The 57,671-nt window shown below is 31.6% G+C and carries 51 protein-coding genes and 1 riboswitch (2 of these 52 running past the window's edge); of the genes, 7 read left to right on the forward strand and 44 right to left on the reverse strand.

From position 1 onward, the window contains the following. The 14 genes from MY490_RS20680 to MY490_RS20745 form a co-directional block, all read right to left on the reverse strand. Positions 1-177: the 5' portion of a YitT family protein gene (locus MY490_RS20680; RefSeq protein ID WP_097975035.1), read on the reverse strand. Its footprint begins 702 nt before the window's first position; the window shows 177 of its 879 coding nt (coding positions 1-177); its start codon is at positions 175-177; its stop codon lies beyond the left edge, outside the window. Between the two features lie 457 nt (positions 178-634). Further along, a protein-coding gene (gene prfB / locus MY490_RS20685; RefSeq protein WP_248267333.1) for a peptide chain release factor 2 occupies positions 635-1,733 on the reverse strand; the annotation gives its coding sequence in 2 pieces (ribosomal slippage) (positions 635-1,669 and positions 1,671-1,733; 1,098 coding nt in all). Between the two features lie 139 nt (positions 1,734-1,872). Beyond that, the gene (secA, locus tag MY490_RS20690) at positions 1,873-4,386 is read right to left on the reverse strand and encodes a preprotein translocase subunit SecA (protein ID WP_248267334.1); all 2,514 of its coding nucleotides are present in this window, start codon (positions 4,384-4,386) and stop codon (positions 1,873-1,875) included. Between the two features lie 213 nt (positions 4,387-4,599). After that, complete coding sequence (gene hpf / locus MY490_RS20695) at positions 4,600-5,145, reverse strand: ribosome hibernation-promoting factor, HPF/YfiA family (RefSeq protein ID WP_069033815.1); 546 nt, start codon at positions 5,143-5,145, stop codon at positions 4,600-4,602. Between the two features lie 269 nt (positions 5,146-5,414). Further along, the gene (gene cspD / locus MY490_RS20700) at positions 5,415-5,612 is read right to left on the reverse strand and encodes a cold-shock protein CspD (RefSeq protein WP_056469532.1); all 198 of its coding nucleotides are present in this window, start codon (positions 5,610-5,612) and stop codon (positions 5,415-5,417) included. 260 nt (positions 5,613-5,872) lie between these two features. Further along, positions 5,873-7,693, reverse strand: coding sequence for an APC family permease (locus MY490_RS20705; RefSeq protein ID WP_248267335.1), 1,821 nt, complete (start codon positions 7,691-7,693; stop codon positions 5,873-5,875). 345 nt (positions 7,694-8,038) lie between these two features. Continuing rightward, positions 8,039-8,296 (reverse strand): flagellar biosynthesis anti-sigma factor FlgM, encoded by a 258-nt coding sequence (locus MY490_RS20710; RefSeq protein ID WP_248267336.1) that lies wholly within the window; start codon positions 8,294-8,296, stop codon positions 8,039-8,041. Between the two features lie 161 nt (positions 8,297-8,457). Next, the gene (locus tag MY490_RS20715) at positions 8,458-8,988 is read right to left on the reverse strand and encodes a ComF family protein (RefSeq protein ID WP_248267337.1); all 531 of its coding nucleotides are present in this window, start codon (positions 8,986-8,988) and stop codon (positions 8,458-8,460) included. Between the two features lie 146 nt (positions 8,989-9,134). Then, positions 9,135-10,268: an ATP-dependent helicase ComFA gene (locus MY490_RS20720; RefSeq protein ID WP_248267338.1), complete on the reverse strand. Its 1,134-nt coding sequence runs from the start codon at positions 10,266-10,268 to the stop codon at positions 9,135-9,137. 672 nt (positions 10,269-10,940) lie between these two features. Then, a complete protein-coding gene (locus tag MY490_RS20725; RefSeq protein ID WP_248267339.1) occupies positions 10,941-11,783 on the reverse strand; it encodes a DegV family protein in 843 nt (280 codons plus the stop codon). A gap of 288 nt (positions 11,784-12,071) precedes the next feature. Next, positions 12,072-12,749, reverse strand: coding sequence for a response regulator (locus MY490_RS20730; protein WP_248267340.1), 678 nt, complete (start codon positions 12,747-12,749; stop codon positions 12,072-12,074). Between the two features lie 144 nt (positions 12,750-12,893). Then, entirely contained in the window at positions 12,894-14,099 is a 1,206-nt protein-coding gene (locus tag MY490_RS20735) for a sensor histidine kinase (protein WP_248267341.1), read from the reverse strand. A 290-nt stretch (positions 14,100-14,389) separates the two neighbouring features. After that, positions 14,390-15,433, reverse strand: coding sequence for an LCP family protein (locus MY490_RS20740; RefSeq protein WP_248267342.1), 1,044 nt, complete (start codon positions 15,431-15,433; stop codon positions 14,390-14,392). Between the two features lie 84 nt (positions 15,434-15,517). After that, positions 15,518-16,138, reverse strand: a complete 621-nt coding sequence (locus tag MY490_RS20745; RefSeq protein WP_248267343.1) for a YigZ family protein — start codon at positions 16,136-16,138, stop codon at positions 15,518-15,520. 1,283 nt (positions 16,139-17,421) lie between these two features. Here MY490_RS20745 and MY490_RS20750 point away from each other — a divergent pair. Continuing rightward, positions 17,422-18,078, forward strand: coding sequence for a sugar transferase (locus MY490_RS20750; protein ID WP_025671303.1), 657 nt, complete (start codon positions 17,422-17,424; stop codon positions 18,076-18,078). A 470-nt stretch (positions 18,079-18,548) separates the two neighbouring features. Here the strand turns inward: MY490_RS20750 and MY490_RS20755 are convergent, their stop codons facing one another. The 4 genes from MY490_RS20755 to MY490_RS20770 form a co-directional block, all read right to left on the reverse strand. Then, entirely contained in the window at positions 18,549-20,195 is a 1,647-nt protein-coding gene (locus tag MY490_RS20755) for an Ig-like domain-containing protein (RefSeq protein ID WP_248267344.1), read from the reverse strand. A gap of 124 nt (positions 20,196-20,319) precedes the next feature. After that, the gene (locus MY490_RS20760; protein ID WP_248267345.1) at positions 20,320-22,731 is read right to left on the reverse strand and encodes an SH3 domain-containing protein; all 2,412 of its coding nucleotides are present in this window, start codon (positions 22,729-22,731) and stop codon (positions 20,320-20,322) included. A 307-nt stretch (positions 22,732-23,038) separates the two neighbouring features. Beyond that, entirely contained in the window at positions 23,039-23,656 is a 618-nt protein-coding gene (locus tag MY490_RS20765; protein ID WP_432707025.1) for a lysozyme family protein, read from the reverse strand. A 227-nt stretch (positions 23,657-23,883) separates the two neighbouring features. Continuing rightward, positions 23,884-25,182, reverse strand: coding sequence for a TcaA 3rd/4th domain-containing protein (locus MY490_RS20770; protein ID WP_248267346.1), 1,299 nt, complete (start codon positions 25,180-25,182; stop codon positions 23,884-23,886). A gap of 245 nt (positions 25,183-25,427) precedes the next feature. Here MY490_RS20770 and MY490_RS20775 point away from each other — a divergent pair, with 245 nt between their 5' ends. Beyond that, positions 25,428-26,810: a M48 family metallopeptidase gene (locus tag MY490_RS20775; protein WP_248267347.1), complete on the forward strand. Its 1,383-nt coding sequence runs from the start codon at positions 25,428-25,430 to the stop codon at positions 26,808-26,810. Positions 26,811-26,926: 116 nt separating this feature from the next. Here MY490_RS20775 and MY490_RS20780 read toward each other — a convergent pair whose 3' ends face one another. Next, entirely contained in the window at positions 26,927-27,520 is a 594-nt protein-coding gene (locus tag MY490_RS20780; RefSeq protein ID WP_248267348.1) for a YARHG domain-containing protein, read from the reverse strand. A 903-nt stretch (positions 27,521-28,423) separates the two neighbouring features. Between MY490_RS20780 and MY490_RS22395 the strand changes: the two genes are divergently transcribed. Next, the gene (locus tag MY490_RS22395; RefSeq protein ID WP_432707026.1) at positions 28,424-28,603 is read left to right on the forward strand and encodes a hypothetical protein; all 180 of its coding nucleotides are present in this window, start codon (positions 28,424-28,426) and stop codon (positions 28,601-28,603) included. A 116-nt stretch (positions 28,604-28,719) separates the two neighbouring features. After that, positions 28,720-29,628 (forward strand): accessory Sec system S-layer assembly protein, encoded by a 909-nt coding sequence (locus tag MY490_RS20785; protein WP_248267349.1) that lies wholly within the window; start codon positions 28,720-28,722, stop codon positions 29,626-29,628. A 120-nt stretch (positions 29,629-29,748) separates the two neighbouring features. On the opposite strand, the gene MY490_RS20790 is transcribed toward MY490_RS20785, so the two are convergent. Then, on the reverse strand, positions 29,749-30,282 hold the full coding sequence (locus tag MY490_RS20790; protein ID WP_248267350.1) for a competence protein ComK: 534 nt from the start codon (positions 30,280-30,282) through the stop codon (positions 29,749-29,751). Positions 30,283-30,564: 282 nt separating this feature from the next. Between MY490_RS20790 and MY490_RS20795 the strand changes: the two genes are divergently transcribed. The 3 genes from MY490_RS20795 (at position 30,565) to MY490_RS20805 (ending at position 32,246) form a co-directional block, all read left to right on the forward strand. Next, a complete protein-coding gene (locus MY490_RS20795; protein ID WP_248267351.1) occupies positions 30,565-31,110 on the forward strand; it encodes a sigma-70 family RNA polymerase sigma factor in 546 nt (181 codons plus the stop codon). A 449-nt stretch (positions 31,111-31,559) separates the two neighbouring features. Next, a riboswitch (cyclic di-GMP riboswitch) is annotated at positions 31,560-31,690 on the forward strand. Positions 31,691-31,725: 35 nt separating this feature from the next. Further along, positions 31,726-31,863: an anti-repressor SinI family protein gene (locus MY490_RS20800; protein ID WP_248267352.1), complete on the forward strand. Its 138-nt coding sequence runs from the start codon at positions 31,726-31,728 to the stop codon at positions 31,861-31,863. Positions 31,864-31,925: 62 nt separating this feature from the next. Then, a complete protein-coding gene (locus tag MY490_RS20805) occupies positions 31,926-32,246 on the forward strand; it encodes a helix-turn-helix domain-containing protein (RefSeq protein ID WP_069033798.1) in 321 nt (106 codons plus the stop codon). Positions 32,247-32,975: 729 nt separating this feature from the next. On the opposite strand, the gene MY490_RS20810 is transcribed toward MY490_RS20805, so the two are convergent. The 24 genes from MY490_RS20810 to MY490_RS20925 all read right to left on the reverse strand — a co-directional run. Further along, positions 32,976-33,866 (reverse strand): LCP family glycopolymer transferase, encoded by an 891-nt coding sequence (locus tag MY490_RS20810; RefSeq protein WP_248269447.1) that lies wholly within the window; start codon positions 33,864-33,866, stop codon positions 32,976-32,978. Positions 33,867-34,007: 141 nt separating this feature from the next. Next, positions 34,008-35,009 carry a metallophosphoesterase gene (locus MY490_RS20815; protein ID WP_248267353.1) on the reverse strand — a complete coding sequence of 334 codons (1,002 nt, stop codon included), beginning with the start codon at positions 35,007-35,009 and terminating at the stop codon, positions 34,008-34,010. Between the two features lie 61 nt (positions 35,010-35,070). Continuing rightward, positions 35,071-35,739, reverse strand: a complete 669-nt coding sequence (locus tag MY490_RS20820) for an HAD hydrolase-like protein (RefSeq protein ID WP_248267354.1) — start codon at positions 35,737-35,739, stop codon at positions 35,071-35,073. 12 nt (positions 35,740-35,751) lie between these two features. Further along, positions 35,752-37,374 (reverse strand): aldolase catalytic domain-containing protein, encoded by a 1,623-nt coding sequence (locus MY490_RS20825; RefSeq protein WP_248267355.1) that lies wholly within the window; start codon positions 37,372-37,374, stop codon positions 35,752-35,754. Next, a complete protein-coding gene (locus MY490_RS20830; RefSeq protein WP_248267356.1) occupies positions 37,371-38,117 on the reverse strand; it encodes a 3-deoxy-manno-octulosonate cytidylyltransferase in 747 nt (248 codons plus the stop codon). The genes MY490_RS20825 and MY490_RS20830 overlap by 4 nt, the downstream gene beginning before the upstream one ends. 72 nt (positions 38,118-38,189) lie before the next feature. Beyond that, positions 38,190-39,377, reverse strand: coding sequence for a protein kinase family protein (locus MY490_RS20835; protein ID WP_248267357.1), 1,188 nt, complete (start codon positions 39,375-39,377; stop codon positions 38,190-38,192). 203 nt (positions 39,378-39,580) lie between these two features. Continuing rightward, positions 39,581-40,468, reverse strand: coding sequence for a 6-hydroxymethylpterin diphosphokinase MptE-like protein (locus tag MY490_RS20840; protein WP_248267358.1), 888 nt, complete (start codon positions 40,466-40,468; stop codon positions 39,581-39,583). A 32-nt stretch (positions 40,469-40,500) separates the two neighbouring features. Continuing rightward, on the reverse strand, positions 40,501-41,670 hold the full coding sequence (locus MY490_RS20845; protein WP_248267359.1) for a polysaccharide deacetylase family protein: 1,170 nt from the start codon (positions 41,668-41,670) through the stop codon (positions 40,501-40,503). A gap of 45 nt (positions 41,671-41,715) precedes the next feature. Then, a complete protein-coding gene (locus MY490_RS20850) occupies positions 41,716-43,500 on the reverse strand; it encodes an ABC transporter ATP-binding protein (RefSeq protein WP_248267360.1) in 1,785 nt (594 codons plus the stop codon). A gap of 170 nt (positions 43,501-43,670) precedes the next feature. Then, complete coding sequence (locus tag MY490_RS20855) at positions 43,671-44,579, reverse strand: SP_1767 family glycosyltransferase (RefSeq protein ID WP_248267361.1); 909 nt, start codon at positions 44,577-44,579, stop codon at positions 43,671-43,673. Next, on the reverse strand, positions 44,576-45,550 hold the full coding sequence (locus tag MY490_RS20860; RefSeq protein ID WP_248267362.1) for a glycosyltransferase family 2 protein: 975 nt from the start codon (positions 45,548-45,550) through the stop codon (positions 44,576-44,578). The genes MY490_RS20855 and MY490_RS20860 overlap by 4 nt, the downstream gene beginning before the upstream one ends. Continuing rightward, positions 45,547-46,587 (reverse strand): glycosyltransferase family 2 protein, encoded by a 1,041-nt coding sequence (locus tag MY490_RS20865; protein WP_248267363.1) that lies wholly within the window; start codon positions 46,585-46,587, stop codon positions 45,547-45,549. Before MY490_RS20865 ends, MY490_RS20860 begins: the two co-directional genes overlap by 4 nt. Before the next feature lie 15 nt (positions 46,588-46,602). Then, positions 46,603-47,793, reverse strand: a complete 1,191-nt coding sequence (locus MY490_RS20870; RefSeq protein WP_248267364.1) for a glycosyltransferase — start codon at positions 47,791-47,793, stop codon at positions 46,603-46,605. A 67-nt stretch (positions 47,794-47,860) separates the two neighbouring features. Continuing rightward, positions 47,861-49,051, reverse strand: coding sequence for a glycosyltransferase (locus MY490_RS20875; RefSeq protein WP_248267365.1), 1,191 nt, complete (start codon positions 49,049-49,051; stop codon positions 47,861-47,863). A 23-nt stretch (positions 49,052-49,074) separates the two neighbouring features. Further along, complete coding sequence (locus tag MY490_RS20880) at positions 49,075-50,265, reverse strand: glycosyltransferase (protein ID WP_248267366.1); 1,191 nt, start codon at positions 50,263-50,265, stop codon at positions 49,075-49,077. A 51-nt stretch (positions 50,266-50,316) separates the two neighbouring features. Beyond that, positions 50,317-51,498: a glycosyltransferase gene (locus MY490_RS20885; RefSeq protein WP_248267367.1), complete on the reverse strand. Its 1,182-nt coding sequence runs from the start codon at positions 51,496-51,498 to the stop codon at positions 50,317-50,319. Next, entirely contained in the window at positions 51,467-52,624 is a 1,158-nt protein-coding gene (locus MY490_RS20890; RefSeq protein WP_248267368.1) for a glycosyltransferase family 1 protein, read from the reverse strand. Before MY490_RS20890 ends, MY490_RS20885 begins: the two co-directional genes overlap by 32 nt. Positions 52,625-52,649: 25 nt before the next feature. Continuing rightward, positions 52,650-52,982, reverse strand: a complete 333-nt coding sequence (locus MY490_RS20895; RefSeq protein WP_248267369.1) for a helix-turn-helix domain-containing protein — start codon at positions 52,980-52,982, stop codon at positions 52,650-52,652. Positions 52,983-53,004: 22 nt separating this feature from the next. Beyond that, positions 53,005-54,138 (reverse strand): DegT/DnrJ/EryC1/StrS family aminotransferase, encoded by a 1,134-nt coding sequence (locus MY490_RS20900; RefSeq protein ID WP_248269448.1) that lies wholly within the window; start codon positions 54,136-54,138, stop codon positions 53,005-53,007. A gap of 66 nt (positions 54,139-54,204) precedes the next feature. Next, positions 54,205-54,834 (reverse strand): acetyltransferase, encoded by a 630-nt coding sequence (locus MY490_RS20905; protein WP_248267370.1) that lies wholly within the window; start codon positions 54,832-54,834, stop codon positions 54,205-54,207. Positions 54,835-54,836: 2 nt separating this feature from the next. Continuing rightward, a complete protein-coding gene (locus MY490_RS20910) occupies positions 54,837-55,436 on the reverse strand; it encodes a sugar transferase (RefSeq protein ID WP_248267371.1) in 600 nt (199 codons plus the stop codon). 24 nt (positions 55,437-55,460) lie between these two features. Further along, positions 55,461-55,622 (reverse strand): YwzD family small protein, encoded by a 162-nt coding sequence (locus MY490_RS20915; protein ID WP_248267372.1) that lies wholly within the window; start codon positions 55,620-55,622, stop codon positions 55,461-55,463. A gap of 29 nt (positions 55,623-55,651) precedes the next feature. Continuing rightward, complete coding sequence (gene galE / locus MY490_RS20920; protein ID WP_248267373.1) at positions 55,652-56,689, reverse strand: UDP-glucose 4-epimerase GalE; 1,038 nt, start codon at positions 56,687-56,689, stop codon at positions 55,652-55,654. 39 nt (positions 56,690-56,728) lie between these two features. Next, on the reverse strand, positions 56,729-57,671 hold the 3' portion of the coding sequence (locus MY490_RS20925; RefSeq protein WP_248267374.1) for an EpsG family protein. It continues 146 nt past the right edge of the window; the window shows 943 of its 1,089 coding nt (coding positions 147-1,089); its start codon lies off the right edge, out of view — the gene reads right to left on this strand; it ends in the stop codon at positions 56,729-56,731.

The following is a 57,671-nucleotide window of genomic DNA, read 5'->3' on the forward strand; positions in this document are numbered from 1 at the left end:
TGTGCTTTTTAGAATCGTCGAAATACCACTTACCCCACCAGAAGCAATATGATTTGGTAATAAAAACACACAAAACGCGACAGCAATAATTGCAGAACCAATTAATACAAAAAAGTACTCAAAAAACGTTTTTCCCCACCCTACAGTTAGAGCAGTCGAATATCTGACCTTTTTCAAACTTATCCCCCTCAATATTTCTCACTTACAGATAACTTTTCTATTTTATATCCTTTATATCGGATACTTACTCTTTTTTTTATTATGAAAAAATCAATAAGATTTAATTACATATAAACAAAATTTACTTTCTTCTATTTGTAAAACAACTTCAAAATAAATATGATTCATGTAACTCCTTCACATTAGTAAGGAAAAATCCTTATTAATCCCCTCTAAGAAAAAAGCTCAAAAGAATAACATTTCACTAATTAAAAGATGTCCGTTTAGACAAAGTCTCAAAAATTTGATGATAAGACTAGTTGCAACTGTTTGACAGGCAGTCTGATAGTAGATGTTATAGGTTAAAAGATGTATTTACAGATAACTAAATGATAAAATATACCTCTTTTGTCCCCAAAGATTAGGGCTGGTAAGAAAGAAGTTTCCCCCAATCTTATCAGCCCATTTTTCAACATTAAATCTTAGAACGTAAATAAGCATCAATAAATGGATCAAGATCTCCATCCATTACTGCATGTACATTACCAACCTCTGTGTTTGTTCGATGATCTTTAACCATTGAATATGGGTGGAAAACATATGAACGAATTTGACTTCCCCAGCCAATTTCTTTTTGTTCTCCACGGATTTCGTCTAGTTGAGCTTGTTGCTCTTCTATTTTGCGTTGATATAGTTTTGCTTTTAACATTTTCATTGCATGTTCACGGTTTTTAATTTGTGAACGTTCTGTTTGACAAGTTACTACAGTGTTAGTTGGAACATGCGTAATACGTACTGCTGAGTCAGTTGTATTAATGTGCTGACCACCCGCTCCACTTGCACGATACGTATCAATTTTTAAATCTTCTGTACGTATATCGATTTCAATTTCTTCATTGAACTCAGGCATTACTTCGCAAGAAACGAAAGAAGTATGACGACGACCTGATGAATCGAATGGAGATATACGTACTAAACGATGAACGCCTTTCTCTGCTTTTAAATAGCCATAAGCATTATGGCCTTTAATTGCTAAAGTTACACTCTTTATTCCAGCCTCATCACCAGGTAGATAATCTAAAGTTTCGACTTTAAATCCACGTTTTTCAGCCCATCTAGTGTACATACGTAATAACATTGAACCCCAATCTTGAGACTCGGTTCCACCTGCTCCTGGGTGAAGCTCAAGAATTGCATTATTTTTATCATATGGCTCGCTTAATAATAATTGAAGTTCAAAATCATTCAGTTTACCAGTTAAAGATTTTACTTCAGTTACTAGTTCTTCAAATAATTCATCGTCATTTTCTTCTTTAACTAACTCATAAGTTACTTCAAGATTCTCATATCCATCATTTAAATCATTGAATTCATTAATGACTTCTTTTAAACCATTTACTTCACTAATTACTACTTGTGCAGCTTTTTGATCATCCCAAAAATCTGGCTCTGACATAAACGCTTCAAGCTCATCTAGTCTTGCTTGTTTTGTTTCGACGTCAAAGAGACCCCCTAAATGCTTGAAGGCGTTTCGCCATCTTTTCTAGTTCTTGCTTTACTTCTACTAATTCCATTTCATAACACCTCGATTAAATTTTACGAACAATAAAAAGCAGGTAAAGACAAGTAGTAAAGTAAGAATAACTTTTGAAAGTTACTCCTCTTTTCTAATCACTACTTGCCCTTGCCCCTTTTCATATAGTTTCTATTTTATTAGATTCCTTTACCGTGGCAGTTTTTATACTTCTTACCTGATCCACAAGGACAATCTTCATTTCGGCCAGTTTCTTCGCCTTTTACGATTGGCTTTTTCTTTACTTCACCTTCACCATCATTACTTACATGAATTGCATCACCTTGTACAGCTTCACGCTCTACATCAGCTTCAATTTCAGCTTTCATAATAATGCGAGATACTTCTTCTTCAATTGAAGCAATCATCTCTTCAAACATTGCGAAGCCTTCCATTTGATATTCACGTAATGGATCAATTTGTGCATATGCGCGTAAATGGATTCCTTCACGAAGTTGATCCATTGAATCGATGTGAGCCATCCACTTGCTATCAACTGTACGTAATAATACAACTTTTTCAAACTCACGCATTTGTTCAACTGGTAAAGCTGCCTGTTTTTCTTCGTAACGCTCGAATACTGTTTTTTGAATTAGTTCAACCATTTCATCTGGTTCAATTACACGTAATTGTTCAACTGTGATTTCATCTTCATTTAATAGGTTTGCTTCTAAGAAATCAATGATTCCTTCTACATTCCACTCTTCTTGAAGCTGCTCATTTGGAGTATGAGCTTGAACTACTCTGTTAATAGTACCTTCAATCATATTCTTAACAATTGGTTGTAAATCATTTGAATCAATAACTTCAGAACGTTGAGCATATATAACTTCACGTTGTTGACGTAATACATCATCATATTGAAGTAATTGTTTACGAGCATCAAAGTTATTACCCTCTACTCGTTTTTGTGCAGATTCAACTGCACGAGATACCATCTTACTTTCAATTGGTTGAGAATCATCTAATCCTAAACGGTCCATCATAACTGATAAATTTTCTGAACCAAAACGACGCATTAATTCATCTTCCATTGATAAATAGAAAGTTGTCACACCAGGGTCACCTTGACGACCAGAACGACCACGTAACTGATTATCAATACGACGGCTTTCATGGCGCTCTGTACCAATTACAGCTAATCCGCCTAGCTCACGAATGCCTTCACCTAATTTAATATCTGTACCACGACCAGCCATGTTTGTCGCAATAGTAACTGCGCCACGGTGACCAGCTAATGCGATAATATCAGCCTCACGTTCATGGTTTTTCGCATTTAATACTTCGTGTTTAACACCTTTACGCTTTAGCAATTGAGAGATTAACTCTGAAGTCTCGATTGCTACTGTACCAACTAGAACTGGTTGCCCAGTTTTGTGACGCTCAACGATTTCATCAACAACAGCATTAAATTTCCCAGTCATTGTTTTGTATACTAAATCAGGTTTATCTATACGAGCGATTGGTCGGTTCGTAGGAATAACTAGAACATTCATATTGTAAATATTACGGAATTCTTCTTCCTCAGTTTTAGCTGTACCTGTCATACCCGAAAGTTTTTTGTACATACGGAAGTAGTTTTGGAAAGTAATTGTCGCAAGCGTCATACTTTCGTTTTGAATTTTTAATCCTTCTTTAGCTTCGATCGCTTGGTGAAGACCTTCGCTGTATCTACGGCCTTTCATTAAACGACCAGTAAATTGGTCAACGATTACAATTTCTCCATCTTGAACTACATAATCTACATCATGAGTCATCGTCACGTGAGCTCGTAATGCCTGAGTAATATGATGGTTTAAGTTAACATTTTTCAAATCAAATAGGTTTTCAACACCAAAAGCTTTTTCTGCACGTGAAATACCATCTTCAGTTAATAAAACTGATTTTGTTTTTACATCGTACGTATAATCCTTGTCTAGCTTTAGCATTCCAACAAATGCATTCGCCGCAATATAAGATTGAGCAGACTGTTTTGCTTGTCCTGATATAATTAATGGAGTACGTGCTTCGTCAATTAAAATTGAGTCAACCTCATCGATAATAGCATAGTTTAGTGGACGTTGAACTCGTTGTTCAGCGTATACAACCATGTTATCACGTAAATAGTCAAATCCTAATTCATTATTTGTACTATACGTAATATCACAAGCATATGCTTCACGCTTCTCATCTGGCTCCATACTATTTAAATTTAGACCAACAGTAAGTCCTAAAAACTCATATAATTGACCCATTTCACGAGCATCACGACTAGCTAAGTATTCATTGACGGTAACAACGTGAACACCTTCGCTACTTAATGCATTTAAATAAACAGGTAAAGTGGAAGTTAAAGTTTTACCTTCCCCAGTTTTCATTTCTGAAATATTACCTTCATGTAAGGAAATTCCACCTAATATCTGTACAGGATATGGAGTCATACCAAGCACACGAGTAGCACCTTCACGAACAACGGCAAATGCTTCAACTAAAATATCATCAAGAGTTTCACCTTTTTGAATACGCTCTTTAAATTCAAATGTTTTACCTCTAAGTTCATCATCAGATAATTTTGCATACTGATCCTGTAAAGATAACACTTGATCAACTTGTTTTTGCATTTTATTTAATTGTCGCTGATTAAGATCAAAAACCTTTTTTATCATTCCAAGCATTCGTAACGCTCCTCTATTATAAAGTCATAAACTAAAATTTCATTAAGTTAGTAGATACTATTTCTAATTTTATCATTAAATGAAGATACGTGACAACCTTATGTCGAGAATGTTGTATTAGAATTAACTAATATTTTAGAAAATAAGCAAAAAAACCAAAAAAGGACTAAGCAATTGTTCAGCTCAGTCCTTTTATTATTATTTTATTAATTTTTATTTGGCTTCAATTAAACCATAACGCCCATCTTTTCTAGCGTAAACGATGTTCGTTTTATTCGTTTCACCATTTAAGAATACAAAGAAGTTATGACCTAACATATTCATTTGTAGCACTGCTTCTTCTGCATCCATAGGTTTTAAATCAAATTGCTTTGTTCGAACTAACTCAATGTCATTTTCGTGCTCTTCTACTGCAACAGCTGATTCAGTAGTTGATGGTGCAAACATGAATTTTAATGAACCTTTTTCTCTTAATTTGCGATTTACTTTTGTTTTGTGTTTTCTTATTTGACGATCTAGTTTATCAATAACTAAATCGACAGCTGCATACAAATCTGAATGCTCTTCTTCTGCGCGTAATAACATATATGTTCCAGGAATAGTTACTTCAATTCTTTGCTTGTCGTGGAATACCTTAGCATTAACTCTCGCCGTTAACTCTTCGTCAAAATAACGATCAAATCGCGATAATTTTTTATCTACGTAATCACGAATTGCTGGAGTAATTTCAATATTTTCGCCTCGGATGTTTAGCATCATATGGGTTTCCTCCTTCATCAAGCTTCAAAAATGAAAGCTGTCATACTTATATTCTACACCTGTACCTTAATTTCCTCCTTGAAATTTTTGTCAAATATGAGAAATCTCTGTGACCATTTTATGAACTTTTATCGTTTATATCAGATTATATTTTTATAATAATTTAAAGATACTCAAAAATGTAAAAAAAACACAAAGGCTTACTCAAATGAGTAAGCCTTTGTGGTCCGAATCTATATAAGCAAATACTTACTTATTAACGGAAAAAATTAAATTTTAGTAACATTAGCAGCTTGAGGTCCACGGTTACCTTCAACGATTTCGAAGCTAACTGCTTGGCCTTCTTCTAAAGATTTGTAACCTTCTGCGTTGATAGCTGAGAAATGTACGAATACATCGTCTCCATCTTCACGCTCGATAAATCCAAAACCTTTTTCTGCATTAAACCATTTTACTTTACCTTGCATTCAAATCCATTCCCTTCAGTCGAAAACTTGTGAATCTTCTCCACATTTCAACTATACATCATAAAACTAGGACAAGTCAAAAGTAGCTTATCGCCTTTTTTTTCACGAATTCGACAAATAACGAAAAATTCTAATTATTTCCTTACCTATCATATTCACTTACCTTCTGACTTGTCCCATTATTTTTTTCCTATTTTTATAATAAGAAAATTTATATCATTTTTCCTACAATTTTTTTCCTTCTTTAAAATCCCCGCTCTCTACACCTTAAATCGATAAGGTACAGTAGTTACAATAACGCTTCGTTTGTGAAGTAAATACGCTCGCAGTAATAAGCTAGATTGATTATGTAAAACATTATGCCAATTTTTTCTGGTAATAAACTGTGGTATTAAAACTGTAATTTCAAAACCTTGTTCATGAGCTTTTGCTTCCATTTCATCTATTACTTTTAAAAGAGGTCTTGTGATTTCTCGATACTCAGAGTGAACAACAATTAATTTTACGTTTGGATTCCATGCTTCCCATTTTTCTCTCATTTGCTCTTCACTTTCTTTATCAAAAGAAATGTAAACAGCATAGACTTCATCAGCAATCCCTTGAGCATATTGCATTGTACGTTCAACTACTTTTGTAATCCCAGCGACAGGAACTACCATGATATTTCCACTAATTTTTTCAGGAATATCATTATTTAATCTTAATTGGTCACCTACTGCTTCATAATGCTTACGAATTCTTAAGAATAGAATAACAATCAAAGGTAAGAAAACAAATATTGACCAAACTTGATTTAACTTAGTCGTTAAGAAAATAATTGAAACAGTTGCTGAAATAAATGCACCAACGAAGTTAGCAATTAATTTTGGGAACCAGCCAGCTGGTTTTTCTCTAATCCATTTAATTACCATACCTGTTTGAGAAAGTGTAAATGGTACGAATACACCAACCGCATATAATGGAATTAATTCTTCTGTTTTACCTTGGAAAGCAATAATTAATAAAATTGAAGCTACACCAAGTGTAATAATACCATTTGAATAACCTAAACGATCCCCTCGAAGTAAATACATTCTAGGCATAAATTTGTCACTTGCTAAGTTATAAGCAAGTAGTGGGAATGCTGAAAATCCCGTATTAGCTGCTAATACTAGGATTAGCGCAGTTGTCCCTTGTATAAAGAAATAGATGATATTTCGTCCGAAAATATCAGAACCTAATTGGGACATAACCGTTTCTTCTGCATTTGGTACGATTCCATACCAGTAAGCTAAAAACATTATTCCTGAGAATAGTACTGCTAAAATCGAACCCATCATCAATAGTGTTTTTGCCGCATTTTTATCTGAAGGTTCTTTAAAGTTCGGAATAGCATTTGAAATTGCTTCTACACCGGTTAAAGCTGAACAGCCTGATGAAAATGCTTTTAAAAGAATAAAGAGCGAAATCCCTGGAACAACAGTACCAATCGCTGAATGTGCTGTTTGTGGAGCATGGCCTGTAAAGACATTATATAAACCTACGATAATGATAATAACAAGAGCTACAACGAATAAATAAACTGGATATGCCAAAATCGAAGCAGATTCAGTCAATCCGCGTAAGTTTAAAATTGTAATACATATAACCAAAATAACAGCAATAAAGACTGTATGAGCGTGCAAAACTGGGAATGCGGACGTAATCGCGTCGGTTCCTGCTGACACACTAACCGCTACTGTCAAGATATAGTCAACTAACAAGGATCCGCCGGCAACTAAACCTGGAATAACACCGAGGTTTTGTTTAGATACGACATATGCGCCTCCACCATGAGGATAACTAAAAATAATTTGGCGATAAGATAAAATTAATGCTAATAATAAAATCAGTACGCCTATACCAATCGGAACCGAATACCAATACGCTACTGCCCCAACCGTAGTTAAAACGATCAGAATCTGCTCTGGACCGTATGCTACTGAAGAAAGCGCATCTGACGATAGAATTGCCAAAGCCTTCGTATTCGATAACTTTTGTTCACTTAACTCTGTTGACTTAAGTGGTTTACCAATTAAGTATCGTTTTAAAATCGATAACATATGTACACCTCTACATAAAAAGTAAAAAACTAAACCATTTGAGTTTATCACATTATTAGAAAAAATTGTGTGATATATTAAGAAAATCTTTCCATTATTTTATGAAGTTTTTGTCAAAATAATTAATATTAACTTCCCTCTAAATCAAATTAAAATACAATAAAATGAAAGACCACTTTAAAAACTTCACAAATCAAATAATAGGCGCTCTCGTTGACGTATAGAAATCCTTTTTTATTTCCATGCATACACACAGAAAGAACTTAACATTTTTGCTAAGTTCTTTCCTACTTTCTTCTTATTAAATTAACAATTTTTGTATCAACCCAATTCACTAGTATACCTTTATTTCTTATTAAAATAGCTAAGCATTTTTTCAGCCACTTTAATTGGTTGAACTTTGTATGTTCCCTCGTCAATTTGTTTTTTTAATTGCTGTAAACGTTCATTACGTTCCTCGATTAGCTGATTTGCGATTTGATTATCCTTCGCTTGAGGGGAGATTTCTATTTTCCCTTCTTGTTTTCGTTTATTTTGTTCAATTTTTTCTACGTTGTATTGATGTAAATGAACTTTATCTTCATCAGATGTATAATCCATCATTTTCTCACCCCATCGCTAATCGTTTTATACCTCGACACTTTATTATTAAATTCCGATCCTTTAACTTATATTTTTGTTTTATTCTGTCCAATGACCACTATTTATATCGGTAAAAATCGTAGTAAAATTAAGTTCTTATATAATTAACACGACGCCAAGCTTTATGCGCGAATTAATGTGAGTGAATGTACTTCAGTAGCACCATTTTGGAATAATATTGCTGCGGCATCTTGTACCGTTTTACCAGTTGTATACACATCGTCAAGTAATACAATCGGTTCGTTTTCGATTTTTCCCTCACTACAAAAAGAAAAAACTTGTTCTCGGCTTAGTCTTTCATTACGATTTAACTTACTTTGTTTTTCGGTATGGATTCTTTCTAAACAATTTGTTAACTTTAAACCTGCATATTGTGCGAGCACTTCAACTTGATTAAAACCTCGTTCCTTTAGTCTCACATCACTTAGAGGTATTGGAACTATTTTATAATTTTTGAAAGAATTTTCATAGTATTCCCTCAAATCACTCGCAAATATAGATGCTAACTGAACATCACCATAAAATTTAAAATGATTAAGCCACTCTTTTATTTCATTTGTATAATGAAATATCGACTTATTAATAATTAACGGCATATCTAGCTTTAAACTCATATACTCTACACAATTTTTACAATGCTTCTGATTTCCCATAATGTAACCACAACAAATTTCACAAACAGGACCAATAATTTTTTTAAATTTCGCTACACATTTTGAACATGCTGATTCAATGCTTAGAAAAAACAATTTATGCAAGGAAAACTTCTCAACAAATTGAACCCCACAATATACACAAATCACTTATTATCCAACCAGCCTTTCTGTATACCTAAATGATTCATTAGAAGTATTTGCTTTTTAGCTTTGACCATTTCTTCGCTAATTCCATTATGAAAAAAGATAACCTCTCCATTTGCATAATTAATATGCCTACCAGCACGACCAGCAATTTGAACTAGCGCACTTTCAGTAAAAATCTCTTCATCAGCACCTAATACTGCAATTTGGCTATTCGAAATCGTAACGCCTCTCTCTAAAATTGTTGTTGTAATTAAAACTTGAGTATCACCATTTCGAAAAGCACTCACTTTTTCATGTCTTTGAGGATCTTGACTATGAACTGATGCCGATTTAACTGTTATCTTTTTAACAGCCTCTTCTATAAAAATACATTCTCTAATTGTAGGGACAAACAAAAAGATGGGGCAGCCTTTTTGAATAAATAATTTTATCCATTTTTCTAAAGAATTTGGAAGTTTTTGTGATTTACGAATCGTTTTACGCCAGTTACCAATCCATTCAAAGCTCGGTACTGGTAGTGGTTGCCTATGGTATCTTGCGGGGACCATTACATGTTTGATTTTATTTTTTAGCGCAAGTAGTTGTTGTTCACTAGAGGGAGTAGCTGTCATTTGTACTGTAGAACCTTTAATTGTTCTTGATTCATTTGCAACCCAATGCAAATATGTTTCAATATTATAAGGAAAAGCATCAACTTCATCGATAATTAATAAGTGGAAGGTAAGTCTAAATTTCATTAACTGATGTACTGTACAGATCGTTATTCTATTTCTATCCCATTTCTCGTCACTACCTCCGTACAGTACTGCAATCGAAATAGTAGGGAAGGCTTGTCTAAATCGAATCGATAGCTCTAAAACAACATCTACTCGAGGAGTTGTAATGCAAACAAATTTCCCTTGCTGTAGTGCAGCTTCAATCCCTTCAAACAACATTTCTGTTTTTCCTGCACCACAAACTGCCCAAAGTAGCAAATTCTGATTTTCGTTCACAGCTTCAACTACTTTAATTGATGCTTCTTTTTGCTGTGGTGAAAGTTTTCCACCCCATTCGAGTCCAGAAATTGGGTTCTCGAATTTCAAATCAACTTCATTAATGACTAACTCAGTACATGTCGACATCTTTCCCATAGTGATACATTTTCGACAATACGTACACTGAGATGAGCATTTAAAACAAAAATGAGTAGCGAAAAAATGTTGATTTTGATTACCACAACGAAAGCATTGATAACGATTTTTAACTTTTTGAACCGCTTGAATGATTTGACTTGTTGGCGGGATATCTCGAAGGTTTATTGAGGGGGGAAGTGGGAGTTTTCTACCGTAAAATTTGTCCATTTTTAACCTACTTTCTTTTAATAATATTTTGAAGGATGGATAAAACGTGGGATTTTTAAAAAGCTTCAAACATAAATATGGCCATCTTCAAATATTACATCCAATCAGTCACTAACGACGTAAAATCCAGTGAAATTTCCTTGTCAAATATATAGATATATTGTGACCTTTTTTAAGGACCACATTATTAAAAATCAGTTTGTTTATAAAGTAGGCTAAAAATAATTCAATTCGAGGTGATTACGAAGCATTTTTGATATCAAATTCTATGTAATAATTTATCGAGTTTTCCTTTTTAATTGTGATTTCGCTGATTTTTTTGTGATAACGAGGTTTTATTTTTGAATTTTCTATTTTTAATTGCGATTACTAGTTTTTATTTGTGATATACACTTTTTTAATTACGATAACAAATTTTTACTATAAAAAACAAAAAAAGCCCCTAATCGAAGGAGCTCTTACTTAAACAACATACCAACCCAATCCTAAAGCACCTTCACCTAGATGCGTTCCAATTACTGGGCCAAAATATGAAGTTTCTAATTCAACATTCGGATATGTTTCACTAAGTTGTTGGGCTAACTTTTTTGCATCTTCTTCACGATTTGAGTGTATAACAACTGCTTTCATTTTTTCACCTTTTGATGCAACTTCGCCAAATAAATCTGTAATTCGTTTCATTGCCTTTTTTTCAGTTCGAATTTTTTCAAAGGCAACAATTTGTTTGTCTACAAATGTAAGGATTGGCTTTACTTGTAGTAAACTTCCTACAAATGCTTGTGCACTTGAAAGTCTTCCACCACGTTGTAGGTGATCTAAATCAAAAACCATAAAGTAAGCATTTGCAGATTGTTTTATTTCATCTAAACGCTCAATGATTTCAGTTGGTCCAGCACCTTTCTTTGCCATTTTCGCAGCTTCAATAACATAAAATCCTTGGACCATGCAGCTAATTTCTGAATCAAAAGCGACTACTTCTAAGTTATCAATCATTGAACCAGCTGATACAATACTTTGATAGGTTCCACTAATTCCACTTGATAAAGTAATAGCAACAACAGCCTCATATTCTTTTGCTAACTGTTCAAATTTTTCAATAATCGTGCCGTATGCAGGCTGTGAAGTTTTTGGAAGCTCCTTTTGTTCACGGACCTTGAGGAAAAATTGTTCAGCTGTAATTTCAACCTCTTCTTGGTAGGACGCATCTCCGAAGATTACATTAAGAGGCAACATATGTATATCTAAAGAATCTCTTACTTCCTTTGGGATATAGGATGTGCTATCTGTAACAATTGCAGTTCTCATTGTCATATCCTTTCTTATATACTGTAACGTTTAACTATTTATTTATTGGTTTAATTTTACACAACTAATTAAGTAAAATCATTGTATTTCATTCTCTTTACTCTGAGCCAATTCGACAACTCAGTTAGACTTAGAAAGACTTATTATACTTAAAAGCCTATTTATTGAAAAGAAAAAGTGGGCATTTTATTGATTCTATGTTTCAGACTAAAAGTGAAAAATTAAATTTATTGTTCCAAAATAAAAAAAGAGTACCGACCCAACCGATACTCTGCTTTTTGCACCTAACTATTTCACTTCTACCCAAGCGTTTCGAATTGCCGTAACTACAGCATGAGTACGATCATTTACTTCTAGCTTTTGTAGAATATTACTTACATGGTTTTTGACTGTTTTTTCACTAATAAAAAGAGCTTCACCAATAGCGCGGTTACTTTTACCATCTGCTAACATTTGAAGTACTTCACATTCTCTTCTAGTAAGTAAATGTAATGGACGGCGTACTTCTACTTCGCGTGATTTAAATAACTGCTCTTTAAGTGATAGTCTTCTAAATTCTTCTACTAGGTTGTGAGTAATCTTCGGGTGTAAATAACATCCACCTTTTGTAACGACTTTAATCGCTTCAATTAATGTATCTGAGTCCATTTCTTTTAATAAATAGCCTCTTGCACCCACTTTTAAGACATGAGTTACATACGATTCATCATCATGAATAGATAAAATAATTACTTTTGCATCAGGATGTTTTTCTAGTAATGCTTTTGTAGCAGTTACTCCGTTCATTGTCGGCATGTTTATATCAACAATAATTACATCTACTTGATGTTGATCCATAATATTTACAACCTCTGTACCATCTGAACCTTCAGCAACAACATCAAAACTCTCTTCAAAGTCTAGGATTCTCTTAATTCCTTCACGAAACAATTTATGATCATCTACAATTGCAATTCTAGTTTTCATTTCATTACTCCTCTGTTTATTTGTTCTAGTTTGCTAATCTATCGAAATTTGTAGAAATTGGTAATTTTTTCTAAATTATAGTATATTTTAACATATTTTGTTTATAGTTACGACGCAAATCACCAAAAAACGTGAAATAAAATTTTACTTTTGGAAATTTTCAGACGTTTGATTTTGAAATGACATTTCTAATTCTTTCTCTATTTCTACATCTAAAGTGATCCTAATCGTCGTACCTACGTCTAGTAAAGATTCGATGATAAAATCACCATTTAATAACTTAACGCGTTCTTTCATTCCTATTAATCCAAAAGAGTTTTCACTTTGGCTTTTTCCAATTGGAAAACCAACTCCATCATCCTGAACGAAAACATTAATTTTGTTTCCTAAAAAATCTAATCTCACACTAATTGTTGATGGATTGGCATGCTTACATGCGTTTTGAACTGCCTCTTGGATAATCCGAAAGATCGCGACTTCTATTTTTGAATTAAGTCTTTTTTCGCTTTGCCCGTACCCGTAATATTCAAATTTAATCTCAATATGCTTATACGATTCAAGCGATTTTAAATATTTATTAAGGGCTGGAACTAAACCTATATCATCTAATGCCATCGGGCGTAGATCATATATAATTCTTCTAACTTCCCCTAATGCGCAACGGACTCGTTCCTTTATATCACCTAATTCTTTTCTTGCATCTTCTTCTGGTCTTTGGCGATATGTTTTTATTAAAAAGTCTGACTGCATTAATATACTGGCTAACGTTTGGGCAGGTCCATCATGTATTTCGCGTGATAACTTTATACGCTCCTCTTCCTGTGCTTGTATCAGTTGAAATCCGAACTCTTGTTTTTGTTTATCATCTTCATGTAAATGACTAACTTGCTTAAGGTCTGTATTAAGGTAGTTTAAAACAATTGAAATACGGGCAACTAATAGTTCGGCTTTTTGTAGTTTCTCTAACAAAGTCTGAAGTCTATTTTCTAGTTCTTTTCTACGATGATTTAGAACTCTTTCTTCCTTTAATGAAAGAAAATGCTGTTCCTGAATAGTTTGGACAGTTTCATATACTGACTTTACTTGAGATTCAGTATACTTGTTAATTTCCCCATCAACTTCAGTTAATTTTTGTCGTGCCGCTCGGGCTAATAAATCTAATCTAACCGTATTTTCAATTTTCTCTACTACTTGTAATTTTACTTCTTCAAGCTCTACTCTTAATTTCTCGTATTCTGAGCGAGTATCTTCAACAATTCCAAACACATGGGACTTACTATCTATAACATATGTGAGCATATTATCCATGATTTCGTCCAGTGTCTGATTGTCCATTATTCTAGCTGTCATTCACCTTTTCCCCCATTAGCCTATTACTAAATGACTAATAATTTCATGTATATCTAATATTATAATGTAAATAGAATTATAATTGTACAAAAATTTGAAATAAGCAAAAATTATAATTTTTCCGATTCAAACCTTATATTACCAATATATATTGGTATTTTATTTTAAGTTTTAAAAAATACATACCCTTATATAACATCCTTAACACAAAGTTAACAAGTGTTACAAATATATTACGATTGACCCAATAAAAAAGCTGATTCCCGTAAAAGAATCAGCTTTCTGCCTATTTATTGATTGGTACTATTTTCATTTTCAGAACTACTATCTGAATTAATTGTATTAGTCGTATTAGTTGTAGGCGGTTTTTCTAAACCTAAGTGAACTCGGAATTTGCTAGTAATTTCTCTTACACTTTCCTCTTCAGGAACATAATAGTAAATACCGTGAATCGTATCATCGTGACCTTTTAATTTTATTGTTTCTAAGTCATTTTCAGTAATATTAGGTAAATGCTTAGCAAGTGAAATACCACCGCTCATTTTCATGTTCGTACTTATATTTTTACTGAACACTTTCGCGTATTGATCCATTTTCATGATTGTTTCAGGTGATTTAATTTCATTTAAGATCGCTTTAATTACTTGTTGTTGTCTTTCTTCACGTCCAAAATCACCACGAGGATCACGTTTGCGCATACGAGAATATGCTAACGCCTGTTGTCCATTTAAATGCATCATACCTTTGGTAAAGTAAACCTTTTTCCTTGGTGTAGTATCTGTATTTTCCCAGAAATCAAATGGTACATCAACATCTATTCCACCAACTGCATCAACTATGTTTTTAAAGCCATTAAAGTCCACTGTAACGTAATAATCAATTGGTACATTTAAGAATTGCTCAACTGTATCAACTGTTAATTGTAATCCACCATATGAATATGCATGGTTTATTTTAGTTTTTTCTGCATGTCCTGGAATACTTACATATGTATCACGAGGAATACTCATTGTTTTAATTGTCTCCTCTTTTGGATTAAAGGTAGCAAGGATCATCGAATCAGTTCGTCCACCCTTTCCACCAGTTGAATAGTTCTCAATTCCTAAGAAGAGAATCGATATTGGATCTTTCGAAATTGCAACTTTTTCATTTCTTAAGTTTGAAGAAATATCTTCTCCTTTTGTTGCTTTATTTAATTCAAGATATGTTCTAACACCTTTATATCCTACAAACACTAATGCTACTATAATGATAAGTAATAATACCCTAGCAATTAAGCCTCTCTTTTTCTTTCTTCTTTTCTTGGCCATTTTTCGAGAATGATTCTGATTCATATGTTCGAATAGACCTCCTTTAAAGTTAGTATGATTGTTCTATTTAAAATTAGTCATAAATTCACTATTTATAAAGCTAGATTACTACATGTATTTAACAATACTTTCATTTATATGGCAACTACCATTGGTTAACTCAATCATCCAGTTTTTGAAGCTATCTACTTCATCAATCTTAATCCAAAGTTCAAAGCTTACTTCTTCCATGTGGTTAACATTTTCTAAATGATAATGTGAGTTCCGTAAAGCGAACTCTACTTTACCTAATAATTTATAATTAATCTTTACGTTCAATACTTTTACTAATGAACGCTCAACAATTCCAACAGCGTTTAACCCTTCACTGACTGCCTGTCCATATGCACGAATTAATCCTCCTGCTCCAAGCTTTTTACCACCAAAATACCTTGTTACAACAACAACAGTATCTTTTAATCCTCTCTTTTTCAAAACTTCTAACATCGGAACTCCAGCCGTGCCACTCGGCTCTCCATCATCATTGGCTTTTTGAATTTCATCGTTTTCACCGATTAAATAAGCTGAGCAATTATGAGATGCATCAAAATGCTTTTTTTTAATTTCTGTAATGAATCGTTGCGCATCAACTTCAGTTTTCGCTTCATTTATGTAACAAATAAATTTTGATTTTTCAATCTCAATTTCATGACTACCAAAGCCACAAACAGTGAAATAATTCGCTAGCATTTAACACCTAACCTTTCGACTAAATTAAACAATATTTCGACTCACTTCAATATATTACTACAATTTTTCATTCCATTCCTTAAAAAACACTAACATTCTTCAAAAGTAAGTATTTACTGACAAGAATTTATACAGTAACATTAAAAATAATGCTTACTAATTTAATTTTAGACTTTAAGTAACTGCAATGATCAGTCAATATGATCCAATCATTCCATACGAAAAAAAGTTTTCATATTCACATGAATATCAAACTGTATATCCACTATGCATAAAAAAATTTATATCAATTTCTGAATTCCACATCAAGAAATTTCTACTTAATTTAAATTAAATTTAACAATATTGAAAACTAAGTGATAAACCCATTTCATCTTTGGTCATATCCAGCCATATCCCCACAAATTTATTTGTTTTTTCATTTAAAAATTAAAGTTTACGCCTTTTTTAAGAAGAAGATTATCCTAAATGATCAAAAATATTAGAATCATATTTCTTCTGCGGTAATAAGTTTAATAATGCGGTAATTAAAAAGCTTGTAATAAGAGCATTTTAATTACAATTGTATGACTAATAACCAAACCAATACTCCACTTTGAATATTAAATATAGTCTTAATGGAACTACTTTAATTTTCAATAGCGCCCACTTAAATAAAGATTAAATATAACAGCAATGAAAAGTGCTAAAAGAGCTTTGCCATAAGTAAAAAAATCTTGAAAAGGGAGATGATTCTTGGAGATACAAAAAACAAGGATTTAAAGGAAGGATAAAAAAACTAAATTTATTCATAATAAATCATAAGGAGAATCATCAAAATATTGTTATTACATACCCAATTTCAAAACCAAGGTTATAAAAAGGGATAATCCCCCCATAAAACAAACAAATTTTAATGTTGTTAGAAGGTAGTAAGATACTCTGTTAGACCAATATCGATGGGGTTTTAATTTCTTTAAGAAAGTGCTATTTGAACACGACGTATTTTTCCACTTACTTTATGCTAAAATAATAATACTTAAAAAGTAGAACTGGACAAAAGTCTGATTAATTACTAATTATTGTAATGCCGATTAATAAATCATTCTTGCACACACTATAAGTGTAAGGTACCCTTGTGAACTTTTTATGTGGAGTAATAAGCTTGTAACATAAAAATAATTTGATTTTTTTCTGCGAACATTTATAATTGTTATGATGTTATAAAACGTAAACGTTATACATTAGGACATGTTGCAATGCACTTGCAAGGATGGGCCTAAATTATAAACTGGGGTGTTTAAATGGCCTTACAGAATACTCAACAAAAGGTTGAAAGCCGCTACTCAATTCAACAACTTGAGTCATTAAAAAAGAAAAGTATTTTTTATTCATTTATAAAAAGAACATTGGATATAGTCTTTGCGTCGCTCGCGTTTGTCATTTCTTTACCATTCGTATTGTTCTTTATTGCATTAATTAAAATTGATTCCCCTGGCCCTGCTCTTTTCATCCAAGAACGAGTTGGATTAAATGGGAAGATTTTTAATATTTACAAGTTAAGAACAATGCGTATGGATGCAGAGATAAATGGACCACAATGGGCTAGTACGGATGATCCTCGCATTACAAAACTTGGTCACTTCCTTCGAAAAACTCGTATCGATGAATTACCACAGTTCGTCAATGTCTTACGTGGAGATATGAGTCTTGTTGGTCCTAGACCAGAAAGAGCGTTTTTTTTAGTAAAATTTAATCATGAAGTACCAGGCTTTACTAATCGCTTAACAGTCAAACCAGGGTTAACTGGTTGGGCACAAGTGAATGGCGGGTATGAATTAACACCGAAAGAGAAGTTAGTCTTAGATTTACACTATATTGAACATCGCTCAATCATGTTGGACATTCGAATTATGTTTAAAACAATTAAAGTTGTCTTGACTGGTGAAGGTGCTCGTTAAGTAATATAAGATAAGTTCAAAATTTTCTTTATTAAAAATAAGAATAACTAAACAAAAGGCTATTTCTCAATTGGGAAATGGCCTTTTGTTTTCTTTAATAATAAATAGTATTGTTCATTTAAAATAATTTTAAAGGTAAAGAACATTTTAAATTCCAAAAATTACCCACAATTTCAGAAGTTTATTAACAATTTGTGGATAACATATAATACTTATCCACAAACCACTTGTTTATAAATTAAATCAAGTAGCTAAGAAATAGTAAGATACGACAAAATTCTACCAAAACCAAAATTGCTAATCTTTTCTTCCTGTCGATAAGTATTAATTTTATTCACAAGTTATCCACATATTAAAACCAAATTGCATTCATCTTAAAGATATTTAGTTAAACAAATAAATTTACTCTTACTTGAAAAAATAAAAAAATACAATGCAATAAGAAAAAAGCTTATCGCATCGTATTTTAACTATTTTACAACTTTAATTGTACGAACACTTTTGTTTCCCGATTTATCAATTACGTAAACTTTTAAATACGTGTTTGCTTTCTGTACTTTTATTGATACAGAAAATTTACTACTGGAATTAACCGAGCTTTGACCTATTAATGTACTTCCTCGATAAATCTTCACTGAAGCATATTTCTCAGCACTACCTGTTACAGTTTTTGATTTTGAAGTAACTTTATTAACAACTGGAAGAGCTGGTGGAGTTTTATCTAATACTTTTAAAGACTTTGTTGCACTTGCATTTCCAGCTTTATCCGTAGCATTTACACTAACTGTCGTTCCACTTTTTTGCTTTGAAATTGTAAATTTGTAGCTTTTATTTGAAGCAGCTGTTGTGCTTTTTTGAAACTTGCCATTAATAGATAGTTTAACTGTAGAACCTGCTTCTGCTGTTCCGGTAATAGTCGTTGATTGATCTGAAACTGTATTCATTGCTGGTGTTGATGGCTTTGTTTTATCGATTGTAAAGTTGATTGTCGTTGTGTTACTTTCTTCATCTTTCACAACTAAAGTGTATTTACCTGGCTTACTAACGATTTGACCATTTTTAAATCCGGTACCATTTAATAAAGCAGTGCCTTCATCAAATGTGATTTTTACGTCTTTATTATAAGAAATATTATTTTTCACCCCTGTTACGATTGGAGCTACAAAATCTTTCTTTTTGGCAATATATGCAGAAGATATATATCCTGATATTTTTCCATCAGTTGTTTTTACTGGGAACCATACAAAATGATTTAAGCTAGTATTTGGTTCAGTGTATTTAAACTCTCCATCAATTACAAATACCTTATTTAAAGGTTGGGATGTATATGAAGATGAAGTATTCGGTTGAGTTCTTAGTTTTGTACCAGCTGTTGTTACCTTGACGATATCGCCTTTTTTCAATAAATACACAGACTCATGTAATCCACTTGTCATTATATAATTCAATGTATTAAATGTTATACTTTTGCTTAGATTTGGATCATAACTAAAATCATCATAGGCAAATGGATATTGAGCAAGTTTTGTACTTCCTAATAAACTTTGTTCTTCAATGATATTAAACACTTTATCTTGGTAAGTTTCTAAATTCCTTATGATTAAATGATCATCATTTCTTTTTAACGGACTATTTACAGGCATTGTACCGTTATACGCCATAACAGGAAAATACCAGTTTTCAATAATGTCTCTTCCAGCACCATTTATTTTGGGTAATGACGATAATCCGTACTTCTGATCTAAAATACTAACACCCGTCTCAATATTATAGACGATATCATTTTTTAATCTCTCTGGATCTACGGTAGGATCTGTCACTTGCATAATTCCTAATCCATTATCAGAAGAAATAACTGGTTGTCCCTTTTCATCAAATTGTCTCCAAGATGATTCTTTCATTGCAATGGATTTAACAACTTCAGGTGGAATATTCTTACTTAATGCTGCATTCGTTAGTAAACAATTAATTTGTTGATTAGATGGATTTACATTTTGTTTAATTTCACCCATTGGTAAACATTTCGTAGACCAATCCGTTGCTGCTGATGCTTTTCCAGCAACTAATCCAATGGAAAGCATCGTTAATAAGCCTACTTTTAACATTGTTGATTTCAAAACTTTACTCCTCCCCAATCTACTTAATTTTCTATCTTTCATTGTATCATATAAACATATTTTTCTTTAAACTTGTTACTCAATTAAACTAGTAAAAAAAGTGACTCACAATGAGTCACTTTTTTTATTTTAATTCTTGTTTAACATAACTTGATGATACCCATCCAAAGCTTCCATTCGCTAGTTGGACTTTATACCATTTTTTTGTACTATCCATTGTTAAAGTACCATCTGTATTTGTATCAATACTTACGTAATTATTAAGGTTTAACGTACCAATCACATTGTTTTCAGCTGTAGTTGCAGCTGAGCGCACGTTTAAACCATCTGCTGTTATTCTACCTAAGTTTTTAACAGATAAAGTTTGGCTATATGCATTTAATTTAATACTGTTTGTCCAAAAAACATTCCCATCGATCGATAATTTAATCCAATAATTATTTGTTTTTTCAAGAAGAAGGAAAGTTGTACCGGCTGTAATCGATTTCACTTTAGCCGTATCTCCCTTTGCGGTGTATAGATCAATGTTTCCTTTTGCAACCGCTTGGATATTAGCAGGGAATACATCACTACCAACAGGAGTAGATGGACTGCCCGGAATCGTAGTATTCGGTTGAGCTTTATCATAGTACGCTTTATCAAACGGTAGAATTTTTTGCATATGTTGAGCAATCAATTTACCCCAGTTTGGGTCAGTCGCGTAATAAAAATTCATTCCTTCACTCGCTGTATCTATTCTTACATTGCTCATATCTTTTGTACTAAAACCAAGATATGCACCTTTATATTTCCAGTTACTTGGATTTAAGTAAGTGGATTTAATTGAGCGTGCAATATACTCTACATTTTCTTGTACACTCATAAATTTGTATGATGCTATATATGGCGTTGCATCATAAGAACCAAAGCCAAATAAGTTATTTTTTCCTAATGAAATTTGCGAAGTACCAAATCCACTTTCATGAATGGCATGTGCTGCTAAATAAAGTGCATTTACACCATATTTATTTCCAGCATCAATAAATAATTGTCCTTGACCAGTCAGTATACTCTTAACTCCACTTTTCAAGTTATTAGCAATATAGGTATTAATTTGCGCAGCAGTTACTGGCGAAGGTGTACGCAGATCAATAAACTGGTAGCTATCTCTTGATGTCAGTGGGTCACCAGTTTTAACTTGTTTGATATATAATCCTGATACATATCCCGTTTTCCCATTGTAACTAACCTTATACCAATTGTTAGAAGTTTTATCAGTCGCAATTAAAACCATATTTACGGGAATTACTGTAAGCAACGGTGAAGAAGCATCATACGATTGACGTAAATTTAATTCTGAAGTCGTAATATATGTCGAATCTGTAATATTCGTTATTGTCACGACATCGCTTTTTCCAAAATCCAATGCTCTTACATATCCATTTACACCGTTATAAGACACACTATACCAATTACCAATTTTTTTGCTAATCGGGATAACTATATCTTTTGGAATTTGAATAAGCTGCTTTGAAGCATTGCTGAACGATTGATATAAATAAGTTGTATTAAGCGCTTTATAATTTGTAGTAGTAAATGTTGTGAAGCTATTTGTAGTTACATCCTCACTCTTAACATAAAGATTTTGTCCATTGTAATTAATTCGATACCATATCTTTCCTACTAAATCTGTCGCTTTTTGAGTTGAAGCAAAGCCATTATCTCCATTAACTGTAGTTACTACAGGTTTTGTCGCATCTGGAGTTGCGTATAAGTTAGTGACTGCTTTCGTAAAATAATATGCAGTACTTGTTGTTTCATATTTTATTTCATTTACTTTTGTAAAATTATTAATATAAACATATCCCGTTTTACCATTAACCGTGACGTAATACCAGTTACCAACACGTTTTGAAGATGAAATGACCGTACCACTTGGAATACTTGATAGTACTTTAGAAGATACACCATAGGTTTGATATAAACTTGTATTTCTAATTGCTTTATATTTTGTTTGGGCAAATGTAGCTACAGAACTTTTCGTAACATCTGCGCTATTTACATACAAGGTTTTGCCATTATAACTAACGCGGAACCATGTTTGGCCAATGCTATTTACAATGTTTTGAGTACTATAAAATCCATTATTAACAACTACAGAATATGCTGCAGCTTTTTTCGTATCAGGCGTTGGATATAGCTTAGTAGTTTTATTTGTAAAATAATAAGCAGTAGCTTGAGTAGTGTATTTATAATATTCCTTTAAATACGTACCACTTACCCAACCAGTTTTTGAACTATAAGTCACTTTGTACCAATTACCATTCTTTTGAGTAGCGGTAATTAATTTTCCTTTTGGAATAATCACAAGTGATTTATAGGTTGTACCTGCACCCTGTCTTACATTTAGATTTGCTGTCGTTTGATACTTTGTTGTAATATTTACAATTGCTGCACTTGCTTTTGATGTTTCCAAACCGATATTAGGACAGGAAATGCTGGAGGTGCCTACTAATATGCCTGTTGATACCAAAAGTACTCTTCCCATTTTTTTCATGAATCTAATTTTCCTTTCCAACCATTTTTACATTTAATACGTAAAATAAAACAATCCAATTCTATTAAACTAGTAAAATTAATAAACTATAATTTTTTTAAAATGAAATTAACAAAAAGTTAACACTAAAGTTAAGTATAAGTCATAAAATGTCGGAATTTAAATTGTTTTATCAATAATTATATCGGTAAAAAAAGGAAATTGTTTTATATTATCGAAACGACAACCATTTTGTAATTAAATTGACACAATTCTAAAAAAAAAGTTAAAAAGACCATACAGAAGACATTTAACTCTTCTCCATGGTCTATTGATTTCCTACTATATTATGTTTAAGTGGGACTAAAATCTCGAAGTACTTTGTTTTCTTCATTACTTTTTGACTATATGTGAAATCACCATAACAATATGGATATCTGAAATTTTTCTTATTATTATTACACGTATAAAGCTCTGGATTCGTCTCTACCATCGATAAAGAATAAGTTTTAGCAAGTTGATCTGTATGTTTACCCCCATGTGTTTTTACAAAATCAATATAAGCAATCCCCATATTGTAACTTTGTATGATGGTTTGTAAATCAACACCTTGCTTTTTACCATAGGAATACACGTCTTTAAAATGTGAGACACCTTGTTGTATGCTTTTTGATGTATCTTGAATACTATCCTTTGCTAGTCCTAGTGATTCTGAAGCCTGCATTGGATCTTTTCCTTTACCCTTCGTTTCTTGCATCATTAGCCCTAGTAATAAAGGTGTGTATTCTTCTAAATTAGACGTCTTTAACTCAGTGTAAACTTGTGTTTCATACTTCAACACATCTTGGAAATAGTAACGATAGATCGCAAATAACCCAATAATTGACATCAGAAGTGTAAATAAAAGAAGTCTTTTAATAATTTTCCACATTCTATTCTTTTTCATTACCTCCAAACATTTCTCTTTAATACATTATAACGAATATTCCTATTTAAAAAAGCAATGTGCTAAAACTACATATATTTGACATTAAAATGTGAAAAAAGAAATATTTCTTATAATAATCATTTAATAAGAATTGTACCCTTTTAATCCTAGCTTAATAATTGCGTAATCTTCCAACACTGAATTCAAAAAAAGAGTCCAACCTAAATTGGACTCTTTTCTACAATTTACTTTATCTCTTTTACTTCTACTATACGATCCATTTTTAATTCATCATTTTCTCTTGAGAAATGGTAAGTAATTTCAAATGATTTCATTTTAGTTTTACCATGTTTATCAGTTATCTCATACGACTCATTTGTTGTAATGATCATACCCGAATCATCTTGCTTTGAATTTTTCATAGAAAAGCTTGTGAGTTTTTGCGTTGTATCCTTTTTCTTAATCTTGTCTTGATATTCCTTAGACTGTAAGAATGCTTGGCCATTTTGATTAAACAAGCCGTTAATTAGTTGCTTTTCTTCTAAATCAGAAGAAGGCTTAGGACTTGGTAAATAGTTATCAAAAAATCGTTTAAGTCCTGCAAAGAAACCATCTTTTTGATCTGTCTCGTCCTGATTGTCAACTGGCGTATCAAACATTAAATCTACATATTTTCCTGTAACCGGAATATCATCCGTTTTATATAATTCACCATTCTTTTCAATCTCAGCGTGAACTACTGTTTTACCATTTAATAAAAACGGACCAAAGCGATCTAGTTCACTTACTTTTTGCCCCGTATCTTTTCCATTTACAAATAGTTCTGCCTCAGGTTCGTTTGAATAAATTTGAACATAACTAACATTAAAAGTTAATTCTTGCGATAACTTATTTTTTGAAGCAGAGGAAAAATCTATATCAACTGAATCCTGAACATCACTATAAACACCTTTATATGAAACAGCCATAGTATACTTTCCAGGTAAAATTTTGTGGTATGTTGTTTCATATTCGTCTTTATTTAAATGTGTAATATGATTATTTAATTTTAATTCTATGTCGTCAATTGGCGAAGAAATCTTTAATTCGAATGGTTGGGCACTTATTAAATATGTTTGATAAATCCCTAAAAATTTACTACCCTTTTTAATTGAAAGCACATAATTTCCACGACTATCTATTAACTTACTATTCACTACTTTATTATTTTGAATCATATCGTCAAATTTATCTAAAACATCATAGCTATTTAAGTAATCCATAAATGCGATTACTGACTCCTCATCTAAAGATGCCCCGGTACCGCCTTTTTGCAGCATATGTGTGACTTCTTTATAATTATTATCTGACACAGCTTTATCAAAAACCTTCACTAATCTTTTAGGCGAATTTAAGTAGCTTAATGTTAAATGTGTAATTAATATCACGATAATTGGTATTAAAATAAACATCCATTTTCTTTTAAAACTAGGTATTCGTTTTTTTCGCATTGTTCGTATACCCGCTCTTGACAAGGAATTTTGTTCTCTTAACTGAGTTTCCATTTATTTTTAACTTCCCCTTAAATTTTCATTCTATATAGTGCATGTTTTTAATATATAAATTGAATCTAAATAAATACTTAAAAAAGTAAACTATAGTCTATCATACTATTTTTTATTTAAAGGGTAAAAAGAAATTTTTTTATTAGTTAGTGGAAGTAATTGGTTTCATTTCTCTTAAATATATGTATGACATCTTTTCCATTTACTTGTTAAACTATAAGAGTTGAGATATAGGAGGAGTGAAATTGAAGCCGTTAGTTAATCGGAAAGAATCGATTTATTTTATATTACTTTTACTTATTAGTATTCCAATTTATTTTTTACTTATTTTCAGTGTTGTTGGTCTTATTATTTTAGGAATTTTAATCGTTTTACCACTTTTTGCCCATTTAATTTTCACTGCAAAAATACGTATTAATGGCGTTAAGATTACTGAAAAACAATTTCCAGAAGTATATTTCAAAACAAGAGAAATTTCAAAGGAAATGGGCTTTTATTTCTTACCAGATGTTTATGTAGTCCAATCTGGAGGCCTGTTAAATGCCTTTGCTACGCGTTTCTTTGGACGGAATATGATTGTTTTATATTCAGATCTATTCGAAGTGATTGAATCAAATCCAAAAGTAGTTGATTTCGTAATTGCACACGAGCTTGCACATATTAAACGAAATCATATTCTAAAACAGGCTTTAGTATTGCCTGCAAATTGGGTTCCTTTTTTAGGTTCTGCATATTCACGTGCATGTGAGTATACAAGTGATCGAATGGCTAGTCATTATATAAATGATTTTGAAGCATCGACAAAAGCACTTACAATGTTAGCCGTTGGTCGCAAATATTATCAACAAATTGATCAGCATGAATATTTATTAAATAGTAGCAATGAAAAAGGCTTTTTAATTTGGTTCAGTGAACGATTAATGTCACATCCAACTTTACCAAAACGTATTAACGCTTTGCATCATTTTAATAATGTAGAAAGCGATATTAAATTTAAAACACCAAAACGCGTATATGGAATTGCTGTAATTGTATTCGGGTTGTCATTCGGGGTAATTGTCGGTGCAGGTTTATTGGTAGAAAAAGTGATTCCACTAGCACAATCATTCGTTGATGGCTATTTAGCAGCAGAAACACCATTAACGCAAGCAGTACTTGATAACGATGTTGAACAAGTTAAAGAGTTAATTGACGAAGGCGCAGACGTAAATGAATTAAATGATGACTACGAATCTCCACTTCTCATAACTTCATATACTGAAGAAGATCACCTTAACTTGGAAATGTTAAAGTTATTACTTGATAACGGAGCTAATCCTTCTATAGGAGATGCAGATGATTGGACAATCTTACACGCCGCTGCTTCTATGGGAGACAAGCAAGCAATTGACTTACTCTTAAAATACGGAGCAGATATTAACCAGCAAGACAGTTCTGGAGAAACACCTATTTTTGATACAACTTATGACATAGATGATGTAAAAACATTCCAGTATCTAATTAAGAAAGGTGCAGACTTATCGATAAAGAATGTAGATGGAATGACAGTAAAAGAAGTAGCTAAGGAAAATGGAGCAAAGAAAATCTTAAAGTGGTTAGATCGTCAAGTAACCGAGATTAAACTTTAAGACTTACGCAATTATTTTCCTTATTAAAGCATCAGAGTCAGTAAAAAAGCAAAGTTCAAAACTACTGAACTTTGCTTTTTTACTAGCTTTTGAAGAAGTAACTGTCCTTTTTTCAACTATTCCCTGGATTTAATTAGACTTAAATTATATTTTTCTACATCATTAAGCTCTCCACCATATGCTGGATTAGGTTTGTACCAAGACTTCGAGCTGAAATAAATCGTCAAGTCACTTGATTTAAATACTAAACCATGCCTAGCATAGATTTCATTTCTGGCTAAACGTAATTCATTTGGAGCTAATTTAATTAGATCTGCATTCGTTAGTTTTTTACTATTACTTTCCGGTAAAACATAATCTTTTGATTGTTTTTCTTCATCTGTAACTTTTGTTTCCTTAGTAGTTGTTTCTTTTGAAGTTGTTTCTTTAGCAACTTCCTTAGTTTTTGTTTCAGTTGCCTTTTCACTCTTTGTTTCTTTTTTTACATCCTTATCAGCTACTGCCTTAGTAGAAGCATTTTCCTGATGAATATTACCTTCATTCATTATTTTGGGGTAAACATAAAAAATTGCTGTTGCACCAATTATAAGTACTCCAGCTATCGAGAGTATTAACGAAAAGTATCGTTTATTACTTAAACCATCTTCCTTATCCTTTAGTTTTCTATGTTCTGAACGACTTTCAACTTTGTTTTCTGCCTTACTAGCCAAATTCTTTCACTCCCCTAATACAGTTATAAATAAATGCACTTATCATATTATCTAATCTATTTGCTTAAAATCCAATTCTTTTAATAAAAGTTTAATACGTTATTAACACAATTGAAAAGACTATATTAAAAAAACAAGAAATCCCTAGCTCCGTAAATGGAAATAGGGATTAATCATCACTATATTTATTGGATATTGACGCTAATATATTTGCCTCCTCTAGTTCCAACAATTACTTGTTGTCCAACTACAACAGGAGACGCCTCAATATTAACACCTAGATTAATCTTATTGATAATTTTTCCGCTACCACTTATTAAGTATAGATTCCCAACAGAATCACCTTGAATTAAGTAAGCTTTATTATCCTTTGTATATACGGCTACTGTAGATGACCACGCATAGTTTGGTGAATCTAAATGCCATTTTTCTTTTCCAGTAACAGTATCGTAACTAATTAATAAGCCCCCATTTATCGTTTTATACCTTGAAAAATTAAAAATAATCTGTCCTTTTAACGGGCCAGTTCCAACAATTGGAGTCGCTAACAGTCCACCATTAACAGGATGATTACCTTTTATCGAATAACCAGGTATTTTCTCTCCCTCATATGTTAGTAGACTATTAAAATGAAACTACTAAGATTATATATAATAGGAAGTAAGCAATTTGTCACATTTTGAAATTAACTAGTTATTCTTACTTAAAGATTGATTGCTTCATTTTGATTCTTACTATTTTTTACTTTATTATTAATAATATAATTTTCAACCTTTTCTATGAATTCCCACTATTTACACCTTGAGTCCCGTAAAACTTATGATACATTTAAAGAAGAGACTTGATTGATTACCAGCTCAGGAGGGAACATCCTTGATCCAGACTTTTTTTTAGTTTATAAAGATGTTTAACACGGTATGGAGGGAGAAAAAAGGAAAACTTATTAGTATTTTAAAAAGCACGGCATTAAGTACTATAGATTTATATTGGACTGAACATTTAGAGCATTTACAACAATTGATTGAAGGGATACACTTAAGACAGTATACAGTATCAATAAGAAGATCCAATTCGACCATATGAATTTGATGGATTTACTCTGTTTGAACATACTCATAACATAATACTACAAGAAATATCAGCAAGTCTTGCTTCAACATTCCAAGAATTATCTTGTCCACAGGGGGTAGAAAAACAAAATGTTATCGTCGATTAAGCGTTTATTACAAAAAGGTAAAGATTCAACAGTTTCATCGAGTGATTTATTGCAACAAACATCTACTGATCAAGCAGTTCAAGTTGAAGAAAATGAAGTGGTTGAAATTTTCCCTAAAATTTCATTCCATCCATTAATGCATATTGAGGATGAAAAGCGTTATGTTTATCAGTTTTTAAATAACGAGCTTTCTCCTTTAAAACCAAATCAATTATCATTATCTGCAATCGAACTTGAAATTAATGATGACGGAAGTGCCACTGTTACAGCATTCGTTCGTAACAGTTTAGAAAAATTAGTTCGTTTAGAAGACGCTATTCTTTTATTGATTAGTGAAGAAGGAGAACTATTAGCAAAAAAAGGATTTAGATTGGAAGAGCTTGGCGAAATGCCACCTTGCAGCAGCCGCCCATGGCGCTTTGTATTTGAACGAGAGTATTTACTAAAAGAGGACTTGCCTGAAACAGGTTTTGAGTTAGCATTTGATTTATCAAAAACTATCCACCGATTAGATATAGATCCAACATGGGAAGGCCGACTTACTGAAGAACAAATTACAGAATTAAGCAATCTTGTAAATTCTTTACCTAAATTACGTATAAATGAAGTGAGTTTACATGCTTTACGAGCAAGCTATAATGAAGAAGGAAACTTAGGCGTTAATATTTTAGTTCGAAATGGATCAACACAAGCTGTTAATCTAGAATTACTACCACTAGAAATGTTAAATGAGAATGGCGAAATAATTGCAAAAGGTTTATTCACACTACCTCCATTAACAATACAGGCAAATACGAGTAAACCATGGACATTTATCTTCCCAAAAGAACTAGTTGAAATAAATGCGTTCTCACAATGGACAATTAGAATACCTGAACAAGAAGTTATTTAAGGCATATTAAAGAATAGATTCACAAACTTTAAAAGCAGGATTTATGGTCAATTAAGATCTTAAGGCCTGCTTTTTGTATTTCCTGCCTCTGCTTTTTTTTTAAAACAACTTACCTCTTGCCTACCCATCAGAAGAATATCCTTCTATTAATTCCTTAATCATCATTAACTTTTCTTCATCTGATTTTAGCTTATATTCTACTTTCTGACTTAAATACATACTAATAATCTTTGTGGCTTTACTAATTTGTTTATCAAAAATGTAATAAGAAATTGGGAATATCCTCTCTTCTCCATTCCTAAACTGTATTTTTGTTTTTCTTTTTTCTTTTATATATTTATTTATTTGGATAAAATTTAGCCATTTGCAAGATATGTTATTTTGCGAAGATGTAGGAATCATAATAATTGATAATGTGGGATTAATCATAAGAGGAATCTTTTTCATAGTTGGATATTTACTTTTTACGACTTCGAGATGACCTCTAATCGATTGATTATGGTAGAGGGCGGATTCTTTCAAGATTGCTTTCATTGGCCGCTTTGAATAGATCACCCCTTTGTTTTTATCTGTTATTTTGGTTAAATACTCTGGACGATCCGCAGCTTCAATCAGCATTGTTTCATACGATACAACATAATCTAATTTTGACATATGAGCCTCCTTTGAGGATTTTTTACATATCGATTATATCAAAATTATCTTTCCTTATTTTTGAAACTTCTATGACCGTTTTTCAGTGTTTTAGTAAAATTTACTTCTTTTAAAAATATAAAAATAGATAAGATTTCATTAAATTATTTCTGGCAAATTTAAAGTTTTAAATTCAATACTCACATTTCACTCTGTTTTTTTTATTCTTAATTGAAGTTTCCAAATATGATCTATTTCTTATATTTTTATATAGTTACTTCACCGCGGAATACACACAAGGGCATGCCTTTAAGAAAGGCAGTAAGCATGAAATGTAGTGAAGAACAGGTAGATTATCAAGTAGTTTCAGGAAAATTGAAGCCAAGTACATTCGATGAATGCATAAACCAGTATGCCCGAATGATAAAAGCAACTATGAAGAAGTTACATATATATAAAAACTTTGATGAATACTATCAAATTGGTCAAATTGCACTATGGAAGGCTTATCAGCAGTATCAAACTGAGAAAGGGAGCTTTTCAAGTTACGCTTATATTACAGTAAGAGGCTATTTATTAAACGAGCTATCCAAAGCAATTAAATATGATGAGAGAAACGTAGTAGTAGAACAAAACCATGAAGATGTAATATATTGCGACGAAGCATTTTCACTAGATAATTTTATAAGTTTTCTAGATGGGATTTCTCCCTTACAGAAGCAAATTCTAATTAGGCGTTTCTACTACAATCATGAGTTTCCACAAATCGCATATAGCCTAAATATGAAAGAATCTAGTGTTCGATCTAGTTATCGCTATGCATTAAAAAGATTAAGAGAATCAAGATAAAATTTTAAAAATAAAGTAATCTATTTGTTGATTACTTTATTTTTTTAAAATTGAGTTCCTATTAAGTCCAAATTAACTAGTACTTTCCTCCTGTTTTTACAAATTTTAAAACTATGCCGTTTTGAGTAGGACTTCACACATTTTTTAACATTTCCTTCCATTTTGACCTATTCTAAAATATTATTCCAAAATTACTAAATTTTACCAGTTGTTTTTTAGAGTTTCGACATTTTTTTTACAAATGTCGAAATGTTTTTTCTTAGAATTTTTCCAATTGTTTCAAATATGAAAAAACGCCTTGATTTATCTAAATCTTTTAATATAATTGAAATATTAGTAATATTATTGTTTTTTTTGAAACTACAAATTACTACAAACTATGTATTGGATTCATTATATAATTGTTATATAAATTTTTTAAAAATTGTAATAAATCCACCAGAACTCTCTCTAGAAAATGGCAAACCAATTGAGAGGTTGGGACGCAAAGCCACTGATCTTAATCGTAAATATAGTTAAAATGAACTAGTTCGCTATATTTTTTAACTAGTAAACGAACTAAGACAGCAGGGTTACCTAGGTATTTTATACCTTAATTTTAGGAGGCTATTATCCATGTACAGTCAATTGGAAAAACATTCTGCCGAATTAAACTGGATCGACTTACTACTAGAATGCATTGAAGTAGGCTTAAGTCCTGATGAAGTGCGATCATTTCTTTACAATTGCGTTAAAGATTCATGTCAAAACTAGGATAACTACTCCCTACTATGATATACTTTTTGTAATAGTCAAAAAGATATGGAGTAGCTTATATGATTGGAGAACGAATTAAAAAACTACGTTTACAACATGGAATGTCACTTACAGAGCTTGCAGAACGTGCTGGTATCGCAAAATCTTACATAAGTTCGATTGAACGAAATCTACAAAGCAATCCTTCAATTCAAGTACTTGAAAAAATTGCTGGCGTCTTCAATACAACGGCAGAAAGCCTCCTGAAAGATGATATTGATCCAACAAAAATTATTGATTCTGAATGGATGGAAATCCTTCAAGAAGCAATAAATTCAGGTATACCCAAAGATGAATTATTAAAATTTATTGAGTTTAATAAGTATAAGCAAGGCAAATAAACCTTCGAATTAAAATGTTTCCATTTTAATTTGAAGATTTTTTTTCCCACAAAAAATAAGAAGGGTGCTCTTCAAACGAAGAGTGCCCTTCTTATCATTTATTTACGTAAATCATATTTTAGAGTAATGTTATCGATATAACAGCATCTTTACTAGAGCTGCCAGATTTATCTTTAGCATACATAAGTTTTAACACATGTTTACCTGGTTGAATAATAAGCTTTTTATTTATCCAATGGTTATCTGTACCTGATTCACTAACTAGTATATTGCATCTAATGAAATCGTTAAGATACCTTTATTTAGTTGAGAAAGCTCTAAATAATCAAAAGATAATTAGAAAGAGCTTCATCCATTCAAATAATGACTGACTAAAAGTTTATACGTTTTTATCTTCCAACCGCATTTTGTTCTTCAGTTTTTGAAACATTCATTTCTGTTGACCTTCCCCGCTAGACTGCCTTGGCTGTTTAGTATTAAATATGAAATAAATTAAACGTAAATACTGTTCATTCTCTATTTTTTTTCATATTCCAAAGTAAAAACCAGGATTATGTACTGGGTCTTTAGTATCCTGCTGATTTACATTCGAATATCAATTTGAGAAATTTGTAGAAACTACAGGGGATAAATATCAGAGGAGTAGTCTTTTTGTTCAGATTAAGATCAAAGCAAAAAACCCCCGATTTTTAATATAGTTAAACTATAAAACAAATCGGGGGTTTTTTCTTATTGTATTAATCCCAACTGATCGCGTAGTTCGTTTGAAAGTGCTAAACGATTTTCTTCCGGTACTAAATAGTAGTAGATTCCCTTAATCATTTTTCCACTTCCTTCTAGTTGCTGTTGTTCAATACTGTCAGTGGCACCGCGGTAGCTTTTCTGAATATCGAACATTTCATCTAAGGTTAAATTAGTTTCTAGATTTTTACTAATCAAATTTAATATATCCTTATAACTCACTAAACTTTTAATTTTTGTTCCTTTATTAATTACTTCCTGAATAATTTGACGTTGTCTAGCTTCCCGTCCAAAATCACCTTGTGGATCCTCGTAACGCATTCGGGAGAAACTTAACGCCTTTTCTCCATTTAAAGATAATAATCCCTTTTTAAAATGATAACCATCATTTGTGAAGTCTAGTGTATTCATAACCTCTACTCCACCAATTGCATCTACAATGTCCTTAAATCCCTCCATATTGACCTCTAAATAGTAATCAATAGGTATGTTTAAAAATTTCTCCACAGTGTTTACACTCATCTGTATGCCACCGAAAGCAAATGCATGATTAATCTTATCCGTACGATCTTTCCCTACTATTTCAGTACGAGTATCACGTGGAATACTAATAATTTTCGTCGTATGTTTTGTAGGATTTACGGTTATGACCATTAGGGAATCAGAGCGCCCCTGGTCACCTGGCCGTTTGTCTACTCCTAAAAGCAATACTGAAAAAGGATTCTTTTCTTTAACGCTGACAGGTTCGACCCTTTTCTCTGTCTTATCAATTGGGTGATAGATCACACTTGTCGTTTTCGTTACTTCATGATAAACATAAAATCCAGTAGCTCCAGCTATAACTACGAGTACGGTCAAAACAATTCCAATGCGCAACATTATTTTTTTCCAGCTCACGGATATTGCTCCTTTTAGTAAATATTAGAATGTAATTCACAACTATATTTATAAATTTATAACTAAAGTGTGGTAAGTTTCTAAGTTAGCAATTCTTACTTATATTCATAAGCCTTGATTGGTTTATTTTTTTTGCTTCAATGTTAAAATATTAATTTCAGGTGGATTAAATAATCTAAACTTAAGGAATGGAATAAAATTGCTGCTTCCTAGGCCTGTGCTTACATATTGTTTGGTATGTTTGTACTCCCAAAGTCCTTTAACGCGGTTTTGTGGAGGAAACAGACCACCCCACTTATACCAACCCTCTGGAACGAATGGTGCTCCTATAAAAGGTAAACGAATTTGTCCTCCGTGATAATGTCCAGCAATAATCAAATCGTATTTACGATCTTTAAACTTCAGACTAGAATCATTTAAAAGAGTATCAATTCTCGTGTCAACTATAGGATAGTGGTTAAGCGCAATTAGGACATTATTCTTTTTTAAATGATTAATACCGGATATCTCTTTCATTAATGTTTTACGATGCTCAAAATACTGCTTGGTTTGTGAATATTCAGGTAAGAAGATTCCATTTGTTTGTTTTTCACTTTGAGACGGTTCCAGGATCGACGTTTCAAAGTCAACGAAGTTTATTGAGGAATTGCTTTTTTTGACTGAATAAACAGATTCCAAGAATTTGACTCCACGTTTTTCAATTCCTTTTACAAACTCACTTTTTACTAATACACCTTTTGAATTCACATAATATGACTCAGGATCTTCATTTCCAGGTATATAAATGGCATTCTCTTTATTTTTTAACCCATCTAATAACTGATAAAAAGGCTTGATGTTAGTACTCTGACTTTTAAGAACCATATCCCCAGTGAAAACTATTGCATCGTAATTTATAGAATTAATAGATTTAAGCAATCGACTTTGATTTTTGCCGAACTCTTTACCGTGTAAATCTGTGATTTGAAGAATTTTATATCCTTCGAACTCTTTTGATAAGTGGTCTACTAAGACATCTTGTTTTGCTATTGTAATTCGGTTATTATCCAAAATTATATAAATTACTAGAGCACAGATAAATAATATGATTAACCCTGCAACTACTTTTGCTAATTTATTTTTCAAAGTAACCGCTCCACTATCAACTTTTTATACAAAGTATTGATAACCCATTCAAATGAAATTACTATTTGATTGTCTGCTTTAATTCAAAAAAATCAAAGAGCTCCTCAACGCTTTCAGTTACATAAACATTCTTACATTTATCCGCGTCAACTTTACTTTCAAATCCGTAACCATACGTCACAGCAATAAAATCAATTCCCACTTTCTCTGCACCAATTGCATCATGCATGCTATCACCGATCAATACTACTTTTGATAAATCATTTTGACCTATCTCTTCTAAACACATTAAAATTAAATCTGATTTACTAAGCGTATCGGCATCATCGACACCGAAAATAACATCAAAGTGCTTACTCAATTCGAAATTTTCCAAAATTTCTTTTGCTAAATCATCCCTCTTTAGCGTCGCAACTGCCGTAGTACATTTTTTCTCTTTTAATGAAAATAGTAACTCTTTAATATAGCTATATTGCTTAGCTTCGAATTTACCCTTTTCTTTGTATCTACTTCTATAAATTTTTACAGCTTCTCTTGCCTTCTCTTGATTAAAACCGCACTCTCGCATAAACGATTCGGCAGGTGGTGGACCAATAAATCGTCTCTGCTGTTGAACTGTTAATTCCGGTGCCCCCATTAGCATTGCAGTATGATTCGCACCAATCATGATTCCTTCCGCTGTATCTAATAAAGTTCCATCTAAGTCAAAAATGATTGTAGAATATTTCATATGCCCTCCGCTTTAATATGTCTTACTATACAAATGAACCTCTTTATAAATCGTGGACGTTACAAAGTGAATTCCCATATGCTTTTCTACATCGGCTAAGTACTTTTTTATTTCTTCATTCTTCTTAACAAGCTCAACCATTTCAATATGATTAATTAATTCTGTTGAATAGTAGTTTTTACCCTTGTTCAAACTGAACCCATCAAATCCCGCAAGATACACATGATCAATAAATAAACGATTTAATAAATTAATAGCCATTAATCCTGCGTTATCTGAAATTAAGGAGTTTTCTAGCAGTAAATCAGAATAATTAACGACTATTGATGAATCCACTTTTAAATTTGTAATATTTGACGTTGTAATCAAAGTTGTCGTAGATGGTCTATCTTTTATTACATCTTCCATACTCTTAAATCTCTTACTATTGCTAATAAAAATAGCGTTACAGTTAAAAGTACTTGGTAAAAAATTTACGCTAATAATAAATGGGGCCTCTTCGTTTATAAATGTTTTAATATTCTCTAATTCATTTTCAATTGATATACCTGGTGCAATAATAAGTACTTTTTTATTACCAATTAACTTCCTTAATCTCTTCAAACTTTCTGTATCGTCTACTAATTGCATTTGATGGCTTATGTATAAATCTTCAATATAATTTTCATCATAAATATCACGTTTTTTGTTCGGGATTTGCCTTAATATTGTATTGATTGACTTAACAGAAATGGTCTGTTTATTCATTAAATATGAAGCATAGTTAGGGTGACAATTATTGATTGCTGCTATAAAATAGGGGACGGAATAACCCCATTTAGGCTCATTAAAAAATCTACTCAAATGTTCATCTACAATTTCCAATAACGGTACTATTTTATATTTTTCCTCAATATTTTCATTAATGTACTCGGAAATTAGCTCGGTGCATAAATTTCCCGCTCCTCTTCCCATACCAAATACCGAAGAATCTATTATTATATTTCTTTTAGTGTGCAGCGTTAGCAATTCTTGGGCATTTGAAAAAGATAATTGTAAATTATTATGAGAATGGAATCCGATACTAATCGTTTTATCAAGATTGTGATCAAGCAAGTGGTACATTCTCAGTAAATTATTTTTGTACATGATCCCAAGTGTATCTACTAAGTAAAATGCATATGGTTTTAACTCATTAACTTTTTCGATTAGAGCTAACAGATTTGCATCAGTATAGCTAGTAGTACCCACTGGTTGAATAAACACTTTATACCCTTTTTCAATTAACATTTTTCCATATTCTAATGCTTCAGCAATTTCTTTTTCATTATCATGGAACGTTAATCGAATTCCATCAATTGAAGTACCGTCATATCCTTTTATTTTATCGATTGAGATAAATGGTTGATCAATCATAGCTACGTAAATAGTATCTTTATTTTTTGGCTGAATCAGTTCTTTGATTTTTTCTACATCATTGAAAATTGTAGTATCATTATCATAATCCACATCTCTAAGAAATCCACATTCGATAATGTCAATATTAGATTGTGTCAATTTTTCAATTACTTTTTTAACCGTTCTCTTACCAAAATTCCAATCGTTGATGTATCCACCATCGCGTAAAGTACAGTCGAGTAGCTTTATATTGTTCACTCAAATACCACGCTTTCTAAACGATTTTTTATGATATCTTGTACTTTATCTAAATCTTTTGGAGTATCTACTGATAGAGTCGTCACACTTGCTTCCACAAATTTTATCTTTTGACCATTCTCAATAAATCTAAATTCATCAATGTCTTCAGCTGCTTCTAAAGGACCTCTTGGTGCTGAATAACAGAACTCCAATGCACTTTTTGTAAAACACTGTACTCCAACGAACTTTTTATAATAGAAATCGTATGTCCCTTTTGGGTAAGGAATTGGGCTTCTGGCTAAATATAATCCATATCCAAAAACATCTGTTGCAACTTTAATCTTTGAAAAATCAACTGCCTCCAAAGGATTTTTTAACTCTGTCATTAAATTTGAAAAATATAGTGAACTCGGATCAACCTCTTTAGGAAGAATCCTTCTAATTGCCTCAGTTTCTATTAATGGTTCATCTCCATTTACATTAATATAAAAATCCGCATCTACTACTGTAGAAACCTCGTATAGTCGGTCTAGATGTGTTTTATGATTTTCAGAAGTCATAATTGTTTTTATTCCATAGTTTTCACAAACTTCTTTAATTCGTAGATCATCTGTTGCTACATATACCTCATTTAGTCCCTCTAATCCTTTTAATCGTTCGTGTACCCACCAAATCATTGGTTTTCCACAAATGTCCGCTAATGGTTTTCCTGGGAATCTTGACGAATTATATCTAGCTGGGATTACACCAATTATTTTCATAAATTATCCCCCTCCCGATCTCATAGTACAAAAGGTATTGTTCACTTTAAAAAATGTTCTCTTAAAATATTTCTACTGAATTTTTTCTACTATATAATTATTGTATTTATTTTCATTTAGCTTACTTTCATATGCTTGAAAAAATTTTATTCGCTCCACTAGATATTCGAAATATATTCGTTCTCCTTTAAGATTTCCCTTTATCTTTCGAAGAATAAATTCTAAGTAAAATATATATCTATATATTTCCGACTGATTTACTAGAATTGCTGCCATTTCTGAGTTAATAAAATTGCCTTCTAAGTAATTCCGAATAAAAGTATGAAATACGTTTTCAAATTCTTCACTTGCTTCGTACAACTTTTTTTCACTTACATTTGAAAATTTTTCGAATATAAGAAAGTAAAGATCAAAAAATGAACTTCTAATTTCTAAAGTATTCCAATCTATTACCTTAGTTATTTTCTTACTCTTCAGAACATTCCCTTCCCAAAAATCTCCATGGGTGAATCCTAAAACAATTTCAGTTTTTAAACAATTTTTTTTCAATTCTATATTTATCTCTGAAACAAATTCATAAATAGGTTTTATACTGTTATTTAATGTGAAATCTTCTTGTAATAAAGGATTTAACAATTCATCTATCCTCTTTGTAACGTTTTGGAGATGTTGCCCCAATGAGATTACTTGGTAGTTTTTACTAAATAAAATATCTCTTAATATAGGTAAAGCCTCTGTATGAACGTTCTGAATATTAAAGCAAGCCGGTTTTAAATTTACATAAGATTCTTTCATAAATCTATTACTAATATTCCAATCTAGTAAACTTTGGGATAGTTTACAATTTTGAGCCTCGATTAGTTTATAAATTTTATCCTCCATTACATTTCTTGAAAAATTGTTAGGAAATATAGTCGTAACACTTTGCTCTCTAAGATTTACAATTTTATGTTCACCGTGCCCCACCAAAATTAAACAATTTCCATAATGTGATGACGACAAAGTTGGAAAAGTACCAGGCTTTACTTTATTAATTCTCTTTTTTTTATAATATAAATATGCAAATTCTAATACTCGAATAAGTCTAACTATTGGTATAAAAAAATTAATAAATCCAATTTTCGTCTCCCTTTCAAGAAAACCAAAAGGTTTCCCTTTAAAAAACAGGAAGAATATAAGACCAATTAAACTTTGTTCTAAGTTTATGTAAAGCGAACTATATAGAAAGTTATCTATATAAATATAAGTAAACTCCTCCATTTAAAGCTCCCTCTTTTTGTCCTTTGATGTAAGATCTTTAATTTTTTAAGTTTAAGTAGCTGTTCATTATATTGAACAATGATTAAAAAAAATATCACAAAAGGAGGTATATTCTAGCAATTAACAAATCATATTTTCTTTATTGAGAACTACTTATCACAAAAATTATCATCTTTTTAAATATCTGTCAATTTTGATTTTATTTAAGTTAAAGAAACTAAAGATTCTTCTCTTTGATTTTTTGCTAAAACGTTATCAAGATTGACTCTTTCAAAAATTTCAAGCATTCCTCCTCTAGTTGCATTTAAGATTTTAATGTTTTTCTTATCCGCATATTCCTTTGCCACTTTGTATGCATCAATCATTTTTAATCCAGCAACTGAATAATTAGAATCATGATAATCATAATTTTTAAAATGGTGGTTCAAATCACTAGAATAATTACTATCTGCTCCAAGTAAATAGATCTCCTTAAACCCCATGTAAACTGCAATTTGAATAAGTGAATAAGTAATTGTATATCCATCATATACAACTGCAAATGCGTCACCGCTAAATTTTGTATTATATTTTTTATGCATCCAATTATGATTTAGCATGTTCATTGGATAAACGTAAAATTCATCCGAAACAGAATTACGTTTTAAAATAGATTCACCAATAAATTTACATTCTGATTTCAATTCTTTAATATCATCTTTAAACTTAATATAATTTCTAATATCTTGAATACCATAGTAGGTGGGTCTCCAATCTGTTTCGTTAAATGCTAGGCAAATTGAATTCATACTAAATGTAATTTCGCCTCGAAGTTTTTCCAAATCCTCAACTTTCAGGCTTGGTCCCGTTGCAACTATAAAACATCTTTCACCTAAATGTTTATTTTTTATACTTTTTAATTTTTCAAAACGACTCTTTCTGTCAATACGAGTTACTCTTAAAAACTTTTTAAAGTTGAATATAATATTTGGTATAATGACTGGTCTAATCATAGGAATAAAATCATATCTTGTTTTTCTAATACAGTCATAAAAGTACAATGTAACCTTATTACTTTTTAGGATGTCTTTTAAGATATCTCTTATTGTCATATTTCCCATTCCCTTATTATTTTTCAATTTTTTTAAAAGAAAGTCCCCGTTTTAGCCTCGATTTGATCATTATTTATTTTTATTTCTTTTAACTTACTGAGCCTATCTAACAGCCTATAGTCTGAAATATTATTATCAGATAGATTAATTTTCTCTAAGTTAGATAGATATTGTATTCCATCTAGATTAGAAATATTTTGACCGCTTAAATCTACTTCCTTTATCGAAATCAATTCAGAAATCGTTATCCATTTTACACTTGGATTATGTAGATGCTGTCTAATACAACGTTCTAAATTTTGATCTATAAATGTGGCGATTCCAGCTATTTCAGCAGTAGTATAGAATTCCAACCCTAATGATTTTGCTTCTTTAATAATTTCTTCGATCATTTTAGGTGAGGTTCTCCACGTTCCAGCGAGTTCTGATTCTTCTCCCCAACCAAAATCTTCCCATTTTACATCTTCAGGTAATATAGAATGCGACATTAAAATTAAATTTAGCCCAGTTTTCTTAACAACTCCCAAAATTCTTTTTATATACTTTTTATTTTTTAAAAATATACTATCTATACAAATAGCAGGTGCAAATCCAGTATGATTGAAGGGAGTTAAATGATCAGCAGACGAATGTCCCCTCACAACTTTAAAATACTTTGGAACGATCTCGTTTATCATTTCATCATTATATGTTGCAAAAGGAAATGAATAGGTCACAGGCAATTTAAATTTTTCTTTTGTTTTAGAGTGAGAGTGTTTTTCTATCCATTTAAATAATGATTCTATTTCATCGTCAATCCATTTTGTTAAACCATGTTCCTCTACATATGTTTTAGCATTTTGGTGCTTAAAGCTATGATGAGCAAGTTCATGACCATTTGCTTGTAATTCTAATAATAGATCTATTTCTTTTTGATTATGTTCTCTTTCGCCTTCAAAATGGTGAAATGCGTTAATATTAAATGTTACTTTAACATCGTAATACCCAAATAAATCCATTCCATATTTATGCCATTGCTCAACTCTAAAACTATCATCAAATGAAAATGCAATGCCAGGTTTATTTACAAAAGAAATCTCATTTCCACCTTTTTTTGGTTTTATTTTCCTTTCCATTTCCCTAATTAAATTCCCATAAAATCCATGCCAGTACCAAGTTTGGGCTGCTTTATTTTTTATTTTTTCTAATCCTCTCCTAAACATTACGTACCTCCTTTAAGGATAGTTTAAATTAGATATTTTCCACTATTAAATAACTGAGTGCTTTAATTTATAGTCAACTGTCACTAATCTACCTTTATTCAATTTGAAAACAATATCACAGTTTTCAATTGTACTCAGACGATGCGCAATAATAATTAACGTTTTTTCTCCCTTTAAGCCATCGATCGCTTTCATAATTTCTTTTTCTGTTTCATTATCCAGTGCAGATGTTGCTTCATCCATAAAAATTATTTCTGGGTTGTGGTATAATGCCCTTGCAATTCCAATACGTTGACGTTGTCCGCCCGATAGTCTTACTCCTCTTTCACCTACAGTTGTGTTTAATTGATTAGGAAGTGATTCAACAAATTCTTTTAATTGTGCCTGCTCTAGTGCTCTCCATACAGCATAATCATCTATTTGATTTTCATCTAAACCAAATGCAATATTTCCACGAATTGAATCATCAGATAAAAAAATCGATTGTGGAATATAACCAATTTTTTGCTTCCATGTTGCTCTTTGATCATTTAAGTTTTTTCCATCAATTAAGATTTCTCCGTTTTCAGGGTGAAATAATCCAAGAATGATATCAACTAAAGTTGTTTTTCCAGCACCCGATTCACCAATGAATGCAACAGATTGACCGATAGGAATTTTTAAAGATACATCTCTAACTGAAAAATCTTTCTGATTAGGATATCTAAATGAGATATCCTTCAATATAATGGAATCTGTATAAACTCTTTCATTTCGGCCAAGTATCTTTGAAGAATCCTCAAGAACCAGATGGTCACTGCTTACATGTTGATCTTTATTTAAAAACAAATCATCATATATAGTTAATAAAGCAGGTTGAGAGTAACGAATTGCCGTTATAAATCCTACAATACGAGTAATTGAAGGCATTAAACGAAATGCTGCCATAGCAAAGAGTGCCATTGTTGAAACTAGACTAGTAGTATTACTACCTTTAAAAACAATAATTAACATCGTGATCAGTACGATTGTTACCATAATCGTTTCAATAAAATATCTCGGCACTTGATTTAACATTCCTAATTGTCGACTATTTCTTGCGCCTATTTGACTTTGAGCAGTAAAGGCATTAACAAAGAAATCTTCTTTTCCGGAAACCTTTACTTCTTTACTCGCACCTAGCCCTTGGTTTACCCACTTAATCATTGCCGCGTTTACTATTTGTTGTTCAGTACCTAGATGGCTAATTTTTTTACGAAAAAATCTAAAAAAGATAAATACACTACCACCTAGTAGTGTTGAAGCAATAATAGTTGCTAAAGGAGCCGTAAAAATTAACAAAGCTAGAATAAATGATGTTACTAAAATTTCTGTTAATAGTTGAAAACCCGATATGATAATTCCTTGGAAAACTTTTGTGATTTCTGAATTTATATTTCGGAGTAATTCTGATGTATTTCTTTGCAAATGAAATACATAAGGTTTCGTTAAATACTCCTTAAACAGGCTTCTAGATAGTCTTACTTGTTGATTTAGAATGACACGAACTTGTATATAGTTAAAAAATAATAGGTAGATGTTTTTAATAAAAAAGATTGAAAGTAATGCTATACCTGCGAATACGATAAATCCATTAATGGAATTGAAATGAAAAAAATTATATAAAAATGATAAAATAGATTGTTCTTTAATTACCTTTGGATCAGTTAAAATTCCTACAAAAGGAAAAATTGCTCCAATTCCAATTGTTTCAAATACCGCTGCTACTATCATCATGATAAATAAAATTAATAGTTTCTTCTTTTCATTTTTGTTAAAAAGCATTAGTAATTTGCTTAACGAAGACTTCAAAATATATCACCCTTTAAAAATAAAATAAGTAATCCATAATACTTTGAAAGGATTACTAGGTCTTTTCCCTTGTTTTAAATCTGATAGTTAATAAGATACTTTTTTACTTAATACTCATAGAAACAATTATTAAACTCTCAATAGCCATTCTATATCCCAAATTTTAGAATTTACGATATTCTGGTAACGATTTCTTCTTCATACTTAATATCATTAATTCCGTGAACATCAGTACCTTCTGGAACTTCACCTACATATTTATTTTTAATTGCTTCTTTTTCTACAGCTTTATTTAAAAACCATTCATATTCAATATCAATATGACCAATATCAATTGCATGATAGCCATAATTAGCTAAGTCATAAGCTAATACCGTAGCTGTAGGCCCAAGAGCAATTAACACTAGTTTTGACTTATCATGTTTTAATACCTCTTCAAATATTTGATCATACTTTGCAAATGCGTCAGTAGCTGGACATAAGATTCTTTTTATTGATTTGGTATTATCGAACAAATTATTTCCAATTCCTAGTCTACTTTGTTCTCCTTCAATAATAATGACCTCTTTTTGATGCCACAGCTTTTTAAAAGTCTTAAACCTAAACTCAGCCTGACTTTTGTCCTTATAGTCTATATAAAGTCGTGTGACCAATGAATCATAATAGACTTTGTTCTTTTGTAATAGTTTATAAATCTTATATCGATTTAAATTTAAGTAACGTATCCAATAATTTCTTGATCTGTCTGTACACCAGTCAACATTTTTAAAAACATTCGGGATAAAGACTTCATGATTTTCTTGATTACTTTTAATAATTTCCCTTAATCTTAAGCTTAACTCCCCTGAATATGGCTGAAACCTTAAGCTTTTTCCGTTCATTATATTGAACTCACCATCGCCATACCTACTTATCGAACATCTATTTCGGACAATTAGGTTTAAACTTTCATCAGTTGTTTTTACAGAAGGTTGGCTAGAAAATAAAAAAACCAATCCATTAAATAGGGTGGTAATCTGTTCAATACTTCTTATTTTAATTTTTGAACCTAACACATACATTCTTCGGTATATGCTCATCCTCTTTTTCTCCTTGATAGGAAATTAATTATTAATTTATATAAAATAGGGTGAATACGTGTTGCAAATAATAATATTTTTACATTTGTAACATACTCTTTTAGTTTGATTGTTTCCGTGAAGTAATTGTTTAAAATCTCGGTTACTTTTTTATATTCTTTTTGATATAAAATATGATTCGGATCTAGTGAAATTGTGTTTAAAACGGCCATTGCATTATTAGCCAGTTTTAGTGTTATGATTGGCTTTAGTTCAGGATAATATCGACTTACATAACGATAGATTTCGTCGTAAATCAGGACTGCATCAATACTTTTATTTTTTACTGCCAAATCCATTGTGCTATTTTCGCGCTTAATATAATGGTATTTTGGTTCACCAATATAGCATACTTTTTCACTCTCATTAATTACTTTATAAGTAAATGCTGTATCCTCATACATAATCCCTTCTGGAAATCTAAGATTTTCCAAAAGCTTTCTTTTCATTAATTTCGACCAAACAACTTCATCATATAATGCACCTTCAAATAATGCCTTCATTGCTTGACCTCTATTATGAATCGTTAATGGCTCTGATCCATTTACGATTGTTTTGTCGTTATAATGAACTGTACTCGTGCAGTTTGCAATATCACAGTCATTCTCAATACAAATATTATAAAGTAGTTCATACATATCCGGTTCAATCCAGTCATCACTATCTACGAATCCTATATAATCACCTTTAGCTATGTTTAGAGCAGCATTTCTAGCACTTGCTTGCCCGCCATTTTTTTTATGAATTACCTTTATTCGATTATCCTTTTTAGCATACTCATCGCATATTATTCCGCATTGATCGGGTGATCCATCATCGACAAGGATAAGTTCAAAGTCAGTTAGCGTTTGAGCTAAGATTGAATCCACACATTTATGTATATATGGCTCTACTTTATACACAGGAACAATAATACTTATTTTGGGATTCATTTGTTCACTATCCTTTCTATTATTAATAGTTTACGAATGTTGGAGTATGTTCTTAAAAGGTAATTTAATCCCCACATATAATTCGTAAATATAAAGTTAAACTTGTTAATATTTAACTTCGAAGTCTTTACTATAGGATAAAATTTCTTTAAATTTGGATTTACTAAAAATTCTCGGTAACTTTTTAGGATTTTGTTTTTTAATTCATTTCTATATTTCTTTTTTGGATCAATTTTTTTATTGATAAGTAGTTTTTGATAAAAAAATAAGATACGGGTAAAAAAATAAGATTCTGATAAAGTAAGTAATGATTGTTCACTAACACGTTCCCTTATAAAATGAAATCTTTCTTCATCACACTCTAAGCCATCTAAGTTCCTTAAAGTAAATATTTCTTGTTTTGACATTGTACTCTCGTTTCTTTGTACGTAATAATATTTACTTGCATCAATAAATACGTATTTCTTTACCAAATAATATATTTTAAATGCTAAAAAACCATCTTCATATAACTTATTAGGAAATCTAAGATCATCAAATATTTCTTTTTTATACAACTTATTACAAACTGAATTCCTGTATCCATTGTTTAATAGTCCTTTTAGAGCGAATATATTATCACCAATTTCAATTTGGTTATTATTTTGAATCTGTTCTACTTTATTTCCATTTACAATTTTTATGCCGCACTCAACAACATCTGCCTCAAATTTCAATGCATTCTCAATTAATGATTCAAACATGTCGTTATCAATATAATCATCACTATCAACAAAGCCGATATAATCGCCCTTTGCTATATCCAATCCCATATTTCTTGCGCTAGCCTGCCCACCATTTTCTTTATGAAATACTTTAATTCTATTATCTTTAGAAGCATAATGATCACAAATTTCGCCACTTTTATCTGGTGATCCATCATTAACTAGAATTAATTCAAAATCAGCAAACGTCTGATCCAATATTGAATTTATACACTTATGAAGATAGGGTTCTACTTTATATACAGGAACAATAATACTAATTTTTGGATTCATTAATTTCACTCCATCTTATCCAATATATTGATATAACTTATCTATTTCAGAAGTAGTATCTACAATTTCGTTTAATAGGTTTCTAGAAAAATCTTCGCTTTTACCAGGATTATCAATTAAATATGTTATTTTTTCAAATAACTCATCTTGATCAAATTTGACAATTAACCCATCATAATTATCAGTGATTTGCTCATATGCACCTGTAAAATTTGTCGTGACGATTGGTTTATGCAAACACCTAGCTTCAGCTAAAGTAAGACAAAAACCCTCGTGTCTAGAAGTTTGTACATAAAGATCAGCATTTGCTACATACGGATATGGATTTTGTTTTGCACCTAATAGAATAAAATTGGATTCTAACCCGAGTTTATGAATTAACTCCTCGTATCCCTTACGATCTTCACCTTCACCAATGCAATACCATCTCACGTTATATCCATTTTCAATTAATTTTGATAATACCTTTATAGCCATATCTTGACCTTTTTCTATCGAAAGCCTTCCAACTGTCAAAATTTTCTTCCCTATGAAACTATTATCAAAGTCAACCTCTGCTAAAGACATATTATTAATTACACTTGATGAAAGTATATTTTTAAATACTTCTGTTTTATTTACATCTTGTGGTAATTTTTCAATTAGCCTTTTTTTTGCTTCCTCTGAAACGACAAAGATCTTATCGAACTTTTTATGAAGCTTTTTATATAATTTCGTATTTATTTGATGTTTTGAAACATCGAAGTGAACCCATGATACCTTTTTTTTAGCAGTTACTCTGTTGGCGATATAATAATCAATGATGTCAGTAGGACCTTGATATGCTATAGCCACATCATACAAAGTAAAATCTTTTGGAACATCCTTAAAAATATGATGATAATAAATATTGCGATCTGAAGTTTTTTTGGAAATTAAGTATTTATTTAAAAAAGATAGCATTTTTACGTATTGCTTATTATTAAAGTAATCTTTTAAAGTTTTGTGTGGAGGTTGTAATATAATATCTTTAATTGTGGTAAACCATGTAGCTTCTACTACATTTACCCAATCTGGGATATTCTCCAAAAATCCACCTTTTTTCTCTAAAAGGAGGAGCGTTATATCATATTTATCTTTTGGAATTACGGATAATAATGACAGAAAAGATTTCTCCACACCGCCTATATTCATACTACTAAGCATAAATAAAACTTTTTTCTTCATATTTCACCCCAAAAATGAGTATTAAAAAACCAGTATATCTATCTAGATGACTAATGAGGTAAATTTTTTATACATTGAGTAAATTCAATTTCTCTATTTCCTTTGTAGTATCTACAGATTCTTTTTGTAAATTTATTATTATTTTATTTCTTAAAATCTCATTATCTAGTAATTCTTTTACTGCCTTATACATTTCCTCTTCATCAAAATTAACAATTAAGCCTGTTTCCCGATTTATAAGCTGTTCGTTTGCACCAGTAAAATTAGTTGTAACAATTGGATTATTAAAGCATCTTGCCTCAGAAAGAGTAATGCAATATCCTTCGTGTCGCGATGGCTGAACATATAGATCGCACTGCTTCATATAAGGATATGGATTTGTTTTTGCACCTAATAAAATAAAGTCTTCCGAAACATTATACTCCTCTATTAATTTGAGATACTCTGCTTTACCTTCTCCATCACCAATGCAAAACCATTTAATATCGTATCCAGCTTTCTTTAATTTCGATAATACTTTGATTGCTAAATCTTGACCTTTTTCAATTGAAAGTCTTCCAACCGTTAAAATTTTTATTCCTTTAAAATCTTCGTCAAATCCTGATTCTCTTTCCGCCATCTTTTCGATTAAGCTTGAAGAAATAATATTTGAGAATGTATTTATTTTGTGTTTTATTCCAGATAACTTCTCTATAAGTTTTTCTTTTCCTTCATTTGATACAACGAAAATTTGATCAAACTTCTTATACAGATTAATAGCAAACTTATTATTAAAGGAAATTTTAGTTACATCAAAATGAATCCACTGAACTTTCTTTTTGGCGTTTATTTTGTGCATAACAAAATAGCTTATTAAATCCATTGGACCTGCATAAGCTACCGCTATATCATATTCTTCTTCTAATTTGCGATAATCTTTTAATACATATTTAAAGTATGAACTTCGATCTTTCATAATCCTTGAAATCAAGTGATGAAGGATTAAATTAATAGCGCGAACCGGTTTACCCTCTTTTAATATTTCCATTGCTTCGATTAAGGGTGGATTATTTAATAAAGCTTTTATTTTGTCGTAATCTCTTACATATTCAATGCGTATATTACTTGGTAATTCATTTAAAAAACCACCAAACTCTTCTAACATAAGTACAGTAATTTCGTATTCATATTCGTTCATTTCAGATAACATATTTAGTAATGCTTTTTCAGTTCCACCAATATTCATATTAATTATCATAAATAATATCTTTATTTTCATAGGTTTCACTCTCTCTTCTTACATTAACCTATTAACTCATAAAATTTTGCTAACTCTTCGACATTGCCTTTTTTCTCAACTTGTAAGAATTTTACTATATTCTCTTTTAGTTCATTATCCGTAATTAATTTCAAGATCCCGTTTGTTACACCTTCAGCAGTCATATCTACAACTAAACCATTTTTCCCATCAATCATTTGACTATAAACTGCGTCAAACCTTGTAGTAACTACAGGAATGTTTAGCATACGGGCTTCAGCAATTGCAAGACCAAATCCTTCAAACTTCGATGTTTGAACATAAAGATCTGCATCTTTTATGTATGGATAAGGGTTTGATTTTACTCCTAACAAGATAAAGTTTGTATGTAACTGATGATCCTCAATATACTTTTCAATTTCTTGTTGTAACGGGCCCATTCCTAATACATACCATCTAAAGTCAATGCCCTGTTCTTTCAGATTTTTGCATGCTTCTAAAGCAAGATCATAACCTTTTTGGTGGGCTAACCTTCCAATCGTTAAAATTTTAATGCCATTAAAATTATCTTGATAACTATCTCCACTTAATGCCATTTGGTTAATAAATTCCGGATTATTTATATCAAAAATAACCTCCACTTTACTGGAATAATTAGGAAAGGTCTCTAAGAAGATTTCGCTAGTAGAATTTGATACAGCTACAATTTTTTTATATTGATCATAAAACGGTTCTTGAAAATTCTTTTCATGATCAGTTAAATGATAGCTTACGTTTACCCATGCATATTTTTCCTTAGCTATAACTTTATCAGCGACATAAAAAGTAGGAATACCTTGTGCATAGCTTATTGCAATATCATATACTTTTTCATTTTTCTCGATCACATTGGAAACACTTTCCCAAAATATTCTCGCTTCTTCCGCTATACTATAATTTTTTCTCCTTATTTCAAAGGAATACTTTAGCCTTGAAAATAGCATATCAAATTTAAATTTCTTAAATGAGTAGATAACTGAGTCAGTCATACTTAGCTCAGTAAACTTGGTGTATTTAAGAGGGGGTAAAATATTTACATCCTTAGGAACCAGCTTCTCGAATTCACCACCGTGTGCGAATAACATTAGATCAACGGAGTATTCTTCTAGATTTAATAAATTCAATAGTGTTGTTAAACTTTTTTCTGCTCCTGCTATGTGTAAGGAATCAATTACAAAGAGTATATTTTTTTTCACTAGAAAAACCTCCCTTATACTGGTTTATATTTAAGCAAAAACTGTTGCGAATTATATTAAGCTATAAAGTTTGTTTAGTTCACTTAAATTACTAAAAACTGTTCCTTTACAATTGTTTGCCAAATGCTCTCTTAATTGGGAATCTAAGTAAAGTTTTTCAATGCCATCTGCAATACCTTTAACTGAGAGATCACAGATTGAACCATCAAATCCATCATTTACTTGGCTTTTTGCTGTTGGATAATTTGTTATTAGAACTGGCTTTGAAAGAACTTGCGCTTCGACCACTGTAACTGCTTTTCCCTCATACCTAGATGGTTGTACGTATAAATCAGCTTCTTTTATAAATGGGTAGGGATTTGTTTTTTTCCCTAAAAGAATAAACTGATCTGTTAATTTATTCTCCCCTATTAAATCTTTAATTTGTTGTTCGTCGCCCCCGTATCCAACTACATACCAACAGATGTTTTTGTATCCTCGATCATTTAACATTTTCAATGCTTTAACCGCGGAATCAATCCCCTTTGCGTATGAAAGTCTTGCCACCGTTATAATTTTAAACCTAGCATCCTCCACCATTGGATTATCATCTTCTTCATTTGCTAATGTGTTAATCAATTCAGGAGTTGTAATGTTTTCCATTACGATGACTCTGTCCACTAATACTGGATATTTACTTATGAATGCATTTTTGCATTCATCTGAGACTGCTACGATATAATTGAACTTTCCCCACATTTTCACATCTAATGCAATGTCTGTTTCCACTGTGGAAAAATCTGTATGAACCCATGCAATTTTGATCTCAGCATCTACTTTCTCCGCCACAAAATAGTGTGGCCACAAGTAACTAATTGCCACATCATATTTCTTATTTTGCTTTGGTAATAATGGGACTGAATACTTCCACATATATTGCATTTGTTTATATCCATTTTCGGAAGAGTGATTTTTATTCGCCAAATACTTTGCTAACATTCTAGAAAGCGCAAGACTTATTTGCCCACTTTTTACTACATCTAAGACTGGCATTCGAAATGTCTTATATGCCTTACTTTCTGCAAGTAGATTTGCCTTTTTGGGCAACAACTTCATGAATTCACCTGAGTGACTATAAAGCATTAAATCGACTACATAGTTGTTATAATCAAAGTTATTTAACATACTGATTAAGCTTCTCTCAACTCCTCCAATCTCTAGATCAAAGGATGCCACTAATATATTTTTCTTCATTTAGTTCACCTGTCGAATATTGGTAAATAGCCAATAAATTTGATATTCCATTGGAAACCGAATATCCTTCCGTTTCGAATCCATTAATTATTCGGTTAATATTTCCTTCTTTGTTCCATGAATTCATTAAAATTGTATTTGCCCAAGTTTCTGGGCCTTCGCATAACAAGAGTTGTTTTACCAGACTAATATTTAGGTCTGCCTCAGGCTGTATTGCTTCAGATACAATACAAGATATACCACTTGCTTGAGCTTCTAAAAGAACTAGTCCTAATCCCTCGTACAATGATGGAAAAACAAACAAATCCATACTATGTAATAGCGTTGGTATGTCTTCCCTAACACCTACAAATTTAATATTCTCTTCGATTCCAAACTTTTTAACTTCTTCTTCAATACTTGCTCTTAGTTCCCCATCTCCGACTAATAACAAGGTAATGTTTTTTTGCTTTTTTAAAATGTTCTTCATTATCTCAATTAAGAACAAATGATTTTTTGCATCCATAAACCTACCGATATGTCCAATTACAAACCTATTTTCTAAATCTGCTTCCTCTTTGAATTTCTTCACTTCTTTTAGTGGCGGTTCTAGAAATTTTGTATAGTCTATTACATTTGGATAATAGGAATATCTTATTTTTCCTAATTCTTTCTCTCCAAATAAATATCGTCCGGCGCCATTACTACATGCCAATAATTTTGTTGAAGTTATATTGATGAGTTTTCGCATTATTCTTTTATAGATTGTTCTAATTAAAGATTGATTAGTATCTAAAGTTGTATGTGCATGTGATATTCTAATCTTTATACCTGCTAATCGAGCCGCTAAATTGGCTATACCACAATTAAATAATGTATGGGCGTGAACAACATCATACGGGCCATACTTTTTAATCGCAGCATAGATTTCTTTTACTGAGTATGTTTTAGCCAATCTTATAATACGCCCGCCTAATCTTTCTATTTCTTGATCATAGTGTGCTTCTTTTTGACTATAAGAAATAAAATCAAATTGAATTTTGTTCCGATCGATATTTCGATATATATTCATTAGCATTGTTTCGGTCCCTGCTCTATTCATTGCACCAACAACATGGAGGACTTTTAAGGGCTTTGTTTTATCCATACATAACTCCCTTTAGCATTTCTTTTCAATAGTTTTTAGAATTCTTCCATTTTACGAATTCAAATACTTTTTTATATTCTCTTAATTCTTCTCTTCCAATGCCAATTTCAACTAATTCCTTTATAAGATCAATATAGTCATTTTCGAGTTTATTATTTTCTGTATTAGTCCCTAGTAATGTTCTAAACTCAACTCCTAATACTTTTGAAATCTTTTCTACAACTTGAATTGACGGATTATCGTTTAATTCACGTTCAATATTGCTTAAATAAGACTTAGAAATATTAGCTTTTTCTGCAAGTTCTGATAAAGTAAGTCCCTTTTTGATACGAATTTCTTGAATATTTTTTCCTATCATTTTTGGCACCTCAGCTGTTCTGTCATAGAATGCCCTCCCTACAAGCTACTTTATTAAATACTTTTTTGATACAGCTTATTACTCTACTTTGATCGTCAAACGATAGATTTGATCCTGATGGTAAACAAATTCCAGTTTCGAACAACCTCTCCGCAACATGGTTATTTTCTTCATGAGGATAATAACGAACTCCTTTGAATAGAGGTTGCATATGTAATGGCTTCCACACTGGTCTTGCTTCAATATTTTCCTCTTCTAATGCATCTAATAGATTATTTACTGATAGCTTAGATTCCTCTTCTTTAATTGTTAATGCTGAAAGCCATCGGTTACTACGTGTATTTGCTAACTCTGGCATAAAAGTTAGACCTGGTAAATCCTTTAACTCCTCAAAATAGCGATGAAATATCCTTCTTCTAGCTTCAATACGCTCCTCTAATACTTGTAGTTGAGCCCTGCCAACCCCTGCCAGAATATTACTCATCCTATAGTTGTAACCAACTACACTATGTTGGTAATGTCGCGCTTCATCCCTAGATTGAGTGGCTAAAAATCTTGCTCTTTGTATTAACTCAGTATTATTTGAGACAAGTGCTCCGCCACCAGATGTCGTGATAATTTTATTTCCATTAAAGGAAAAAATACTAAAATGACCAAAAGTACCACTAACTCTTCCTTTATAAGTAGAACCTAGTGATTCAGCAGCATCCTCAATAATAGGTATATTGTATTGAGAGCATAAAGAATGAATTTCATCCATTTTTGCCACTTGTCCATATAGATTAACAACAATAACAGCTTTAGGAAGATTTCCTTCTAAATAAGAGTCATGTAATGCTCTTTCAAGTGCTTTTGGTGACATATTCCATGTATCAGGCTCCGAGTCTATAAATATTGGTTCGGCTCCTTGATAAATTATTGGATTTGCACTAGCTACAAAGGTAAGGCTGGAACAAAACACCTGATCGCCTTTTGAAATATTTAATAAAGAAAGAGCCAAATGAATTGCAGCTGTTCCTGAACTAACAACTAACGCTTCATTGGCTCCTACATAATTAATAATATCTTTCTCAAATCCATCGACATTGGGTCCAAGTGGTGCAATCCAATTCGTATTAAATGCTTCCTGTATATATTTTATCTCCTCTCCGCTCATATGCGGGGGAGATAAATAAATTCTTGATAAGGCCAATTCACCTACCACCTTTTCGAAAAATTTAATCTATAAATTTAAATTTTTAATAATTCTAGCTGGACAGCCTACTACTGTACTAAGCGATGGAACATTGTGAATGACCGTTGAACCCGCTCCTACAATTGACCAACAGCCTACTTTAATTCCAGGAATAATTGTCGCTGATGCTCCGATATGTGCACCTTCTTCAACTAAAACACTTCCTGTTAAAGTAGCATTCGGAGAGACATGAGTATAGTCTCCGATTTGATTATCATGTTCAATGATTGCTCCGGTATTAATTACACACTGGTCCCCAATTTGCGTTTGTGCATTAATAACTACATTCGGCATGACCACTGTTCCGTATCCAATTCTAGTTGAAGTGCTAACAACCGCTGAAGGATGAACAACTGTTAAGTACTGTTCTTTTTTAATATCTATTGAAGTAACTATATTTTTTCTAAGCTTGTTGTCTCCTATTGCAATGACTACTTTAGCTTCTTGATCTAGAAACTTTTTTAAAGAACCAAATGGAGCATATATAATTTCATTCTCACGTTTTTCAACCTTATATTTATCATCTAATATTGCAATAATCTCAAGTCCCTTTATTGAGTAAATAATATCTTGGATAACTTTGCTATGTCCTCCATTACCTAAAATAATTACCCTCATACCTACATCACTTCATTAGAACCAGTGAATTTTTCCATTGTCACTTGTCCCTCCTGTGAAATTCCTTCTCTCTTTATAACTTTACTAGCTGTTTTAATGAGGATTTTCAAATCTAAAAGGAGATTATTATTTTTTACATACCATATGTCCATTTTAAATTTCTCCTCCCATGTAAGTGAATTGCGTCCATTCACTTGGGCCCAACCTGTAATTCCGGGTTTTACATTATGTCTTAACATCTGTTCTTCTGTATATAAAGATAGATATTCCATTAAAAATGGTCTAGGTCCAACTAAACTCATTTCCCCTTTAACCACGTTTATTAATTGTGGAAACTCATCAATACTATACTTTCTTAAAAACGTCCCGAAGGCAGTTAAACGTAATTCATCCGATAAAAGATTTCCCTCTGCATCATGCAAATCACTCATTGTCCGGAATTTATACAAGTAAAATGGTTTGCCATTTAAACCAGGGCGCTGTTGAGTAAATAATATAGGGGCCCCCATTTTTAATCTAACAAAAATTGCTACAACCATTAGAGGTAGCGATAACAACAGCAATATTAGGATTGAACATATTAAATCTATTACTCTCTTCATTTTTAGTTTACTCCTAAAAATTAATTACTTCGTTTCTACTAAATTGTTTGTACTAATCATTAAAATCGTTTTTTTCATATCATTTATTAAATCAATCGTATTTAATTCATTCGAATGGCTTCCTCTATAGTAAAAGAGTTTTAGAATATTTATTAATTGTTGTTGCGATAAATTTATTGATTCCATTTTTTCCTCCCAAACAAAAAAACACTGCATTATTGCACTGTAACTTGTTCAATCTCTTCAGTATATCCGTTTGGATTATTTTTTTGCCATCTCCATGTATCTTCACACATTAAATGGATTCCCTTAATAGCTGTAAAGCCAAGTTTTTGCATAGCCTTTGTTGGATTTGCATAACAAACGGCCACATCACCAGGACGTCTTTCTTTAATTCTAAAGGGAATCTTTTTACCAGATGCTATTTCAAAAGCTTCAATCATTTCTAGTACACTATAGCCAGTGCCTGTACCAATGTTATATGCTTCAATTCCAGTGTTGTTTTCTAAGTTTTTAAGTGCTTTAATATGACCAATTGCTAAATCTACCACATGAATATAGTCCCTCACACCGGTGCCGTCTTTTGTTGGATAGTCGTTTCCAAAAATATTTAATTGCTCCAATTTCCCTACAGCGACTTGTGAAATGAAGGGCATTAAGTTATTCGGAATACCATTTGGATCTTCACCAATTAAACCACTATGATGTGCACCGATTGGATTAAAATACCTCAATAATGCTATCCTCCAAGTGTGGTCTGATTCATATAAGTCCCTAAGGAATTCCTCAATCATAAGCTTAGTTCGGCCGTATGGATTAGACGCACCTAATTTACTACTTTCTGATATCGGTGATTCATTTGCTGAACCATAGACTGTGGCAGAAGAACTAAAAACAAGCTTTTTTACTTCGTATTTTCTCATCATTTCGCAGAGGTTAATCGTTCCTGTAATATTGTTATAGTAGTATTCAATAGGGTTTTGGACTGATTCACCTACAGCTTTAAACCCGGCAAAATGAATGACAGCCGATATTTTATTCTGAGAAAATACATTTTCTAACTCATCTCTATTTAATAGGTCAATATTATATGTTTTAAATGACTTACCCGTTATCTCTGATACTCTTTTTAATGCCTCTGGCTTACTATTTGAAAAATTATCTAGAACAATAATGTCATTGCCATTTTGTAACAACTCTACGCAAGTGTGACTCCCTATATATCCTGCTCCTCCAGTTACAAGAATTGCCATTTATTTATCCTCCTATAAAAGACTAAAAAACGATCACTTTTACCAGTTTAAATTAATATAATCGCTGAAATATTGTATTTGCAGACTAATTACATTTTCATAGTAATAATAAAAAAAGTAGCAAACTAATATGCCATAATAGATTAACTTTTGATCCCTTACTCTAAATAATTTCACAACCCATGAAATTAAAATTAGCTGATAAAAACTAAAATAAATTGAAATTCTGGCAAATATCCAATTTTGTGTTGAAATAAGCATAAAGACGAATCCAAGTAAAGCCATATTGACCACAATATCACTCTTTGGATTCATTTCTCTTAACTTCTCTCTTCCCATAAAAGCAATTAATAGTGGAATTGCTGTTACTGCAACTCTTATAACGCTAGCTCCACCTTCTTGAAAGTTTTTATAGACTGCATACTGGGTATCTTGAATGGCGTTAAACAAATAAGTTGAAAGTTGATTAAATCCAATTATGAATACAATTGAAAATAATAATAGAGCGATTGTTACTTTTGACCATGCTTTAAAGCGCACAAGAAAATAAATTGGAATTAAAATAATTGCAGTTTGATGGAATAATGAAGCAAATAAAATGACGAGTAGATAGCGTTTAAAACTACCTTCTAGCAAAAGTCGTATGCCTGCAAAAGCAATGGATGCAGCAAGTACTTGTCTGATTCCATTCATGGAGACTAGAAACAAACCACCAGTGATATATACATAAACGCTCAATTCAAAAATTCTTGAGTAATTATACAATGTAAAAATAACCAATACATTTGTGATAATCGCTGTTGTAATTAACAATATTTGAGGATTCGAAGAAAAATATTTTAAAATCATTTGCAGAACGCCGAATCCAATATCCTTAGAATCAAAAATATAGTTCCATGTAAAGTCATGTCTTTTATAGATATCCACATATGCATATGTGTCCCCGATATTAGATCTAAGTCCCGATACGCAAACTAGAGTT

It is taken from the genome of Gottfriedia acidiceleris (genome assembly GCF_023115465.1).
In the GTDB taxonomy this organism is placed as follows: Bacteria; Bacillota; Bacilli; order Bacillales; family Bacillaceae_G; genus Gottfriedia; species Gottfriedia acidiceleris_B.

Coding starts and splice junctions, on each gene's coding strand:
- MY490_RS20715 (WP_248267337.1), bottom strand. CDS start 8,988: ATGGGAAATCAGAAGCATTGTAAAAATTGTGTAGAGTATATGAGTTTA.
- MY490_RS20835 (WP_248267357.1), bottom strand. CDS start 39,377: ATGGAGGAGTTTACTTATATTTATATAGATAACTTTCTATATAGTTCG.
- MY490_RS20885 (WP_248267367.1), bottom strand. CDS start 51,498: ATGAAGAAAAATATATTAGTGGCATCCTTTGATCTAGAGATTGGAGGA.
- MY490_RS20765 (WP_432707025.1), bottom strand. CDS start 23,656: ATGAAAAAGAATAGAATGTGGAAAATTATTAAAAGACTTCTTTTATTT.
- MY490_RS20900 (WP_248269448.1), bottom strand. CDS start 54,138: ATGAGCGGAGAGGAGATAAAATATATACAGGAAGCATTTAATACGAAT.
- cspD (WP_056469532.1), bottom strand. CDS start 5,612: ATGCAAGGTAAAGTAAAATGGTTTAATGCAGAAAAAGGTTTTGGATTT.
- MY490_RS22395 (WP_432707026.1), top strand. CDS start 28,424: ATGTTTAACACGGTATGGAGGGAGAAAAAAGGAAAACTTATTAGTATT.
- MY490_RS20865 (WP_248267363.1), bottom strand. CDS start 46,587: ATGAATCCAAAAATTAGTATTATTGTTCCTGTATATAAAGTAGAACCC.
- MY490_RS20770 (WP_248267346.1), bottom strand. CDS start 25,182: ATGGAAACTCAGTTAAGAGAACAAAATTCCTTGTCAAGAGCGGGTATA.
- MY490_RS20795 (WP_248267351.1), top strand. CDS start 30,565: ATGCCTTTAAGAAAGGCAGTAAGCATGAAATGTAGTGAAGAACAGGTA.
- MY490_RS20710 (WP_248267336.1), bottom strand. CDS start 8,296: ATGATGGATTATACATCTGATGAAGATAAAGTTCATTTACATCAATAC.
- MY490_RS20725 (WP_248267339.1), bottom strand. CDS start 11,783: ATGAGAACTGCAATTGTTACAGATAGCACATCCTATATCCCAAAGGAA.
- galE (WP_248267373.1), bottom strand. CDS start 56,689: ATGGCAATTCTTGTAACTGGAGGAGCAGGATATATAGGGAGTCACACT.
- MY490_RS20810 (WP_248269447.1), bottom strand. CDS start 33,866: ATGTTGCGCATTGGAATTGTTTTGACCGTACTCGTAGTTATAGCTGGA.
- MY490_RS20870 (WP_248267364.1), bottom strand. CDS start 47,793: ATGAAGAAAAAAGTTTTATTTATGCTTAGTAGTATGAATATAGGCGGT.
- secA (WP_248267334.1), bottom strand. CDS start 4,386: ATGCTTGGAATGATAAAAAAGGTTTTTGATCTTAATCAGCGACAATTA.
- MY490_RS20845 (WP_248267359.1), bottom strand. CDS start 41,670: ATGTTTAGGAGAGGATTAGAAAAAATAAAAAATAAAGCAGCCCAAACT.
- hpf (WP_069033815.1), bottom strand. CDS start 5,145: ATGATGCTAAACATCCGAGGCGAAAATATTGAAATTACTCCAGCAATT.
- MY490_RS20910 (WP_248267371.1), bottom strand. CDS start 55,436: ATGAAGAGAGTAATAGATTTAATATGTTCAATCCTAATATTGCTGTTG.
- MY490_RS20720 (WP_248267338.1), bottom strand. CDS start 10,268: ATGGGAAAGATGTCGACATGTACTGAGTTAGTCATTAATGAAGTTGAT.
- MY490_RS20785 (WP_248267349.1), top strand. CDS start 28,720: ATGTTATCGTCGATTAAGCGTTTATTACAAAAAGGTAAAGATTCAACA.
- MY490_RS20740 (WP_248267342.1), bottom strand. CDS start 15,433: ATGAATCAGAATCATTCTCGAAAAATGGCCAAGAAAAGAAGAAAGAAA.
- MY490_RS20800 (WP_248267352.1), top strand. CDS start 31,726: ATGTACAGTCAATTGGAAAAACATTCTGCCGAATTAAACTGGATCGAC.
- MY490_RS20830 (WP_248267356.1), bottom strand. CDS start 38,117: ATGAAAATAATTGGTGTAATCCCAGCTAGATATAATTCGTCAAGATTC.
- MY490_RS20875 (WP_248267365.1), bottom strand. CDS start 49,051: ATGAAAATAAAGATATTATTTATGATAATTAATATGAATATTGGTGGA.
- MY490_RS20905 (WP_248267370.1), bottom strand. CDS start 54,834: ATGAGGGTAATTATTTTAGGTAATGGAGGACATAGCAAAGTTATCCAA.
- MY490_RS20745 (WP_248267343.1), bottom strand. CDS start 16,138: ATGCTAGCGAATTATTTCACTGTTTGTGGCTTTGGTAGTCATGAAATT.
- MY490_RS20915 (WP_248267372.1), bottom strand. CDS start 55,622: ATGGAATCAATAAATTTATCGCAACAACAATTAATAAATATTCTAAAA.
- MY490_RS20895 (WP_248267369.1), bottom strand. CDS start 52,982: ATGATAGGAAAAAATATTCAAGAAATTCGTATCAAAAAGGGACTTACT.
- MY490_RS20730 (WP_248267340.1), bottom strand. CDS start 12,749: ATGAAAACTAGAATTGCAATTGTAGATGATCATAAATTGTTTCGTGAA.
- MY490_RS20735 (WP_248267341.1), bottom strand. CDS start 14,099: ATGACAGCTAGAATAATGGACAATCAGACACTGGACGAAATCATGGAT.
- MY490_RS20750 (WP_025671303.1), top strand. CDS start 17,422: ATGGCCTTACAGAATACTCAACAAAAGGTTGAAAGCCGCTACTCAATT.
- MY490_RS20790 (WP_248267350.1), bottom strand. CDS start 30,282: ATGTCAAAATTAGATTATGTTGTATCGTATGAAACAATGCTGATTGAA.
- MY490_RS20840 (WP_248267358.1), bottom strand. CDS start 40,468: ATGACAATAAGAGATATCTTAAAAGACATCCTAAAAAGTAATAAGGTT.
- MY490_RS20805 (WP_069033798.1), top strand. CDS start 31,926: ATGATTGGAGAACGAATTAAAAAACTACGTTTACAACATGGAATGTCA.
- MY490_RS20820 (WP_248267354.1), bottom strand. CDS start 35,739: ATGAAATATTCTACAATCATTTTTGACTTAGATGGAACTTTATTAGAT.
- MY490_RS20855 (WP_248267361.1), bottom strand. CDS start 44,579: ATGAGCATATACCGAAGAATGTATGTGTTAGGTTCAAAAATTAAAATA.
- MY490_RS20705 (WP_248267335.1), bottom strand. CDS start 7,693: ATGTTATCGATTTTAAAACGATACTTAATTGGTAAACCACTTAAGTCA.
- MY490_RS20860 (WP_248267362.1), bottom strand. CDS start 45,550: ATGAATCCCAAAATAAGTATTATTGTTCCTGTGTATAAAGTAGAGCCA.
- MY490_RS20760 (WP_248267345.1), bottom strand. CDS start 22,731: ATGAAAAAAATGGGAAGAGTACTTTTGGTATCAACAGGCATATTAGTA.
- MY490_RS20890 (WP_248267368.1), bottom strand. CDS start 52,624: ATGGATAAAACAAAGCCCTTAAAAGTCCTCCATGTTGTTGGTGCAATG.